The organism is Streptomyces sp. a15, assembly GCF_059026085.1.
Genome location: NZ_JBWLKM010000031.1, coordinates 1 through 57,671 on the forward strand (window position 1 = coordinate 1; position 57,671 = coordinate 57,671).

Sequence of the window (57,671 nt, forward strand, 5' to 3'; positions counted from 1 at the left end):
CCCGCAGCGGTTGGCGCGTCAACACCGGCACGTTGGTGAGAAACCGATTCCGCGCCGTTCCGAGGACGGACACCCCCCGACACGGCCCCGACCCCCACCCAACGCAAGGCGCTACGCGCACCCCCACCCCACCCGCACAGGCCGCCGCAGGCATCCCCCGCCCCACCCTCAGCGAGCCCCCGCCCCCGCCCCCGCGAAGTGCTCCCCCACCAGCGACCGCACCACGCCCACATCCCCCGCCATCAACGCGTCCAACAACGCCATGTGTTCGGCCGCGTCCGCCACCAGCTCAGCCGCCCGCCCCCGCGAGCTAGGTCCGCCGACCAGGGGCCACTGGGCGCGGCGGTGGAGGTCCTCGGCGATCTGGACCAGCTGCTCGTTGCCGGACAGTCCGAGCATCGCGCGGTGGAAGGCGCGGTCGGACTCCGCGTAGGTCGCCCGGCAGCCGGAGGCCGCGGCGCGGACGGTCGCCTCGGCGAGCGGTCGCAGCTCGGCCCAGCGTTCGACCGGCACGGTGCGGGCGAGGCGCAGCATCACCGGCACCTCGATGAGGGACCGGACCTCGGCCAGCTCCCCCAGCTCACGCCTGCCGCGCTCGACCACCCGGAACCCCCGGTTGGGAACGACCTCGACGGCGCCCTCCAGCGCGAGCTGCTGCATCGCCTCCCGAACGGGCGTCGCGGAGACGCCGAAGCGGTCACCGAGCGCCGGCGCGGAGTAGACCTCGCCGGGCCTGAGCTCGCCCGCGACCAGCGAGGTGCGCAGGGCGTCGAGGATCTGCCCGCGCACGGAGGACCGCTGGACGGCGGGGCGCGGCCGCGGGATGGGCGTCTCGCTGTGGGTGTGTTCACCGCGGACGGCGCCGGGGGCGGTGCCCCGCTCCCGGTCCACGTCCGCGGCCCTGGGCTGCGGCGGCACCCTGACCGCACTCACCGGAGGCTTCCCGGCCCCGGCCCCAGCCCCAGCCCCCGCCCCGGCCCCCGCCCCCATTTCGGCGGAGCCCTGCGCACCCTGCATCACGGGGTCCTCCTCCGGACGTGTCGGTACTTCGGGTCATTACGGCGGGTTGTTACTCGTCCGTCAAGCAGATTAGGGCATAACCCGACAGTTCAAATGCCGGAGGTCCGGGTAAGGTAAGCCTTACCTACAAGCGATCGCGAATCGGTGGTCCCATATGCCCGCCCCGTCACCCGCCCCCCGCTCGGCCGTCGCAGACGCCTACGCACGCGTCACCGACGTCCTCCCGGGGCTGACGGTCACGGAACTGACCCCCGACGACCAGGCCCCGAAGGGAGGCGGCTGGGTCAACGCCACCGAGCTCGCAGAGGGCGGCCCCGGCCTCGAAGGATTCCTGGCCTGGGACGACGCACAGGTACGGCGGGACCACGGCCGCCCCGGCCGCCCGGACGTGATCGCCAGCTTCGGCCTGCACCGGTACGCCTGGCCCGCCTGCCTCCTGATCACCGCGCCGTGGTTCCTGGCCCGCCGGGTCCCGCGCTTCCCCGTGAGGCATGTCTCGTACGACCGCACCCAGGGCCCCATGTCCTTCGCCGTACGCCCCGGCCCCTTCGCCTGCCTGCCGGACGACCCAGCCGCGACGCTGCCCGGCGCCCGTGTCGTCCCCGACGAGGAGGCGCTGCGGGCCGAGGTGCGGGCGGCCGTCGCCGAGCACATGGAACCGGTGCTGGCCGGGTTCGGACCGCGCATGCGCCGCCGCGGCCGCGCCCTGTGGGGCATGGTGACGGACGAGATCGTCGAGGGCCTCTGGTACGTCGCCGAACTGCTCGGCGAGAGCGAGCAGCGTCGGGCCGAGCGCGAGCTGGAGCTCCTGCTGCCGGGATCGACCAAGCCGTACGTCGGCTCGGCGGCCTTCCGCCTGCTGACCGGACCGAACGGCGAGCCGCTGCCCACCCGGGACCGGGCGAGCTGCTGCATGTTCTACACACTGGAGCCCGAGGACACCTGCGTCACCTGCCCGCGCACCTGCGACACGGAGCGGATTGCCAAGCTGACGGCGGCCGCGGCCAGTTGAGGCACCCTCAGCTCAGGACGGAATCACCCGTCCCGTAGGATCACTCGCGACTGAGACGCCCGCCCGGTTACAGGCAATTCACAACTTCCTCACACCTCGCAGGAACTTTCCGTGGAACCACCCGTACGGGTAGTCTTATTCGAACTCAACTCCCGCCCCTCACGCGGCAGTTCGAGCAGAACGCCGCCCTGGGCATCCCCTTGCACTTCCTTGGCGGCCTCTTGCCCCGAAAACGCCTGAGGGCCGTTGGGATTGGGCCACTATGGCGGGCGTTACGCCCTATCCCAATGCAAGGGACCCCAGATGAGACTGACCGACATATCGCTGAACTGGTTGCTTCCGGGCGCCGTACTGCTCCTGGGCATGCTGGCGGCGGTTGCGGTGCTCGCGCGTGGCAAGCGCACCTCGGGGAAGGACGCGAGCGCGGACGACTCGTGGGAGCGCAGCGAGGAGCGCCGCAGGCGCAAGGAGGCCATATACGGCACCGCCTCCTACGTGCTGCTGTTCTGCTGTGCGGCGGTGGCGGCCGCTCTCTCCTTCCACGGCCTGGTCGGCTTCGGCCAGCAGAACCTCAACCTGTCCGGCGGCTGGGAGTACCTGGTCCCGTTCGGCCTCGACGGTGCGGCGATGTTCTGCTCCGTGCTCGCGGTGCGCGAGGCCAGCCACGGTGACGCGGCGCTCGGCTCCCGGATACTCGTATGGACGTTCGCCGGCGCGGCGGCCTGGTTCAACTGGGTGCACGCGCCCAGGGGCATCGACCACGCGGGCGCCCCGCAGTTCTTCGCCGGCATGTCGATGTCGGCGGCCGTGCTGTTCGACCGCGCGCTGAAGCAGACCCGCCGGGCCGCCCTGCGCGAGCAGGGCCTGGTGCCGCGTCCGCTGCCGCAGATCCGCGCCGTCCGCTGGATGCGGGCCCCGCGCGAGACGTACAAGGCGTGGTCGCTGATGCTCCTGGAGGGCGTGCGCAGCCTGGACGAGGCGGTCGACGAGGTCCGCGAGGACAAGCGCGAGAAGGAAGCGGCCCGCATGCGGCGCCGCGACAAGGAGCGGGTCGAGCGCGCGCAGCTCAAGGCGATCAGCCGGGGCCACCGCGGATTCGTCGGCCGTGGCCGGCAGTTGGAGGCGCAGGCGACCCTGGAGCGCGGGCCGTCGGACCGGGCTTCCGCGGAGCCTGCCATATCGCCGGAGCAACTGCCCGTACGCCAGCGGCCCTCCCTCGAGCCCGTCCGCAGCGGTTCTGACCCCATCACCGTCGACCTCACCGCGGAGGACGACACAATGGCCCTGCCGCGTCTGGACTCCCTGGAGCGCAAGCTCAAGGACCTTGAGCAGCAGTTCGGCTAGAAGCAACGCGCAAACGGGGCGGGGTGCGGCTCACACGAGCCGCACCCCGCCCCGTTTCGATTGACCCCGAAGCTCAGGTTCGGTCGATCCCGAAGCTCAGGTTCGCACCGTGGTTCACGCGACGCCCGCGTCCAGCTCGAACCACACCGCCTTCCCCACCCCGTGCACCCGCACGCCCCACGCGTCCGCGAGGGACTGCACGAGGACCAGGCCCCGGCCGTGCGTACCGTCGTCGGCGTTCGGTACGCGCAGTCTCGGTCTGCGGGACACGAAGTCCCGCACCTCCACCCTCAGGCCACGCGGTCCGACGGTGGCCGTCAACAGCGCGTCGTGGTCGGTGTGGATGATCGCGTTGGTGACGAGTTCGCTGGTCAGCAGTTCCGCAACCTCTGCCCGTCCGGGCCTGCCCCAGTGCCGTAACAGCTCGCGCAGTGCTTTGCGCGACTCGGGCACCGCCCCCAGGTCCGCCCGCCGCAGCCTGCGTTTGAGCTGCGGCGCCCGCGCCTCTTCCATGGCGCTGTCGGCCTTGTCCTCCACTGTGTCCGCCGAGAAGGCCCCTGTCGCGATGGGACCGCCTCCTCGTGCCTGCCTCTTCATGACCCCCGCCCGCGTGCCGATGTCGGTTCCCCTCCTGCTCGAACACGTTCACGAGGATCCATGCCCCGTGGGGCACCTGACAGTCATGTCGAATCGTCAACGACCAGGTGTTCGGCCATATTCGGGGCCCTGCGCCACCACGGGTGCGGTGCTCCCGGCCGCGTGGATGACTCCTGGACCGAGCCCTCCGAGCCGCCGAGGAGCCGTCGTGCACGACGACCGAACACTGGTGGAAGCCCGCCTGGAACGCGCCCTGCGCCAGTTCGTGCGGCCCGCCCGGTACGCGGCGCGCGTGCCGCTGGTCCTGTCCGTGTGGCACGTGCCGGGCGAACCGGTGCCGGTGGACCAGGCCGTGCAGGCCGCCCACGAGCCGTTCACGACCGGCATGGTGTGGGGAAAGCCCTGGTCGACGAGCTGGTTCCGGTTGGAGGGCCGGGTGCCCAAGGAGTGGGCGGGCCGGCGCGTCGAGGCCGTGATCGACCCCGGGTTCACGGGCGAGGGACCCGGCTTCCAGGCGGAAGGGCTGCCGTACGACACGGCGGGCGTGCCCCCCTGAAAGGGATTCACCCGCGCAACCGCCACCTCCCGGTCGCGTCCCCGGCGAGCGGAGGCGAAGGGTGCGTCTGCTCCTGGAGGCGGCCGCCAATCCGGCCGTCCTGCACGGCTTCGAGCCTACGCGGCTGGGCGACGTCCTGACCGCCGGCGATGGGCCCATCTACCGATTCCGCCCTGCCGACCTCGCCGTACTCGACGAACAAGTGTGGCAGTTGGTCCTCGACGCCGAGGTGCTGTCGGAGCTGATGCACGAGCTGCCCATGGACCGGCCCCGCCGGCACGAGGTCCTGCGCGCGCTGGAGGACATGCTGGACGCCCTCGACCTGCACGACGTCTCCGGTACGGCGGGTGCCGCCCGGGCCGCCCTGACGGACGTGCTGTCCCGCCCCGCGTCGGCGAGCGCCCACCGTATCTCGGCGGCCGGGCACCCCCACATCGACTCGGCGCGGCTGTGGCCGCTGCGCGAGACGGTCCGCAAGGCCGCGCGCACCTTCGCCAACGTCACCGCGCTCGCCGCCGACTACCCCGAGCTGGTGTTCGCCTGCTCGCAGGCCCAGCAGTACGCCTGGGTGAAGGAGCCCCAGCCGCACATCTGGGGATCGTGCACGGCAAGCGGTTCTTCGCCGAGGAACTCGGCGTGGACACGGAGGAGATCTGGCTGCCGGACTCCTTCGGTTACACGGCAGCGTTCCCCCAGCTCGCGAAACTGGCCGGAATCCGCTGGTTCCTCACCCCGCACCCCGGCGGCCTGGGCACGACCGTACGGCTGACGCTGCTGCGCGCCCCGCACAGCCCCGATCCCGAGACCGACCTCGGCACCCACCGGTTCACGTACGCGCTGCTGCCGGGCGCGGGCGCCGGGGACGCGGTCGCGGTCGCGGTCGCGGAGAGGCTGGCCCTGAACCTGCCCCTGCGTGCGGGCGCGGGCCGAGCTGACGCCCGGTTTCGCCGTGTCCCGGGCCGAGGTGACCGACCTTCTGGAACGGCCGCTGCACGAATCCCCCCTGGTTTTCGAGCTGCGGCCGTTCCAGATCCTCACGCTGCGGCCACGGCCGGCGTGAGGCGCTGTGCTGTCCCGGCGACGCCGGGGGCCGCCCGCCCGACCCCCGTGCGGGAGGGCGGCCCCGGTCTGCGGCGGTCGTGCGGTCAGTAGAGCTTGTTCACCGCCGTGGTGGTCGTCTTCTTGAATGCCTTCACCGGCGCGTCACCGAAGCCGCCCAACTGCGCCCACTCCACGACGGTGACGGCCCGGCCGTCCCGCCCGACGGAGAGGAGCCGGATGTCCGAGGCACCCCACGACGTGACGGTGTGCAAGCCGTGCACGCCGGCGCCCTCCTCGACGGGCAGGGTGCCGTAGGCCTTGTACGCGGCCTCCGTCTCCGGGGCGGCCTTCTCGACGCGCGTCGCGCAGGAGCGGATCTCCTTGTTCAGACGCGTGGCGAGCGCCTTGGCCTTCGCGGCGGAGCCGACGACCACCGTGAGCTGCCGGGCGTTGGTGTCGAGGTCCGTGTGGAAGGCGCGGTACCGGGAGTCGTAGGCGAGGAGCGCCTCCTCCAGACAGAGCCGCAGCTCGTCCGGGACGCCGTCGGTGACCTTGCCGGCGGTCCAGGAGGACGTGGGGTGCGGGGGGAGTTCCGCGGCCGCGAGGAATCCGGGCGCGGCGGCTGTCTTCACCGCAACCGCCTTGGTCGTGGCGGTCTTCGTCGCCGCGGCCGGTGCCGGTTGGGCATCGGCCTGTACGGCGAGTGCTGCGCCGAGCGTGACGCCCGTGATAGCCAGTACGGTGAGCGCGCCTGCTCGGATGCGCTTGGGCATGGGTGTCCCCCGTGAACGAGTGCGTGGATGTGGAATGCGCCGCCAGGACGCCGGATGGTCGGTCCGGCGGTCGTCGGTGCGACACCAAGAGCATCAGCGGTCACAGCAGACGGGCGCAACAGGGGACGGCCGATTCGCCATGGTGGAACCGTCCCAGCCCTTCTGACGTGCAGGTATATGGAGTGCCTGGGATACGGATCCGGGACGGACGGGGGAACGGTGTCGGTACCACGGGACGAGGTCGGCGAGTTCGCGGCGCTGCTGACGCGGCTGAAGGAACGGACGGACCGGAGTTACGGTTCGCTCGCCCGCCGCCTGAACATGAACACCTCTACGCTGCACCGCTACTGCGCCGGCGAGGCGGTCCCCCAGGACTTCGCCCCCGTGGAACGGTTCGCGGCCCTGTGCGGGGCGACGGCGGAGGAGCGGCTGGAGCTGCACCGGCTGTGGCTGCCGGCGGTGGCGGCACGGCAACGGCCGCGGGCGGCGGAGGCGGCGGCAGCGGAGGCGGCGGCAGCGGAGACCGAGCCGGCGGAGGCCGCCGCGGACACCGAGGTCGGCTCCGCGGACGGCGAGCCCGGGTCTACTGACAACGGGCCCGAGCCTCCGGCGAGTGAAGCTCCCGCTCCCACCCTCCGCCACCCCTGGTACCGCCGTCGACGCACCTTGGTGTCCGCGGCCGTCGCGGCGGTGCTGGTCGTCACGCTGGGCAGCATCTCGGCACTGCCGTCCGGTTCGCCGGAGGCGGACGACTCCGCGCAGTCCTCGCGCGGCCCGTCCGGTACGACCGCGCCGGGTACCCCGGGCCGCCCCCACTCCACGGCCACCTCACCGAGCCCCTCCGCCACCACCTCCGGCTCCCCCTCGGCCAAGGGCACCGAAGGCACCGAGTCGCAGCCCTCCAAAGACCCCACGCAGAGCCGCAGCCCCTCGGGAAGCCACAAGCAGGACGGCTCAGGCGCTCCCTCCGTCCCCCTCACCTGGACCGCCGACTCCCAGGTCTGGGCGCTGGGCTGCGGCCACGACTACGTCATCGCGAAGCCGCCCGCCGAGGTTCCCCCGCCGCCCGCCCCGCAGGACGCCGGCACCTGGGCCGGCACCCAGAACGCGGTGCACGGGCGTGACACGAACGTACGGATCTCGGTGCAGGGCCGGACCTCCACGGCCGTGGTCCTGGAGGCCCTGCGGGTACGGGTCGTCGGCCGCACCGACCCCGCCCCCGGCGCCGCCTACTCCATGGACCAGGGCTGCGGCGGAGCCGTCACCCCCCGCTACTTCGACGTCGACCTGGACATCGACCGCCCCATCGCCCGCCCCGTCGCGGGCAACGACACGGGCACCCCGATCCCCGCCATGCGCCTGCCGTACCGCGTGTCCGCCGAGGACCCCGAGGTCCTGCTGGTCACCGCGAAGACCGAGGGCTGTGACTGCCGCTGGTACCTGGAGCTGGACTGGTCCTCCCAGGGCCGTACCGGCACGGTCCGCATCGACGACGACGGCCGCCCGTTCCGGACCAGCAGCATCAAGGGGCTGCCGCGCTACTGGTACGACGTCTCGCGCCAGTGGGTGGAGAGGACCGACTGAGGCAGAGGGTCAGGCCTCCCACACGGCGGCCGCCGTACGGTCGTCCGCGTACCCCTTGACCCTGACCTGGGCGTCGGCGAGGAACTCGGCGAGGCCGGGCGGGGTGGGGCCGGACCATCGGCCGGTGAGATATCCGCACAGCTCGGGTTCGCCGCGCAGCGGCTCGGCGAGGCCGCCGGTGCACATCAGGAGCGTGTCACCCGGACGGGCAATGGAGGCGCGGAAGCGGAAGGGTTCGCGGGGCGGCTCGGGGGCGGGTTCGTACGGGCTCGGGGGTGTCGGGATGCCGAGGTCCATGGTGAGGCGGTCGCCCTCGGGGGTCTCGGCGGGCAGTGAGCCGAAGCCGACGACCGGCTCGCCGGGGACGTCGAAGACCCGCGGTTCGATGTCCTGCCACTCGCCGTCGCGCAGCCGGAACAGTCCGCCCGCGCCGACGCCGAAGAAGACGCGCGTACGGCACTCGGGGTCGGCGGGCAGGAGCAGACAGCGCAGGGCGGCGGCGTACTCCTCCGGTTCGATGCCCTGCTCGGCGGCGCTGGCGCGGAGTTTCCCGAGGCTGCGGTCGGTGAGGCGGTGCAGACCCGACTTCAGGTCGCCGCGCCGACCCGCCCTTATGTCCTCGGCGAGCCGGGCGTGACTGCGCCCCACCGCCCGACCGATCCAGTGACACGCCTCGGCTGCCGCACGGTGCGCACCCGGCGTGGCGCGCGCACCGGTCGCCATCGCGACGAGGACGAGCGCGTGCTCCCCGGTCCCGAAACGGGCGGTGAGCAGCGCATCCCGCCGCGGCTCACCCCGGAACCGCGCGGAGTCCCCCCGCACGGAGGCCGCCCGCAACGTGGAGGCCCCGTACCGGGCCCCGTCCAGCACGGTGTCCGCCACCAGATCGTCGAGGTCGTCGGGATCCGCCGGCGGCAACGCGGTGGGCTCGGCCTCGTAGGTGGGCGGCCCGGAGCCCACATAGCCGACGGGGTCGAGCGGGAGCGCGGGAAGGTCGACCCGGGTGGGAGTACGAGAGCTGGGCGGATCGGCCTGCGAATCTGCGTCGGAGCCGGTGCTCCGGGCGTCCACCGCGGCGGCGGACGAGGCGAGGGGGGCACCCTGAGGCGGAGCGGATGTGCCGGTTGGGGGCGGCCCCCAGGGGACCTCCTGCGGCGCGAGGCCCGCCGAGCTCGGGGCGTCGGCCGCGTCAGCGGGGCCCGCGGTCGGCCCGGGCCGACCGTCAGATCCAACGGCATCCGGCTCCCATGCAGGCCGCCGCGGCACGCGGTCTGCCGAGCCCGGGGCGTCCTCCGCCTCCGCAGGACCCGCGACCGACGCAGGCCGACCATCAGGACCGACCGGGCCGCCCTCCCCCTCGGCGGGCTGGGCGGCTGCCCCGTCTCCGGCGGATGCGTCAGGCCATCCGCCCTGCTCGGGCCCGACGTCGACGCCGGGCGCGCCGGAGGGGGCGGCGGGGCGTGGCGGCTCCCAAGGGGCGGCGGCACGCTGCGGAACTGGGCCGGCGGTGCCCCGTAGTCCTCCCTGCTCCGGCTCGTCGTCGACGCCCCGCACAGCGGCCTCGGTGTGCCCCCGTGCGGGGGGAGGTGTGGGCGGAGGGGGACCGAAGGGCGGAGGCGGCGGAGGGGGTGCGGACGAGGGCCGGGGTGGTGGGTCCGGGGGCGTCCGTGAGCTAGGGAAGGTCGTCGTGGGGGTCTCCGTGGAGGCGCGGCCAGGGGATCCTGACCCTGGCGCCGCGCGTCCCCACGGTGGCGGCTGCTCGGCGAATCCTGGCGGCTTCGGTCCGGGCGGGAAGGTCGCGGGCCCTGTGGGCAGATCGGGCGGCGGCTCCCACGGAGCGCGCTGCCCCGCGAACTCCGAGTGCCGCGGCACGTCCACCGGCCCGGCGCCACCGGATCGCGGCGCGGGAACCTCGCCGTCCGAGGCGTCACCGACACCGGACGCCGGCGCAGAATCCCCACCTTCCGAGGAGTCACCGACACCCGACCGCAGCGCAGAAACCGCACCCTCCGGAGCGTCACCGACACCCGACCGCAGCGCGGGAAGCCCATCCTCAGGGACATCACCGGCACCCGACTGCGGCGCCGGAACCGCGTCCTCCGCGACGCCCGCCGTACCGGGACGTGGCGCCGGGATCCCGCCCTCGGTGCCGCCCCGAGCGGCGGCGCGTCCCTCCACCGTCCCCGCCGCCGAGGCGAAGCGGTCGTCCAGTGAGTCGGGCGTGGCCGTGGGGCCCGTGTCCTCGGTGGTGTCGTCGTACAGCTGCCCCCACCAGTCGTCCTCGTGACCGCTGGGCTTTCCCCCCTGCTGGCTCATGCCCCTAATTGTCCACCGCGGGAGCGGTATGAAAACGGGGCATCCGGAAAATCCGGCGCCGTACCACCCCTCGAACGGCGTGTCGAGCGAGTCGTCGAACGGTCATACGCAACACGTCGCCGGGCTGACCGCCGCGAGCGTCGCCGAACAGCTCGACCTCGGCCTCAGAACCGTCCGGCACCGGGCGCGGGAACAGGCCTGGTCAGCGGCCCGTGAGCGGCCCTGGTCGGCCTCGCTGACCTGCGTCTTCGCCCGTCCTCCGGCACTCTGGACAGATGGGCGTGGTGGACCTCCTGCTGGTCGGCCTGGTCATTCTGCTGGGTGTGGGCGGAGTGCTGGTGCCCGGTGTGCCGGGATCCTGGCTGGTGTGGGCCGCGGTCATGTGGTGGGCGCTGAAGGATCCGCAGCCGCTCTCCTGGGCCGTCCTGGTGTGCGCCACCGTCGCCCTGTTCCTCTCCCAGGTGGTGCGCTGGGCACTGCCGCCCCGACGGCTGCGGGCGAGCGGCGCGACCGCGCGCATGGGTGTGTACGCCGGCGTGGGGGCGTTCGCCGGCTTCTTCTTGATCCCCGTCCTCGGCGCGATCCTCGGCTTCATAGGCGGCATCTACCTGTACGAACGGCTCCGGCTCGGCCGCCACGGCGAGGCGATGGCGGCCCTGCGGACGGCGATGCGCTCGGGCGGCTCCAGCGTGCTGACGGAGTTGTTCACCTGCCTGCTGATCATGGGGGCGTGGCTGGGGGCGGTGCTGTGGGGCTGAGTCCGGCGTCCGCCGTGAACACCTCACGGCGGCGCCGCGGCCGTCGTAGGTCCCTGGAACCAGGACGAGGATCCGATGCGCCGGGCGGGCCCGGAGTGCTTGGCTGACTGCCATGACCGAATTCAGCGAGGCCGAGCGCGCGTACCTCACGTCCCAGCGCCTGGGACGACTGGCCACCGTCGACCCGCACGGCCAGCCCCAGGCCAACCCGGTCGGCTTCCATCCGCGACCCGACGGGACCATCCTGGTCGGCGGCTACGCGATGGGCCGCACCAAGAAGTGGCGCAACCTGCTGAAGAACCCGAAGGTCGCCCTGGTCGTCGACGACATCCTCAGCTTGAAGCCGTGGAAGGTGCGCGGCATCGACATCCGCGGCGAGGCCGAACTTCTCACCGGCCCGCACGACTTGGGCCCGCACTTCAGCGAGGAGGTCATCCGCATCCATCCGCGGCGGATCCACAGCTGGGGACTGGAGGACGACGCCTAGCCCCAGCCCTGTCCCACCGAGGGACGCCCTTCGAGAGCGAGCAGCCTCGTCTTGCGCTCCAGCCCGCCCGCGTACCCCGTGAGTGACCCGTCCGCCCCGATCACCCGGTGGCAGGGCCGCAGGATCAGCAGCGGGTTGGCGCCGATCGCGCCGCCGACGGCCCGTACGGCGGCCCTGGAGGCGCCGATGCGGGCGGCGATCTCGCCGTACGTCGTGGTCGCGCCGTAGGGGACGGTGTCGAGGGCGGCCCAGACCTGCTCGCGGAAGGTGGTGCCCTCGCCGCGCAACTCCAGGCTGAACTCCTTGAGTTCACCGGCGAAGTAGGCGGTGAGCTGCTCCCCGGCCTCGCGGAAGAGATCCGGGTCGTGGCGCCACCCCTCCTGGACGGTACGGCCGTTCTTCTGGCCGGGGACGGAGAGCGAGGTCAGCACGCCGCTCGGGTCGGCGGTGAGGAGGAGTTGCCCGACCGGGCTGTCCAGCGTGGCGTAATGCGTGTCGGCGGTCATCGTGTCGGCGGTCATCAGTACTCCAACTCCCCTGCTGCACGCAGGTGTTGCAAGGCGTATGAGCGCCAGGGGCGCCAGGTGTCGGGGATGTCCGAGCCGGGTGGGGCGACGTCCGGGTCGCCCAGGGCCCGGGTGCGGACGGCGGCGACGGTACGGGCGTCCAGGCCGGGCAGGGCGAGCAGGGCCGCCTCGGCGTCGTCACGGTCGGCGCCCGGGTCCAGGCGCACGGCGCCATCGGCCAGAGCGGTGGTGAGGGCGCCCAGGGTGCCGTCGGGTTCGGCACCGGCGAGGACGGCCGGTTCGGGGAACAGGTGGGTGAGGCTGCCGCAGGGGGCGTCCAGCGTCTTGCCGTACCGCTGGACCAGCCGCTCCGCCTCGGCCCGCCCCACCAGGACCCGCACCGCGAGCTCCTCCGGGTCGGCGGCGCCCGGCGACCGCAGCCCCGGCCGGGCGGCGACCAGCGGGGCGAGCCGTACGTCGGAGCCGAGCCGTTCGTCGACGGCGTACGGGTCGGCGTCGAGGTCGAGGAGCCGTCGCAGCCGCTGTACGGCGGTGGTCAGGTCGCGGGGGCCGGTGAGATGGAGGCGGGCGTCCAGCCAGCCGCCCGGATGGGCACCCGACGCGGACCTCGCGGCGCCCGGCCGCTCGTCGACGGCGACGATCCCGGTGCCGTGCGGCAGGCGCAGGGTACGGCGGTACGTGCGCCGCCCGCGCGGCCCGCCGACCTCCTCCACACCCGCCACCGCCTCGGCCGCCAGCAGGTCGAAGACGGCCGTGGACTGGTACGGCCCCCGGTGCGCGAGCCGCAGCGGGATCCCGGCGTCCGGGGTGGCCGTACGGCGGGCTGCCCGGCCGCCGTACGGAGCGGCGGCCCGCAGCTCGCTGGGCGTCGAGGCGTACACCTCCCGCATGGTCTCGTTGAACTGCCGCACGCTGGCGAAGCCGGACGCGAACGCGATCTGGGTGATCGGCAGGTCGGTGGTCTGGAGCAGGACGCGTGCGGTGTGCGCCCGCTGGGCCCGGGCGAGGGCGACGGGCCCGGCGCCGAGCTCGGCGGTGAGCTGCCGCTGGACCTGCCGGGCGCTGTACCCGAGCCGGGCGGCGAGCCCGGCGACACCCTCCCGGTCGACGACACCGTCGCCGATCAGCCGCATCGCCCGGCCCACCACGTCCGCCCGTACGTTCCACTCGGCGGAGCCGGGCACGGCGTCCGGCCGGCACCGCCGGCAGGCCCGGAACCCGGAGCCCTGCGCGGCGGCGGCCGTCGCGAAGAAGCGGACGTTGTGCCGCTTCGGCGTCACGGCCGGGCAGCTGGGCCGGCAGTAGATGCCGGTCGTCTCGACGGCGAAGAAGAACTCGCCGTCGAACCGCCCGTCCCGGCTGCGGACCGCCTCGTACCTGGTGTCCTCGTCCATCACGTCATCCAGTGTGGGCCAGGACCAGGACCGCGGCTGGCGGAAATCGGACGCCGAGCTGCCCCTTAGCGCCCCTTAGGGCGCCCGGCGCCCGTCTCCTTACGCCCAGCGCCCCCTCTTCGCCTCCATCGCCGCCTTCCCCTGCGCTCCCTTCCGCTTCCAGTCCCGTTTGATCTCCGCGCGCAGTCGCGCGTCGGTCTTGGCGACGATCCGCTGGTTCTCCCGGATGAGCTTGCGGTAGCTGTCCAGCCGCCGCTCGGGCAGCACGCCGTCCTCGATGGCCGCCAGCACCGCGCACCCCGGTTCGCTCTCGTGTGCGCAGTCGTGGAACCGGCAGCGCGCCGCCAGCTCCTCGATCTCGGAGAAGACCTGTCCGACCCCGCTCTCGGCGTCCCACAGGCCGACGCCCCGGAGCCCCGGCGTGTCGATGAGGGCACCGCCGCCGGGCAGGGCGAGCAGGTTGCGGGTGGTCGTGGTGTGACGTCCCTTGCCGTCCGCGTCCCGGGTGGCCTGTACGTCCATGACGTCCTCGCCGAGCAGCGCGTTCGCGAGCGTGGACTTGCCTGCACCGGACTGGCCGAGCAGCACGGACGTACCGCCACTCACGACGGCGACCAGAACGTCCAGCCCGGCCCCGTCCACGGCGCTGACCGGCAGCACCGGCACACCCGGCGCGGTCGTCTCGACGTCCTCGACGAGATGCCCGAGCGTCGCCGCGTCCGGCACGAGGTCCGCCTTGGTCAGCACGACCACGGGCTGCGCCCCGGACTCCCACGCCAGCGCGAGGAACCGTTCGATGCGCCCGAGATCGAGTTCGACGGCCAGCGACACGGCGACGATCGCATGGTCGACGTTGGCCGCGAGGATCTGCCCTTCGGACCGCTGGGAGGAGGTGGAGCGCACGAAGGCCGTACGGCGTGGCAGATACGCGCGTACGTAGCGCGGGTTGCCCGCGGGTTCGACGGCGACCCAGTCGCCCGTGCACACGACCCGCATCGGGTCGTTCGGGGTGACGAACGCGGTGTCCGCGCGGACGATCCCGTCGGCGGTGACCACGTCGCACTGCCCGCGGTCGACCCGGATCACCCGCCCGGGCAGCAGCCCTTCGGGCTCGTGGGGGGCGAACTCGTCCGCCCATGTGTCGTCCCAGCCGTAGGGAGCGAGCGCGGAGAAGGCAGAAGAAGTCGATGAAGCGGATGAAGCTGCGCTGGAAGTCAAGGGAAACCCTTCACAAGGGCGGCCCCGGCACGCGCGTCACGGACGCGCGGAGTTGAGGAGTCGTGTCAGCCGGCGGCCACGGAGGTGGACTTGATGAACTTCTGGATGAGGGCAGCGCCCATCTCGAAGACAGCCATCGGTCACACCTCCCGTTCCTGAACGACTGACGGCGGCGGCCGACGGCCACCGCGCGAAGCTCCGCCAGAATAGGGACACGCGAGCACGCGCGCCAACCCTTTTTCTGGCCCCCGCCACACTCCGGCCCGCACACGGCGGTGGCCCCGACCGAGGAGCAGTCGGGGCCACCGCCGTGTACGGACGGACCGTGCCTAGCCGATGATCCGGCCCAGTTCGATCCGGTCGATGTTCGGGGCCCAGGCGCTCGCGTTCCCGAAGGTCACGCTGCTGGAGCCCTTCTTGAGGTCGACGGGGACGCCCAGCGTCCAGTAGTCGTCGATGCTCCAGGTGTTCTTGAACGTGACCTTCCGGGGTGCCGCGTTCCCCACGGTGATGTCGGCCGTGCGGGACATGATGTCCGTGTTGTAGGCGTGGCCGTTGTCGCGCCGGTCGTTGTGCGCGTAGTGGACGACCAGCAGGTAGCGGCCGGACCTGGGCGCGTCCACCGTGAACTCGGCCTTGCTGGCTGCGCTGTTGCCCAGCATGCCTATGAAGGAACCGGCGGAGGCGTGGGCGGAGTCGACGAGCTTCGCCCCGCCCGCGAGGGTGGCCGAGGCGCCCTCGTAGGAGAGCGTGCCGGAGGTCGAGCCCTCGCCCGAGACGTCGAGGGAGCGTACGGAGGCGTGGGCGGCCGTCATCGCGACCCGGTTGTTGCCCGCGACCAGGTACAGCCGCAGCGGCCGGCCCGGCGCCGCCGACACCGTCTCGCCGTGCAGGGTGAGCCGTACCGGCGCCGAGGTGCGCGGCACCACGGTGAAGTAGCCGTCGCGCGGGGCGTACACGTCGAAGACGGCCTGGTCGCCCTTGCGCAGGACGAGGGCGCCGGTGCCCACGCCGGCCGACGAGGAGTAGTCGTACGACGGGTTGCCGCTGATGTCGGCGAGGGTGGCCTCGTACGACGCGGAGGGCTTGGCGGTACGGGCGGTCAGGTCGACGCGGTCCAGGGTGACTTCTGCGTCGCCCTTGGCCAGCGTCAGCGTGTGGGTGCCGGCCGGCAGGTCGAGGCTGACGTCCTTCTTGGCGCGGTAGGTCCAGTTCTCGGTGGACGGGTAGGTGACGGTGACCGGGGCGCCGCCGTCGACCGACAGCTTCTGTGTGGAGGGGGCGCCGGACTGGTTGCCGTACAGGATCGCCAGGTCGTAGGTCCCGTCCTCGGGCACCGTCACGGTGAAGTCGACCTTGCTGGAGGCCTGGTTGAGCGAGCCGACGTCCTTCGTCCCGGAGGCCGCGTAGCCGTTGGCGTTGCTGACCGTGCCCTGGGTGTACACCTGGCCGCCGGTGATGGCGGCGTTCTCGGCCTCGTACGACGCCGACCAGGGGACGGAGGCCGCGGTCGGGGTGCCGGAGCCGCCGGGGGTGAGGACGATCCGGTACGCGGACATCTTGTGCAGGCCGCGCAGCGGGACGGTCACCGTGCCGTCGGCCGCCACCTTCACCTTCGTACGGGCGAGGACGCGCGGCGTGGCGTGCTGTCCTTCGTAGCCGGACCAGGCCGCCTCGGCGACGGTCGCGGTGACCGTGCGGCCGAAGAGGGACCGGGGGACGTTCTGGACGACGACGTCGGAGTCGCCTGCGGAGCCGCCGAGCAGGACCTGGGCCTGGCGGCGCGAGCGGTCGAGGGAGGCGAGTCCCTGGAGGGTGTCGATGGTGTTGGCCTGCGGCGGGGTCACCTTGACGGTGTCACCGGTCATCCCGGCGTACCAACGGAACAGCCACCAGCCGCCGTTGGGGATGTTGGACCGGACGACGTTGCCGTCCATGTTCCCGGCGGCGTCCCAGTAGGCCTGGTTGGCGTACACCTTGTTCCGCTCGAACATCGAGACCCACTGCACGAGCTGTCCGGGTACGGACAGGTCACGCCGGTTGGCGTACTCGTCGATGTTGATCTTGAGTGGTGCGATGCCCAACTCGCGTTCGATCGAGCGGTAGTTGTCGTAGTTGCCCTGGAAGTCGCGCAGTGAACCGGAGCTCAGTTCGTGCCAGGTCATCACCTGGGGCAGGACGTTCTCCCGCTTGGCGAAGGTGAGGAAGTCGGTCAGCAGGCGGGTGTGGTAGCCGGCCTCGTTGGGGCCGGCGATCCGCGCGTCGGGGTCGATCGCGCGGATCCGCTGGTAGACCGTCTTCCAGTCCTTGAAGAACCGGTCGCGGTTGGCCTCGTACTGCGCCTGGTTGGAAGTACCGAGGTTGTACCAGATCCGGTCGGGCTCGTTGAACGGGATGTAGACGAAGCGGTCGCTGTTCGGGTCGGCCGAGACCTCCTTGACGATCTTGTCGACCTTGGGGAGGTAGTCGTCGATGCCGAGGTCCTCGTAGGGCCACTTGGCGTAGATGTCCTGCATCATCACGTTGATCTCGCCGCCGCCGTTACGGAAGAACGACTTGGAGACGGTGAGCGCGTCGCCGTTGGGGTGCTGGGCGCCGCCCTCCGGCTTCTGCGAGATGCTGGTGATCTTCAGGGGCTCCAGGGCGGCGTCACTGGGCACGCCGTCGTCGCTGAGCCCGTACAGCGCGCCGTTGGCACCGAGCATCACCGGACCTTCGGAGGCGCCCAGGTCGACGGTGAGCCGCTGCGGGTCGGCGGCTGCTGCCGCGGACCCCGCTGCGGGCAGGGTGCCTGCCATGGCGGCGACTCCGAGTGCGGTCGTGACGAACACTGTTCCGAGACGGGATCTTGTGCGGGTGGGGGTGATCACGCGGTTGGACCTCCGGTCACTTGACGGCTCCACTGGTGATTCCGGACACGATCTTTCGCTGGCCGACGAGGAAGACGGCGACCATGGGCAGGCTCATCACCACGACGTACGCGAAGACGAGATGCCAGTTGTTGAGGTAGAGCTGGGCGCTGGCGACCTTGTAGAGGTTGAGCGGCAGGGTCGCCCTTTCTCCGCCGCCGAGGACGAAGAAGGCGTAGAAGATGTCGCTCCAGGCGTAGAGCATCACCATGATCGTCGCGGTGGCGATCACGGGCCTGAGCAGCGGCAGGATGATCCGCAGGAAGATCCGCGCCGGCCGCGCCCCGTCGATCCGCGCGGCCTCCTCCAGCTCGAAGGGGATGGCGCGGATGAAGCCGGTCATGAAGAAGATCGACGTGGACAGGTACATCCCGGTGTAGACGGCGATCATCCCGGGCCGGGTGTTGGAGAGCCCGAGCTGCCGCAGTTCCATCACGATGGTGATGACGGCGGGCGGCAGCAGCAGTCCGCTGATGCACAGCGCGTACGCGGCCGAGACGAGCTTGGACTTGCGGCGGGCGAAGACCCAGGCGGCGCCCGCGCCGAGGATCAGGACGAGGATCACCGAAGGCAGCACGACGAGCAGCGAGTTGACGAAGCCGCGCAGCATCTCGCCCTGGCCGATGGCGTCCGCGTAGTTGCTGCCGGCCTGCCAGTGCCCCGGCGGGTCGAGGTTCGGTTTGATGGCCTCCGCCTGCGGCTTGGCGGAGGTGACGGCGACCAGCCACAGGGGTACGCCAACGGCCAGGGCAGCGATGGCCACGATCAGAGTGGGGCGACCGATGCGCCACAGACGTGGGCCGACAGTTGGTAGGCTTATCGACGTGTTGCGCGAGAACCAAGCCAGCACATCAACCTCCCTTCTTTCGGGGACCGGGCTGGTTCCAACCCGGCTGGTGCTGATCGTGTGAGTCTCCGTCGCTCGTTGAGCGACCGAGCAGCGTGAGCCAGGAATCCTCCTCGTCCGCGAGGAGGAGGGTTCAAAGCAGTTGCTCCCTTCGACGCAAGCCGAAGACAAGCGGAATCGCCAAGGCCACCACGATGAGGAAGAGCACCAAACTCATCGTGGAGGCTTGGGCGTACAGCCCTTGTCCGAATACGCGGAACATGTAGATGTTGAAGACCTCCGTGGAGGCGGCGGGACCGCCGCCGGTGGTGGCCTGCACGATGTCGAAGGTGTTCATCGAGCCGATCAGCGCCGTGGTGACGTTGAAGGTGACGGCCGGTGCGAGCATCGGCCAGCGCACCGACCAGAAGGTCCGCCAGGGCCCGGCGCCGTCGCACTTCGCGGCCTCCAGCATCTCGCCGGGGATGCCCTTGAGGCCGGCCAGGTAGATCAGCATGGCCAGGCCCATCCACTTCCAGCCGTGGATGAGGGTGACCAGGACCAGCGTCCAGGTCGTCGAGCCCAGCCACGGAATGTCCGTGCCCAGGACGGAGTTGACGGCGCCGTCCTGGTCGAGGAGGGCCTGGAAGACGTATCCGGTGGCGAGCGCGGAGATGAGCACGGGCAGGAAGAACACGGTGCGGAAGAACCGGTTGAAGCGGGTGTCGGCCTCCAGCAGCAGGGCGAGTACGAGCCCGAAGCCGTTCTGGAACAGCGCGGCCAGCAGGGCGTACAGCAGGGTCGTACGGATCGCGCGCAGCAGGGAGCCGTCGTCGGCGATGGTCTTGAAGTTGTCGAGGCCGGTGAAGGCGATGTCCGCGTGGTACGAGGACCAGTTGGTGAACGGGTAGTAGAAGTTGAGCAGGTTGGGCACCAGGAAGAAGCCCGCGAAGACGACGATCGCGGGGAGCGCGAACCACCAGGGGTGGTGCACGGCGGCGCGCGGGAGCCGTCCCACCCGCCGGGGTTCGCCTGTCGTGGATGCCTGCTTGCGCGTACGTATGGCTGTGTCCGCCATCGAAAGCCCCGTGTCGTCTAGAAGCCGGTCGCGCCCTGGGCCTTGGCCACCTGCGCGAACTGGTCCTGGATCGCCTGGGCGACCTGCTGCGGGCTCTTCTTGCCGTAGAGCATGTCGGCGAGGTAGAGGTGCGTGTCGGGGGCGACGATCGCCTTGGCCTGGAAGACGCCGATGGCCTTGGGCAGGGCCGCGACCTGGTCCTTGGACGCCTGCGGGAGTCCGTCGGGGGTGGGCACGGACGGCTGCACGGACGGGATCTTCATCGCCTTGATGTAGTCGGCGTAGTTCGGGCCGAGCCAGAAGGCGAGGAACTGCCGGGCGGCGTTCTGCCGTTTCTCGTCGCCGGTCTTGAAGGCGACCACGCCGTTGGTCTGGTCGGGCGAGTACAGGCCGGTGGCCGAGGAGTTGGCGACCGGGAACCAGCCGATCTTCTGGTCGATCTCGGCGGTGGAGTACTTGGCCTGCAACTGGCTCTGGAAGGAGGTGACGTTGAGGACCATGCCGGCCTCGCCCTTCCAGAGGGAGTCGGCCTGCCCGGTGAAGGTGCCGGTCTTGTAGTTCTTCTGCGCGAGCCCGGCGTCGAGCAGCTTCTCCTTGTACTTCTTGATCGCGCCGACGACGACCGGGTCGGTCCACTTCTTCTTGTTCTGGTTCAGGTCGGCCCACCACTGCTTGTCGAGGTCGGTGAGCTGGACCTGCATCTGCCACTGCAGGGGCCACTGGTCGCCGCCGGCCTCGTAGAAGCCGGCCGCGTCGGTCTTGTCGGTGACGGTGCGGCCGAGGGCCAGCAGGTCGTCGTACGACTTGGGGAAGTCCTTCTCGGCCAGTCCCGCCTGCCGGAAGACGTCCTTGTTGTAGTAGACGCCGAGCATGGCGGGGCTGGTGACGATCGCCGCGTACCGCTTGCCGTCGATGACTCCGAGGGACCGCTCGGTGGTGCCGAGCTTGGAGACCCACTCCTCCCCGTCGAGGGTGAGCAGGTTCTGCTGGGGCTGGATGAAGGGCAGCGTGGAGATGGACGGCTGCCAGAACATCAGGTCCGGCCGGTCGCCGGAGGCGAGCTTGGTCGGCACGTTCTGCTCGTAGAGGTCCGGGATCGCCTGGGTCTCGACCTCGGCGCCGGTGGCCTTCTCGAAGGCGTCGACGACCTGCTTCGGTGCGTTGACCGTGTTCTGCGCGGTCCACATGGTCAGCTTCACGCCGTCCAGCCGGGCGGTCGGGTCGACGGCCGACTGCTTCGCGTCCGTACCGGAGTCGCCGGAATCACCGGCGGAGGGGTCACTGCACGCGGTGGCGGCCAGGCCGACGGTGCATATCAGGGCCAGGGCGGGGAGAGCTCTTGTCTTCATCACGTACCTCAAGTGCCTTTCACGAACGGGGGGTTCAGGACGGCGGTACCGAGATCTCAGTCGCGGGCGGACGGGGGACCCGAGCTCTCCCGCACCACCAGCTCGGGTACGGACACGGGGTGCGGGGCGATCTGCGCGGACTCCTCCAGGACTCCGTGCAGCAGGGCGAACGCGGACCGGCCGAGGCCGGTGAAGTCCATGCGTACGGTCGTCAGTGACGGGGTCAGGAACGCGGAGTGCGGGGCGTCGTCGAAACCGGCCACGCTGACTTCGCCGGGGACGGACCGGCCGGACTCGTACAGGGCGCGCAGCACCCCGAGGGCGAGGTCGTCGTTGCCGCACAGGATCGCGGTGACGTCCGGGTCCTTCGCCAGCTTCAGGCCCGCGCCGTGGCCGCCGGCCGGGCCCCAGTTGCCCTGCACCGGGCGGGGTTCGGGTGCTCCGGCCTCCTTCAGCGCCTGACGCCAGCCGGAGGTGCGGGCGCTGGTGCGGCGGGTGCTGGAGGGGATGGCGACGTAGTGCACGGTGTGGTGGCCGAGGGAGAGCAGGTGGCGGGTCGCCTCGTAGGCGGCCTCGCGGTCGTCGGTCCACACCCAGGGGCGGTCGCCCGAGGGCGGGCTCGTGGGGGTCTCGACGACGCCGACGACCGGCAGTTCGGCGGGGACGGCGGCCAGGGCCCGTACCCCGGCCGGATCGTAGGCGATCACGATCAGTCCGCCGCCCGCGTCCGCCGCCCGCTGTACTTCGGCGGCGACGGCGGGCTCGTCCGCCGATTCGAGGACGCCGATCCCCACCGCGTAGGACGCGGCGCGGGCGGCCTCCTCGATGCCCTGGAGGATGGAGGCGTAGCCGTAGTGGGTGGTGTTGGCGGTGAGCACGGTCACGGCCCTGCTGCGGCCGCTGGCCAGGGCGAGCGCGGTGGCGTTGCGCCGGAAACCCAGCTCGTCGATGGCCGCGAGCACCCGTTCCCGGGTGGCCGGTTTGACGCTGGGATGGCCGTTGATCACCCGGGACACCGTCTGGTACGAGACCCCGGCGGCCGTCGCCACGTCCCGGATGCTCGGCGGGCGGCTTGTGTGACCGGTCACATTCATGCCAGGATTGTGACCGGTCACAATGCGGTCGTCAAGAGACCGTAACGATGGATTCACGCGACTGACGCAGACCGCCGCCGCCGAGGAACGACAGGGGCGGGGTCAGGAGGGGGACACGCCTTGGCCGGTACGGCGGATGCGACGAGGAAGATCGCCAACTACCCGGAGGACACGCTCCGTTGGGGCCACTCGGCACTCCGGACCGAGTTCGCCACCGCCTCCGACGGGACCCTGCGGCTGGTCCGGCTGGCCGCTCCCGGCGACGCCGCGCCCGCCTGTGACCCGGAGGCCGCCCTCCCCCTCGTCGAGTTGACCGCCCTCGGCCACGGCAGCGGCTGGTCCGGCCCGCGCTTCACCGGCACGGCCTTCGGTACGCGCCTGCGGCACCGCGACCACCGCAGCGGCACCCGCGCCGACTGGGAGTGGCTGACCGTCGAACTCCACGACCCGGCGACCGGGTTGACGGCGTTCGTCGAACTGACGTCCCCGACCGGACTGCCCGTGCTCCGCTCCCGCGTCCGGCTGCGCAACGAGGGCACCGAGCCCCTGGTCGTCCAGTCCGTCAGCAGCCTGCTGCTCGGCGGCCTGCCCTCACCGGACGCGCTCGACGTGCACCGGGCGCGCAACGACTGGCTCGCCGAGTGCCGCTGGTACGCCGAACCGCTGCGCGACACCGTCGCCGACATCAACGTCGACGCCCACCAGCACGACAGCCGGGCCGCCCTCGTCCTCGCCGGGCGCGGCAGCTGGCCCACCGACGGCCACCTGGCGATGGGCGCACTGACGGAGCGGGACGGCGGCCGGACCTGGCTGTGGCAGACCGAGTCCCCGGCCGGCTGGCGCTGGGACCTGGGCGAACACGCCCGCGGCACGTATCTGGCGCTGAACGGCCCCACCGACGCCGAACACCAGTGGCGGGTCCGGCTCGCGCCGGGCGCGGAGTTCACCACCGTGCCGGTGGCGCTGGCCCTCGGTACCGGGTTCGACGCGGCGATGGGCGCACTGACCTCGTACCGCCGTGCCGTCCGCCGCCCACACCCGGACCACACCACCCTCCCGGTCGTCTTCAACGACTACATGAACACGCTGATGGGCGACCCGACCACCGAGAAGCTGCTGCCGCTGATCGACGCGGCCGCCGAGGCCGGCGCGGAGTACTTCTGCATCGACTCCGGCTGGTACGACGACGACACCCGCGGCTGGTGGGACAGCGTGGGCGAATGGCTGGCCTCGCCCCGCCGCTTCCCCGACGGCGGAATCGGCAAGGTCCTGGACCGGATCCGGGAACGTGGAATGGTGCCCGGCCTGTGGCTGGAGCCGGAGGTCGTCGGCGTGCGCAGCCCCGTCGCGAGCGCGCTCCCGCCGGAGGCCTTCTTCCAGCGGGACGGCGTACGCCTGACCGAACAGGGCCGCCACCAGCTCGACCTGCGGCACCCGGCCGCCCGCGCGCATCTCGACAAGACGGTGGACCGGATCGTCGGCGACTGGGGGGTGGGCTACCTCAAGCTGGACTACAACATCGTGGTCGATCCGGGAACCTGCGCCCCCGGAGACACGGGCGTCACCGGGGGCAAGGGGAACACCGGGGACCTCGCACCGGGAGCCGGACTGCTCGGCCACGCCCAGGCCTACCTGGACTGGCTGTCCGACGTGCTGGACCGCCACCCCGGGCTGGTCGTCGAGAACTGTGCCTCGGGCGGAATGCGCATGGACGGCGCCACGCTCGCCGTCGCCCAGCTCCAGTCCACCAGCGACCAGCAGGATCCGCTGCGCTACCCGGCGATCGCCGCGGCGGCGCCGACGGCCGTCCCGCCCGAGCAGGGCGCCGTCTGGGCCTACCCACAACCCGAATTCGACGACGACCTCATCACCTTCACCCTGGGCGGCGCGCTGCTCGGGCGGATCCATCTGTCCGGCCACCTGGACCGCATGTCGGCGCACCAGCTCGGGCTCGTGCGGGACGCGGTGGGGACGTACAAGACGATCCGCGAGGACCTCGCCCGAGCAGTGCCGTTCTGGCCGCTCGGTCTGCCGGGGTGGACGGACGAGTGGCTGGCTCTGGGCCTGCGGGCGCCGGACGGCTGCACGTACGTCTCGGTGTGGCGGCGGGGCGGTGAGAGCGAACTCCACCTGCCCGTACGGCACTTGGCCGACCGGGCGGTCCGGGCGGACATCCTGCACCCGTCCACCGCGGGCTCCGGCTCGGCGGTCTGGGACGGCGACGGACTGCGGATGTCGCTGCCGCGCACACCAGGGGTCCTGCTCGTCCGGCTCGCCTCGGGCGATTAGGGGAGCGCGAGCGGGCGAGTGACCAGCGACGGCCTCCGGCGACATTCTCTGCCATGGGGCCACTGAGGGCGTGGCCGGGCGACCGCCCACTCGGCAGCTTCCGCGCAGTCCGACACGCCTCGCGTCCCGGTCGGGGCGGGCCACCTGACGGGCCAAGGCCGGCTTCACCGCGTCCCGGCCCGGGCGGGGCCATCCGGTAGGCCAAGGCCGCTTTCACCACGTCCCTGGGGCGGCGGGCGGCTGGCAGTCGGCAACTGGTGGTTGGGAGCCGGCGACCGGTGGTTGGCCGGCGGCGGGTCGGCCGGCGGCCGGCGGGTCGACAACTGGTGGTTGGGGACCGGCGACCGGCGGTTGGCCGGCGGGTCGGCGAGCAGTTGGCGGGCGGCACGACCGGCGGGGGCACGACCGGCTGCAGTCGGCAACTGATGGTTGGGAGCCGGCGACCGGCGGTTGGCCGACGGCAGGTCGGCCGGCGGCCGGCGGCCGACGGGTCGACAACTGGTGGTTGGGGACGGGCGACCGGCGGTTGGCCGGCGGGCGCCCGGCGGGTCGGCGAGCAACTGGCGGGCGGCACGACCGGCGGCAGTCGGCAACTGGTGGTTGGGAGCCGGCGACCGGTGGTTGGCCGACGGCAGGTCGGCCGGCGGCCGGCGGCCGACGGGTCGACAACTGGTGGTTGGGGACGGGCGGCCGGCGGTTGGCCGGCGGGCGCCCGGCGGGTCGGCGAGCAACTGGCGGGCGGCACGACCGGCGGGGGCACGGCTGGCGGCTGGCGCACGGTCGGGGGGCGCACGACCGGCAGGCGCACGAACCGGCGGACGGCACGACCAGCATGCACACGACCAGCAGGTACACGACCGGCGGACGGCACGACCAGCACGCACACGACCAACAGGCGCACGACCGGCGGGCAGGCGGCATGGCTCAGCCAGGCGGTTTGTTGTTCCGTGCTCGTGTACTGCACGCGGTACGGCCAGAGCGGCTGTGCCGCCCGGCGCTCACGAGGTCGCCCGCAGGTTACGGGCGTGGACGTCACCGGGATCGCCACCGATGCCCACCGCGTCCCGTTGGACGCCTCCGGAGCGGTCGCCCTCACGCCTTCTTGCAGCTGACCCCGTTCAGCGTGAAGTCGTACGCCGGCGAGTTCTTCCCCCGCCAGGACGCGAGGAAGCCGAAGGCCAGGCTGCCGTCCGCGGCGACCGTCTTGTTGTAGTCGGCGGCGGTGGCGGTGACGCGGGAGCCGTTCTGGGAGAAGCTCGCGTCCCACATCTGGCCGACCTGCTGGCCGTCCCGGAAGGCCCAGGCGACGCGCCAGGAGTCGAGGGCGCGTTCGGTGGTGACGGTGACGGTGGCCTGGAAACCGTCGGGCCACTCCCCGACCACGTCGTACTTGACCCGGCAGGCCGCGGGTTCGCTCGTGTCGGGATCCGGTTCGGGGCCGCCGGGGGCGGTGGAGGAGGTCGTGCCCTGGGGGGTGGCGCCCGGGTTCTGCCCGGCGGATGCCTGGGAGGTGCCCGGCGAGGCGGTGGCCGTCGGCTCCGGGGAGGCGGACTGCTCGTCGGCGGACGGGACGGACGAGCGCGGGTCGGCCACCGGCTGGCGGTCGGCCGAGTCGCCGGGCGACGCGGCGCCGTTGTCGGTGCCGGCGCCCGGCATCATCGAGACGGCCAGCGCCAGCACGGAGACCAGGACGGCCGCGACGAGGAGGCCGTTGCGCACGACGCGTGCCTTGTGGGCGCCCGGGTTCGGCGGCCCGTCCTCGCTGTCCGCCGGTGCCGGGCGCCCGGCACCGAGGCGGACCTCGGCGGCCCGGCGGCGGCGTTCCAGATAGGCGAGGCCGCCCCAGCCGATCACTCCGCCGGCAAGGGCCGAGGGCAGTCCGCCCCCGTGCAGCCGGAGACAGGCGGCTGCCTCCGCGCAGCCCACGCAGCGGGCGAGGTGCCGGGAAAGGTCGTTCGGGGTGTCGGCGGCGGGCGAGCGGGTGACCGCGTCGAGCAGCCGGGCGTAGCTGCGACACTGCGCGTCCATCGGCGTGTCGAGGTGGTTGCGATGGCTGCGGTCCCGGAACAGGCCGCGTACCTGGGTGAGTTCCTCGCCCACGAGGGCCGGGTCGAGGCCGAGCCGGCGGGCCACCACGGTCAGCGGCAGCGCCTCCACCTCGGCCAGCCAGAGCAGCGCCGCGTCCGGTTCCTGGAGGTCGCGCAGGCCGCGCAGGGCGAGCGGGCGCTGCAGCGGGGGGCCGTTGTAGCGGGCGGCCTCCTCGGAGTTGAGCCACAGGCGCAGTTGGGGATCGAGCTGGTGGCCCTGGCCCTGGTTCTCCCAGGCGGCGGCCGTGTTGCGTACGGCGGTCAGCAGCAGCGGGATCCGGGGCAGGCGGGCAGGGCGGCGGCCGGCACTGCGGGCGGGAGCGGACTCCGCGTCGCGGGCTTCGCGCATGCCGAGGGAGAATGCCTCCGTGGCCAGTTGGGTGGCCGCGGTGGAGCCGGACGTGCACAGGTCCGCGTAGGAGAGCACGGCATCCCAGCATTCTGAGAACAGCGCGGCCTCGGCGGCGTCCTGGGGAGTCGGCAGGTCGGGCATGGGTCTCCTGCGTGGACGAGCGAGGTCAACTCACCATAATGGCAAAGGAGTTGGGGGGAACCTCGCGAGCAGGGGAGAAGTTTTTCACGCCTCCCACACAACTGACAAGCGCCCTGTTCAGATGTCATGACAGGACGGCCGCGCCCCCACAACTGCAACTCCTGCCCTGTTGTACGGACGTGACCGCCGGATCACTCACCTATACCGTCTATACCGTCATCGCTATACCGTCGTCGATTCCTCAGCGGGTTCCGCCGCCGGAAGACTGTCCATGAACGAGCTGACGGAGAACACCGCGCGGCCGGGGCCGGGCGGGCCGTAGCCGGGGGGCGAGGACAGGCCGAAGTCGTCCATGGTGGCGCGGTAGGCCTCGAGCAGCCGGATGTGGTACTCCAGCGGCGCGCCCTGCGGGTTGGCCTTGCCGAGCGGGGTCGTCGGCTCGGGGCACCAGGTGGTGAAGCGGGGCGTGATGCCGTGCGACATGAAGAAGCGCAGGCCCTCGGTGGTGGAGGCGATCGCCTCGTCGACCGTGGTGAAGCCGAAGGGCTCGGCCATCTCCACGCCCGCCACAAAGTTGGGGATCACATTGCGCGAGCCGAAGATCTCCGCCGAGTCGAGGATGCGCTTGTGCCACTCGTCGCGGCCGACATAGCGCTCCTTGCCCGGGCAGTACAGCTCGAACAGACGGCGGTCCCACACCTCGTAGTTGGGGTGGTAGATCTGCACGCCGTAGTCCTTGAACCGCTGCACGTCGTCGCGCGGCAGCGCCTGGGCGACGACCTTGCCGATCCAGCGTCCGGGGAAGCGCTCCTCGATGGCCTTGGCGTAGTGCCCGTAGAAGTCGGCCTCGTCGCGCCCGGCGACCTTCGACGTGATCGCGCCGCCGGTGAGCGTGTAGGCGGTGGACGCCTTCGCCGTGTCGTACCGGTCGATGATCTCGAGGGCTTCGAGGACCTCCTCGACGTCCTTCACCCCGGTGTACGGCCGGCCCGCCGCCTTGTGCTGGCGCCAGTTGTGGTTGATGTCGCAGTACTGGCACTCCTCCTTGGCGCCGAAGTACTGGCAGACCCGGAAGACGGTGAGGTAGATCAGATAGCCCCACTGGATGGTCGGGGCGACCTCCATCACCGACTTCCCGCTCGCGAGGGTGTGCCGGTAGTACTCCGGCATCGGCGGCACCCCGACGTCGGAGATCCGCTTCCCGTCGAGATAGAGCCCGAGTACGCCGTCCTCGTCGGCGGCCACGCGATAGGGCGACGCCGGGTTCACGCGCACCGAGACCACGGTCCGCCGCAGGTCGTACGGCCCGCCCGTGAGGATGATCTCCTCCGGCGGGCGCCGCAGCGCGGCCTCGCCGAGCTCGGGCAGGGTGCCGTGGTCGAAGGAGAAGATGAAGTACGACTTCGGCTTGACCTCGCCCCCCTCGTTGTCACTGAGGGCAGAGGGATCGAAGGCCACACCACCCCGGAGCAGATCCTCTTTGAAGACGGCTTCCCGCGGTACGTGCGGGAACCGCTCCATCAGATCCTCGACCAGTGCGGTACGGCTGCCCATCCCGTGTCTCCTTCCGGATCGGACGTACGACTCCTCACGGTATGCCCTCGCCTCCGCGTGAGCCGTGCCGGGTCCCTCGCGTCGGGCGATACACCCGCAAATGAGAAGGTCAGCGAAACGCACTCTTTGAGAGGGACGACAGGAATGACGGAGACGGTCACCAACTGGGCGGGCAACATCACCTATCTCGCGAAGGAGTTGCACCGCCCCCACTCGCTCACCGCGCTCGGCGACCTCGTCGCCGGCAGTGCGAAGGTGCGGGTACTGGGCAGCGGGCACTCCTTCAACGAGATCGCCGAGCCGGGCCCCGGCGGGGTCCTGCTGTCGCTGGCCGCGCTGCCGGACGAGGTCGACGTCGACACGGCGGCCCGCACGGTACGGGTCGGCGGCGGTGTCCGCTATGCCGAGCTGGCCCGCCACGTGCACGCCCACGGGCTGGCCCTGCCCAACATGGCGTCTCTTCCGCACATCTCGGTGGCCGGCTCGGTCGCGACCGGCACGCACGGGTCGGGCGTCGGCAACGGCCCGCTCGCCTCGGCCGTGCGCGAGGTGGAGATCGTCACGGCGGACGGGTCGACGGTGGTCGTCGGGCGGGGGGACGAGCGGTTCGGCGGTGCGGTGACCTCGCTGGGCGCCCTCGGTGTCGTCACGGCGCTCACCCTCGACCTGGAGCCCTCCTTCGACGTGGAGCAGCATGTCTTCACCGAACTGCCCCTCGCCGGGCTGGACTTCGAGAGGTTCGAGACGATCGCGGCGGCGGCGTACAGCGTGAGCCTCTTCACCGACTGGCGGGCGCCCGGCTTCCGGCAGGTGTGGCTCAAGCGGCGCACCGACCAGCCGCTGCCCGACTTCCCGTGGGCCGCGCCGGCCGTCGAGAAGATGCACCCGGTACCGGGGATGCCCGCGGTCAACTGCACCGAGCAGTTCGGGGTGGCGGGGCCGTGGCACGAGCGGCTGCCGCACTTCCGGGCCGAGTTCACGCCGAGCAGCGGTAGCGAGTTGCAGTCGGAGTACCTGCTGCCGCGCGGGCACGCCGTCGACGCGTTGTATGCGATCGACAGTATCCGGGATACGGTCGCCAGCGTATTGCAGACCTGCGAAGTGCGTACGGTCGCCGCCGACGAGCAGTGGCTCAGCCCGGCGTACGGCCGGGACACCGTGGCGCTGCACTTCACCTGGGTCGAGGACACGGATGCGGTGCTGCCGGTGGTGCGACGGCTGGAGGAGGCACTGGCCGTCTTCGACGCGCGGCCGCACTGGGGGAAGGTGTTCACCGTGCCGGCGGCGGTGCTGCGCGGGTTCTACCCGCGGTTGGACGACTTCCGGGCGCTGGCCCGGGAGCTGGACCCGACGGGTAAATTCGCCAATGCCTTCGTCCGGGACGTGCTCGACGACTGACCGACGACTGACTTTATAAAACCCCTTTCCTAACCCCTTGTCGAAAGTCCCCCGCAGCCCATAGCCTTGCGCCGCGCCGGTGCCGATGCCGTCCCGGCCTGGCCTGGAAGGGATGGGGGCAACTCCGGTGAAGCGCACATCACGCGACATCCGCACCGTGAACCGCTACGAGGTGCTGCGCCAGATCATCGCCGAGTCGCCCACCTCCCGGCAGGAGCTGGCGGCCGCCACCGGTCTGAGTCTCGCCACGGTGGCCACGCTGGTCGGTGAACTGCTCGACCTCCGGATGATCACGGAGGTCGGGTTCGAGGACTCGGCGGGTGGCCGCCCCCGGGGCCTCGTGGCCGTCAACGCGTCGGGGGGCGCGTTGATCGGCGTCGACATCGCGGAGACGTACGTCCATGTCGAGCTGTTCGACCTCGCGCTGAACGTCCTGGCCCGGGCCGAGGAGGACGTCCGCCCCGGCGAGAGCCGACCCGAGCAGGTGGTCGGCCATGTCGCCGCCGCCCTCGGCTCGGTGGTCGCGCAGGCCGGGATCGAGGGCGCCCGGGTGCTCGGCGTCGGGGTGAGCGTGCCGGGGCAGGTGGACCGCGCGACCGGCATCTCGGAGTACGCGCCGAACTGGGACTGGCACGACGTGCCGCTGCTCGACCTGCTCACCGAGCACATCGCCTACCCTCTCTATCTGGACAACCCGTTGCGCGCCGGCGCGGTGGCCGAGCTGTGGTTCGGGGCCGCGCGCGGGCGCGGGAACGCCGTGGTGGTCAACCTCGGGACCGGGGTGGGCGCCGGGCTGATCCTGGGCGGAGGACTGCACCGCGGGGTGAGCAACAGCGCCGGCGAGTGGGGCCACACCACGATCGTCCTGGACGGCCGGCTGTGCCGCTGCGGCAACCACGGCTGTGTGGAGTCGTACGTCGGGGCGCCCGGGATCATGCTGAACCTGCGCGAGCTCAGTCCCGGCAGCCCGCTGCTGCATCCGGACGACCAGACCGCCACGATCGACGCGCTGTCCCGCGGGCTGCTCAGCCGCGACCCGGTGGCGCTCGAGGTGGTCCGCGGCACCGCCCGTTACCTCGGGGCCGGCATCGCCGCCCTGGTCAACCTGTTCAACCCCGAAGTGGTCGTGCTCAGCAGCTGGGTCGCGGCCACCCTCGGCGAACCGCTGGTCGCGGAGGTGCGCGAGGCCGTCGCCCGGCACGCGCTGCCGCGGCCGATGGCCGCCACCGAGATCGTTCTCTCCCCGATCCCCAGCGACCCGGCATGTCTGGGCGCGGCGACGTTCGCGCTCGAGGGGGCGCTGCAGTCCGTCGGGCAGAGGAACGGAAAGAAACGCACCACCCTCGCAAGGAGCCGTACCGCACCACCTTCTTGACGGAAGGGATGCACTTGAATCCTCCCCCAGCTGAGAGCAGGGGGATTCCTGGCTCAGGCCGCCTCCTGGAGCGACGCTCCAGGAGGCCTTACGCCCTCGACACCAGCCGGGTGGAGACCAGCCCGGACCAGCATCACGCGGGCGGAGTTCTTGTCCCGGGGGGACACGGCTCCGCACGCGGTGCAGGTGTAGGTACGTTCCGAAAGAGGAAGTGCGTGCTTGGTTCTTGCTCCACACGACGCGCAGTCCATGGTGGTGTGCGCGGGGTGCACGAGGCGGACGTCTCGTGCGTGCTTGCGGCCCGTCTCCAGCAGGGCCCGCTTGGTGGCGCCGATGGCCGCGTCGGCGGCCTTGCGGGCCATGGTGGTCTTGGCGAGGAACTTCGGGCGGAAGTCCTCCACCGCGATGGCGTCGTGGTCGGTCACGACCTTCTTCGCCCACTTGCGGCCGGTGTCCTGCCGTTGCCGGGCCGCCTTCTTGTGCGCCTTCGCCCGCAGCTTCTTCGCCTCGCGATAGCCCTTCGACGCCGCCTGTCCCTTGGCGGGTTTGCGGCGGGCCATCATCCGGTCGTACCGCGACAGCTTTGTCTGGGCCTTGCGGCCGTACCCAGCATGCGGGAGGTCATAGGCGTCGCTGGTGGTGGTCGCGGTCTCCTTCACGCCCCAGTCCACACCGATCACCGCTCCCGTGGCGGGGAGCGGCTGGACTTCGGCGGGCACGACGAACGAGGCGTACCAGTGGCCGAGGCTGTCTCGGTACACGCGCACGCTGGACGGCTCGGCGGACAGTGGGCGCGACCACACCACGGTCACGACGATGCCGCCCGCGAGGTGCAGGCGGCCGTCCTTGAGCCGGAAGCCGCGCTTCGTGTAGTTCAGCGTCGGGTCGGCCTCGCGCTTCTTCTTGTACCGGGGCATCCCGGCGCACTGCCGCAGGGGCAGCCGATCCTTGATGTCCTTCTGCGCCTTAGCACGCGACTTGCCGAAGTCCCGGATGGTTTGCTGCTGCGGAACCGAGGAGCCCTCACGCAGCCATGTCATGTTGGTGCGGGCCTCGGTCAACATCTTGTCCAGCTGCGCCGGGCCGCAGGTCCGCTTGTCCTCGCCCCCGGGCCGGTTCCGGTTCCGGGCATGCACGGCTTTCGACTTGGCCACGCACTCGTTCCACACCCACCGGCACCGGTCCCACTCCGCGAACAGCGCTGTGCGGGCCGTCGACGACACACGAAGTCGGTAGGTGTACCGAGCGCGCCCACCCTCCCCGGCCTCCTCCATCACCGGCACAACACCACCCCCCCTCACGCCCGTCGCTCACCCGGCTTCCACGACGAAACCGTACGTGCGACATACGCACACTCGTGCCCCATCACGACACTGTCACCACAATCGGCGAATACAGGAACGTCTGTTCGCCTTCCCGGCTCTGTCGGGCGGTGGTGTGGGCACCTCGCATCCCCATCAGACCGGGCACAGCGACACTCCGCGTCGCTGTCACGGAATGCAATTCCTCCCAGGCGTGAACGCCGGGGCATCTTCGCAGACCAGATGGCCGGGCGCCGGACGGCGCCGAAGTGTCGACGTACGACCGGCACGGCAAAGCGAGGCGTCCGGCAAGTGCCTGGACGTCGGTGGTCAGGTGACCGCCAGTAGTTCCCCACCTGGCGGGCCGCTGGTGCGGCGGCCCGCCACCCGTGACGTCCGGAATCCCGAACACCACACAACGCTTCGAACAGACTTCGTCCAACCCCTTGCCGAAGCCTTAGCCGAAGGTTTAGCGTCCCGCACCGCAACGTGATTTGAGCCAACTGACGCTGAGCCGCAGAGCCACAGGCACAGAGCCGCAGCCGTACTCGAGACAAGGACGTCAACATGTCGGCAATGAGCAACACCAACTGGGACCGCCGCAACGTACTGCGAGCCGCGATGGGCCTGGCCGCCGCCGGCGGTCTGGCCGCGTGCGGCGGCAACACCGGCCGCAGCGGCGGGGGGTCGGGCGACGCACTCGTCCAGTACTTCCACGCGTACGGCGAGGCGGGCACCGAGCAGGCCATCAAGAAGTACGCCAAGGCCTACAAGGACGCCAACGTGACCACGCAGTGGATCACCGGTTCCAACTTCGAGCAGAAGCTGTTCGCCGCGCTGCTCACCAAGAACGCGCCCGACGTCTTCGAGTTCCACCCGCAGATCCAGCTCATCAAGAGCGGCCAGGTGGCGGACCTGACGGACCTGATCGACCCGGTGAAGGACGACTTCAACCAGGCCGACATCAAGTCGCACACGGTCGACGGCAAGATATACGGCATCCGGATGATCGACGACCCGCAGTTCTTCTTCTACCGGCCGTCGATGTTCGAGAAGGCGAAGGTCGAGGTACCGACCACGCTGGAAGAGCTGCTCGAAGTAGCCGACAAGCTCACCACCAGCAAGGTCAAGGGCGCCTACCTCGGCAGCGACCTCACCCCGGTCCAGCACAACCTGATCTGGTCGGCCGGCGCCGACACCCTCACCGCGGACAACAAGCCCGCCTTCAACACCGACGCCGTCGCGGAGGGCCTCACGCAGTTGCGTTCCCTGTTCACCAGCGGCAACCTGCTGCTCGGCGCCCCCACCGAGTGGTGGGACCCGTCGGCCTTCACCCAGGGCCTCACCGCGATCCAGTGGTGCGGCATGTGGGCCATGCCGGCCATGCAGCAGGCGCTCGGCGACGACATCGGCATCTTCCCCTTCCCGAAGGTCGGGTCCGCCGGCAAGGAGTCGGTCTACAACGGCGGCTGGTCGATGTTCGTCAACGCCAAGGGCAAGAACGTCGAGGCGGCCAAGGAATACGTGAAGTGGCTGTGGATCGACCAGAAGGAGTACCAGGAGGACTGGGCCACCTCCTACGGCTTCCACATCCCGCCGCGCACCTCCCTCGCGCAGAGCGCCACCAAGCTCAAGTCCGGCCTGCCGGCCGAGGGCGTGAAGCTCTTCAACGAGTTCGGCCACTTCGACAACATCGGCTGGACGCAGGCCATGATCGCCTCGTTCAACGACGTGATGGCCAACTCGGTCCGCAAGAACGGGGACCCGAAGAAGCAGCTCGACACCTGCCAGAAGAAGGTCGACACCGAGCTCCAGAAGCTCTTCGGATAGGCCGCGGGACGGACAAGCACATGTCGACCACCACCACCCGCGGGGTCGCCCAGCCCGCCCCGGCCAAGGTCTCCAAGGACCGGCCGCGGCGGGGTCTGAGGGGATCCAGCACCTTCAACTTCTGGCTCTTCACCGGCCCGTTCCTGCTCGGCCTGGTGATCTTCGTCTTCGTGCCCATCGGCTGGAGCATCTACCTCAGCTTCTTCGAGGCACGCTTCACGGTCACGCCGAGCGAGTTCGTCGGCTTCGAGAACTACAAACTGATCCTGACCGACGCCGACTTCCGCGGCTCGCTGGTCACGTTCACCGTGTTCGCGGCGTTCATCGTGCCGGCCACCTGGGCCCTCTCGCTGGGCCTGGCGCTGCTGGTGAACCGGCTCACGTTCATGCGGGCGTTCTTCCGGTCGGTGTTCTTCATCCCCACCGCGGTCAGCTATGTCGCGGCCTCGCTGATCTGGAAGATGTCCCTCTTCAACGGCGTGCGGTTCGGCCTGGCCAACACCGTCCTCGGCTGGTTCGGGATCGAGAACATCGCGTGGCTGGCCAACCCCGACCCGCCCTGGTACTGGCTGGTCATCGTGACCGTCCGCCTGTGGCTCCAGTCGGGCTTCTACATGATCCTGTTCATCGCGGCGCTGCAGAACATCCCGCGGGAGCTGTACGAGGCCGCCGCCATCGACGGCGCCAAGCGGGGCTGGCAGACCTTCTGGTACATCACGCTGCCCCAGCTGCGGGCCACGTCCACCGCGGTGATCCTGCTCCTGCTGGTCGCCGCCTACCAGGCCTTCGACGAGTTCTTCAACCTGCTCTCCAAGGCCACCTGGGGCCAGCCACCGCTGGTCGAGCTGTACAAGATGGCCCTCGGCGAGAACCAGAACTACGGCGCGGGCAGCGCGGGCGCGGTCGTCCTGACCATGCTCATCTGCGTCGTGACCCTGCTCCAGGGCAAGATCATGGGCTTCGGAAGGGGTGAGGAGTCCAAGTGACCACCACAGCACCCGAGGTCGGCAACACGAAGCCGGCCATGACCAAGCCGGCCAAGGTCAGGCGCGGCGGCGTCATGGGCAGCACCGGCCTCTACATCGCGACCGCCATCGCAGCCCTCCTCTTCCTGATCCCCTTCTATCTGATCGTCCGCAACTCGCTGATGACGGACCCGGAGATCACGGGCGAGAACTGGAAGTGGTTCCCCACCAGCATCCAGTGGGGCAACCTCACCGAGCCGTTCGAAGACACCACCGTGGACTTCGCGCGGTCCATGTGGAACTCCGTGGTCGTCGCCGTCCTGCACACCGTGGGCATCCTCCTGGTGTGCTCGCTGGCCGGCTACGGACTCGCCCGTATCCCCTACAAGCACGCCAACAAGGTGTTCTACGCGGTCCTGGCCACCCTGATGGTCCCGACCGCCGTGACCTTCGTGCCCAGCTTCGTCCTGGTCTCGTCCCTCGGCTGGGTGGACACGTACCGAGGTCTCATCGTTCCGGGCCTCTTCAGTGGTTTCACCTGCTTCCTGTTCCGGCAGTACTTCCTGGGGTTCCCCAAGGAGCTGGAGGAGGCGGCACGCGTGGACGGACTCGGCTACTGGGGCGCCTACTGGCGCGTCGTCGTACCGAACTCGCTGAACTTCTTCGCGGCGATCGCCACGATCACCTTCATCAACGGCTGGAACGCCTTCCTGTGGCCCCTGGTCATCGGTCAGGATCCGAGTGCGTGGACCGTACAGGTCGCGCTCTCGTCCTACATGACGAACCAGACCGTCAACTACCACCTGATCTTCGCGGCCACGGCCATTTCCATCCTGCCCCTGCTGTTCGTGTTCCTCTTCCTCCAGCGCTGGCTGGTGCAGGGGATCGCCCAGACCGGCATCAAGGGCTGACACCCTTCTCGATATCTGGAGACCGATGTCTTTCCGCACCACGACGGCCATCGATTACGTCGAGGACGTCTCACCGGGCCGCGGGGCCCTCCCGCCCCGCGCCTGGTACTCGTCCTCGGACGCCGCGTCCCTGTCGCTGAACGGCAGGTGGCGCCTGCGGGTGTCGGCGACCGCCGACGCCGAGGACGACTCGTTCGCCGAGGAGGGGTACGACGCCGGGGACTGGGCCGAGGTCACTGTCCCGGGGCACTGGGTCCTGCAGGGCGACGGCTCGTTCGGGTCGCCGATCTACACGAACCATCTCTACCCCTTCCCGGTCGACCCGCCGCACGTCCCGACCGAGAACCCGACCGGCGACCACCTGCGGGTCTTCGACCTGCCGGACGACTGGCCCGCGGACGGCAGTGCGGTGCTGCGCTTCGACGGCGTCGAGTCCTGCGCCCGCGTCTGGCTGAACGGCACGGACATCGGCGAGTTCAAGGGCTCCCGGCTGCCGCACGAGTTCGCGGTCGGCCACCTGCTGAAGCCGGCCGGCAACGTGCTCGCGGTCCGTGTCCACCAGTGGTCGGCGGGCTCGTACCTGGAGGACCAGGACCAGTGGTGGCTGCCGGGCATCTTCCGTGACGTCACCCTGCTGCACCGCCCCGCCGGCAGCGCCCTCGACTTCTTCGTGCACGCCTCCTACGACCACACCAGTGGCGAGGGCACCCTGCGCGTCGACTCCGACGTCGACGGCCGGGTGACCGTGCCCGCCCTGGACATCGATGTCGCGACCGGCGAGCCGGTGACGGTGCCGGTCCGGCCGTGGTCGGCGGAGACGCCGTATCTGTACGACGGGGTCCTCGCGACCGAGGGCGAGCGGGTGCCGCTGCGCATCGGCTTCCGTACGGTCGTCCTGGAGGACGGCCTCATCAAGGTCAACGGCACGCCCGTTTTCTTCAAGGGCGTCAACCGGCACGAATGGCACCCGGAGCAGGGCCGCGCGCTCGACCTGGAGACCATGCGCGAGGACGTGCTGCTGATGAAGCGGCACAACCTCAACGCGGTCCGCACCTCGCACTACCCGCCGCACCCGGCCTTCCTGGACCTGTGCGACGAGTACGGCCTGTGGGTCATCGACGAGTGCGACCTGGAGACCCACGGCTTCACCGAGCAGGGCTGGCGGGACAACCCCGTCGACGACGACCGCTGGACCCCGGCCCTCCTGGACCGCGCGGCCCGCATGGTCGAGCGGGACAAGAACCACCCGTCGATCGTCTTCTGGTCCCTGGGCAACGAGGCCGGCACCGGCCGCGGTCTGACCGCCATGGCCGAGTGGATCCACGGCCGGGACTCCTCCCGCCTCGTGCACTACGAGGGCGACTGGGACTGCCGGGACACGGACGTGTACTCGCGGATGTACGCCTTCCACGCCGAGGTCGAGCAGATCGGCCAGGGCCTGGACGGGGGCACGCACAAGCGGCGCGAACTCCCCTTCATCCAGTGCGAGTACGGACACGCCATGGGCAACGGCCCCGGCGGGATCGCCGACTACCAGCGGCTGTTCGAGAAGTACGAGCGGCTGCAGGGCGGCTTCATCTGGGAGTGGATCGACCACGGCATCAAGCACCCGGAGCTGGGCTACGCCTACGGCGGCGACTTCGGCGAGGAGTTGCACGACGGCAACTTCGTCTGCGACGGGCTGGTCTTCCCGGACCGGCAGCCCTCCCCGGGGCTCGTCGAGTACAAGAAGGTCATCGAGCCGGTCCACATCGAGGGCGACGGCTCCGACGGCACCGTGCGCGTGACCAACCGGCACGACTTCGCGGACCTGTCCGCGCTGGCCTTCGAGTGGTCGTACCAGGTGGACGGCGAGACGGTCGAGGCGGGCGCCCTGAACGTCCCGTCGCTCGCCGCCGGCGAGTCCGCCGACGTGAAGCTGCCGGAGCCGCCGGCGGACACGCGGGGCGGCGAGTCGCAGTGGACGGTGCGGGCGTTGCTCGCGTCCGACACCGCCTGGGCGCCGAAGGGCCACGTCGTGGCCTGGGGGCAATTCCCGGCCGCGTCCCGTACGTTGCCGTCCGTCGCGCCCACCGACCGCCCGGTGCCCGGCGAGAAGCTGATCACCCTCGGCCCGGCGTCCTTCGACGCCCGTACCGGTGCGCTCAAGACCATCGGCGGGGTGTCGGTCGTCAGCCCGCGCCTGGACGTGTGGCGGGCGACCACCGACAACGACGACGGCGCCGAGTGGCAGTCGGACACCCGGTACGGGGTGCTGTGGCGCACGCTGGGCCTGCACCGGATGCAGCACCGCCTGGACTCCGTGGAGCTGGGCGAGGACGCGCTGACGGTACGGACCCGGGTGGCGCCCGCCGCCCGCGAGGTGGGTCTGGACACGGTGTACCGCTGGACCTCGGACGGCGGCCGACTGCGGCTGACGGTGTCCGTGACTCCCGAGGGAGAGTGGACGCTGCCGCTGCCCCGGCTGGGCATCCGGCTCGGACTGTCCGAGGCGGACCAGGTGAAGTGGTTCGGTGGCGGCCCCGGCGAGGCGTATCCGGACACCAAGACGGCGTCGATGGTCGGCCGTTGGCAGTCGACTGTAGACGATCTGCAGACGCCGTACGTCCGCCCGCAGGAGAACGGCGCCCGCGCCGACGTCCGCTGGGCGGAACTCGGCGGCCTGAGGATCGAGGGCGATCCGGAGTTCTGGTTCACTGCCCGCCGCTGGACGACCGAGCAGCTGGACGCGGCCGCCCACCTCACCGACCTCACGGCCGGCACTGCATCCGACAGCGGCTCCGCCGCGGGGGTGTGGGTCAACCTCGACCATGGCCTGCACGGGATCGGTTCGCAGTCGTGCGGTCCGGGCCCGCTGCCGCAGTATTTCCTGCGGGCCGAGCCGACGGAGTTCTCGTTCGTGTTCTCGGTGACCGGTTAGTCCGACTCCGTTAGTCCAACTCCGTGATCGATTAATCCATTGACCGATTGATCGACATTCTGCGACGGTCGTGTGGTGCCCGCGGCCGGTCGGCCTCTCCAGCCGACCGGCCGTACTCACGTCCAGAGCAAGGGAGTTGGCAGTGTGAGCGGAAACATCGAGGTCCGCGGTCTGTCCCGCACCTTCCACACCACCGTCCGCCGCCCGGGCCTCACGGGCGCGCTCCGCTCCCTGGTCAATCCGGAGCGGGTCGCCAAGCACGCCGTCGCCGACGTCACCTTCGACGTCGCCCCGGGTGAACTCCTCGCCCTGCTCGGCCCGAACGGCGCGGGCAAGTCCACCACCATCAAGATCCTCACCGGCATCCTCACGCCCACCTCCGGCGAGGCCCGGGTCGCGGGCCTGGTGCCGTACCAGGAGCGCGAGCGCAACGCCCGCAACATCGGTGCCGTGTTCGGGCAGCGTACCCAGTTGTGGTGGGACCTGCCGGTGCGCGAGTCGTTCGCGATCCTCAGGGACATCTACGAGGTGCCGAAGGCCGAACACGCCGCCCGCCTCAAGGAGTTCGACGAGCTGCTCGACCTGTCGTCCTTCTGGGACACGCGGGTGCGTCATCTCTCCCTCGGTCAGCGCGTCCGCAGCGACCTCGCCGCCGCCCTGCTGCACGACCCGCGGGTCGTCTTCCTCGACGAGCCGACCATCGGCATGGACGTGGTGGTCAAGGAGCAGGTGCGGGAGTTCCTGCGGCACCAGGTCGAACAGCGCGGCCGCACGGTCCTGCTGACCACGCACGACATGACGGAGGTCGAGCGGCTCGCCGAACGGGTCGTCCTCATCAACCACGGCCGGCTCGTCCTGGACGGCAGCCTCGACGAGATCCGGCGCAAGTTCGGCTCGACCTGGCAGGTGCGGGCGACCCTCGCCGACGCCCACGCCGAGGCCGTACCGCTGCCCGGCATCGCGGTGCTGCGGCAGGACGGGCCGCAGGTGGTGTTCGGGCCCGACGGCCCTGACGCCCCCACGGTGCACCAGGCGTTGAAGGCGGTCATCGAGCGGTACGAAGTGACCGGCATCGCCATCGACGAGGCGGATCTCGAGGACGTCATGCGCGCCGCCTACGTGCACGCCGGGGTGGCCTGATGGCCGTCCTGCACGCCTGGCGCACCGCCCGCGTCACCCCGCTCGGCGAGTTGCACGCCCCGCCCCGCATGACCGCCGTACTGCTGCGCCTGACCGTGCAGGTCGTGCTGGTGGCGTCCCTGTGGCACGGCCTGTACGCGCACACCGGCACCACCGCCGGACTCAACCGCGACCAGGCGGTGACGTACGCCGTGCTGGCCGTACTCGCCTCCCGGCTAAGGGAGTTGGACCAGTACGCGGGCCGGGACACCGTGCTGCAGCACATGCACTTCGGCACGATCGTCTACTGGTACCTGCGCCCGCTGCCGCCCCAGCGCTACCACGCCCTGCGCGCCCTCGGCGAGCAGCTGTACGGCTTCGCGTGGGCGCTCGGCGGATACGCGGTCTGCCTCGCGGCCGGGGTGGTGGAACCGCCCGGGTCGGCGGCGGTGGCGGGAGTGTTCGCGCTCAGTCTGCTGCTCGGCCAGTTGGTCCTGTACCACGTGATGCTCGTCCTGGACCAGCTGTGTTTCTGGACGGTCCGCAACAACGCGGCGATGCTGATCCTGATCTTCGCGCAGAACCTGCTGTCCGGGGTGTACGCGCCGCTGTGGTTCTTCCCCGACTGGTTCGTGACGATGAGCGGCTTCCTGCCCTTCCAGGCGACGTTGAGCGTGCCGCTGTCCCTGTACATCGGCCGTATCCCGCTCTCGGACGCCGCCGGCCAGTTGGCGATCCAGGCCGGCTGGGTCGTGCTGCTCGCCCTGTTCACCCGTTTCCTGTGGCGGCGGGCCGCCCTTCGTGTCATGTCCCAAGGAGGTTGATGCCGGTGAACGGCGTCCGGATCGCGTGGCGCGTCACGCTTCTCAACTTCCGTGCGCAGCTGGAGTACCGCACCGAGTTCCTGCTGATGATCGCGATCGGTGCGATCTGGCAGGTGTCGGTGATCGTCTTCGCGACGGTCCTGCTCACCCGGTTCACCGGGATGGGCGGCTGGGACAGCTCGGAGGTCCTGCTGATCCCGGCGACGCGGATGCTGGCGCACGGGCTGTTCGTGCTGGTGCTGGGGCGTATGCACTTCATCGGCCGGCAGATCCAGGAGGGCAGGATCGACATCTATCTGACGCGCCCGATGCCGGTGCACCGCCAGGTCCAGCTCTCCTTCTTCCCCACCAACGCGATCGGCGACCTGACCGTCGCCGCGGGCCTCATGGCGGGCGCGCTCAGCCGCAGCGACCTGGACTGGACCGCAGGCCGGGTCTCGTACCTGATCGCCGCGATCCTCGGCGGCATGCTCCTGGAGGCCGCCCTGTTCACGGCGGTGGCCTCCGCCTCCCTCCGCTACCCGGCCGCCGACTACTGGGGCCGCTGGCTGGAGGAACTGCTCGGCACCTTCGGCAGCTACCCGCTGAACGTGCTGCCCAAGGCGGTGGGCGGCTTCCTGACGTACGGCCTTCCGCTCGCGTTCGTCGCGTACTTCCCGGCCGCCGTCCTCACCGGGCACGGCCACGACACCGGCGTCCCCTACTGGCTGGCGGCTGCCTCACCGCTCCTCGGCGTGCTGGCGTACCTGGGATCGCGGCTGCTGTGGCGGTGGAGCCTGCGGCACTACACGGGCGTCAACGGATGACCGGCGCCGCTGCCTCCGGCTTACGTCCGCGCCTCGCGGTGAGCCTGGTGTTCGTCGTCCTCGGGGCCACGCAGGGCGGCTGGATGGCCCGTATCCCCGCGATCCGCGACCAGGTCGGCGTGGACACGGCGCGGTGGGGCCTGCTGAGCAGTTCGTCGGCGGCCGGGGACCTGGTGGCGATCGTGCTGATCACGGTCCTCATCGGGCGGGTCAGCACCCGGCTGCTGAGTCTGGCGGCAGCTGCCGTCGTGCTGCTCAACGCGCCGGTGCTGGCGGGGGCTTCGGCCGTGCCCGCGCTGGTGGTGGGGCTGACCGTGTGGGGCGTGTCGGCGACCTTCCTGGCGACGCCCGTCAACGCGCTCGCGGTCGCCGTGGAACGCCACCAGGGCAGGCCCCTGATGTCGGGCTTCCACGCCTCCTACAGCAGCGGCGTGCTGGCCGGCGGCGCCCTCGGCACACTCGCGGCGGCCACCGGCATCTCCCCCGGCGTCCAGATGGCTATCAGCAGCGCGGTGCTCGGTGCACTGCTGCTGGCCTGGGCGAGGTGGCTGCCCGAGGAGAGGAGCCCGGCGGAGGGCAAGGAGCGACGTCGGCCGTTGCGCCAGCGGTTCACTCCCCAGCTGGTGCTGCTCGCCGCCATCGCGTTCCTCGCCTCCTTCGGTGACGGTCACGGTGTACGTGGCCCGGTCCCCGATGCTGACGGTGCCGGTGCCGGTCTTGGTGACGGACAGGTCGACGCCGGTGGGCGGCGGGGGCGGGGGCGGCGGGGTGCTGCCGCCGCCCAGATAGCGCGCCAGGGCGCGGTCCTCGCCGCTGCTGCCGTACGCGAGGATCCTGCCGTCGGGCTGCAGGGCGAGGCTGCGCACCCCGTCGGTGTCGCCGAAGTCGGTGGTCGTCCTGCCGCCGGTGCCGAAGCCGGTGTCCAGGGAGCCGTCGGGGTTGTAGCGGGCCAGCGCGAAGTCGCTGCCGGCGGAGCCGCCGGCGATGATCCGGTCGTCCGGCTGGACCACGAGCTCCTGCACCGCGCTTGTGGCGGTGAAGGCGGTGGTCATGACGCCGCCGGTGCCGAAGGCGCTGTCGAGAGTGCCGTTGGTGAGGTAACGCACCAGGGTGAAGTCGTTGCCGGTGCTCCCGGACGCGATGATCTTGCCGTCGGACTGCACCGCCACGGTGTGGCCCCAGTTGTAGCCGCCCAGGTCCGTGGTGACCCGGCCGTCGCCGCTGAACGTGGTGTCGAGGCTGCCGTCGGGGTTGTAGCGGGCGACGGCGAAGTCGAAGGAGGTGCTGCCCGAGTAGCCGGCGACGACGATCCGGCCGTCCGGCCTCAGGGCCATGTCGTACCCGAAGGCGCCGCCCTCGAACGGGGTGGTGACCCGGCCGTCGCCGCCGCCGAAGGTGGTGTCGAGGCTGCCGTCGTCGTTGTAGCGGGCCACGGCGAACTCTCCGCCGCTCTGGCCCGCGGCGACGATCCGTCCCTGGCCGTCCACCAGGACCGCCTGGGCGTCCGCGGCACCGTCGGCGCCGAAGTCGGTGCGCACCCAGCCGTCGCCACCGCCGAACGTGGTGTCCAGGCTGCCGGCGGCGGTGTAGCGGGCCACCGTGAACCAGCAGCAGCCGCCCTCCGCCCTCTCGGTGCGACCGACCACGACAATCCTGTTGCCCTGGATCGCCACCGCGTGTGCCTGGTCGTCGCCGCCCTCGAAGTCGGTGAGCACCTCGCCTCCGGTGCCGAACGAGGTGTCGACGGTGCCGTCGGCGTTGTGGCGCTTCAGGGCGAAGTCGGTGGGGGAGGTGGTGCCCCATTCTGTTCCGGCGGTGACGATCCGGCCGTCGGACTGGAGGGCGACCTCCTCGTCCTCCCCGAAGTACTGGAAGTAGTTCTGGTCGATGGAGACCTTGCCGCCGGTGCCGAAGGAGGGGTCCAGGTCACCGGGTGCGGCAAACGCGCCGTGCGGCACGGCGACGACGAGCGCCAGCGCCGCGAGCAGTGCGGAGGCGGCGCGCAGGGACCCCCGTAGGGATGGGAGGGTGGGCATGCGCCCAGCTTCCGGATGCCCTACGTCCCCTTCACGCGGCTGGCCGGCCGGTGAGCCCACTGAGCCGCAGACTTCCACTCGCCGGGGTGACGTGCCGTTGATAGGACCGGCGGGGGCGGGCGGGCGCCACCCCGGTCACGCGGCCCGGTACGCCCGCAGGAACGCCGCGACACCCGCCGTGATCAGCTGCTCGGTCCTCTCCTTGGGCAGCGGGCGGACGCCGTAGTGGGAGAGCTGCACGATCTGGTGAGAGGTCAGGGCGGAGAAGTGCACGCCCGTCAGGGCGGCGTCGCCGTGCACGTCGATCAGACCGGCCGCGGCGAGTCCCGCCATCGCGTCGGCGAGCCCGCGGCCGACCGGGCCCGGCCCGGCGTCCTGCCAGGCCTGGAGAACCTCGGGCGGCACGTGGTCGGCCTCGGCGTGGATGTGCCGGACGAGGGCGAAGTGGTCCGGGAACTCGGCCATGACACCGACGAAGGCCCGGGCGAGGGCGACGAGATCGCGCTCCAGGTCCTCGGGACGGGGCGGGCTCGCGGGATCCAACAGGGCGTGGAGACGGCCGAGTTGGGCGTCCTTGACCTCGCTCGACGTCCAGCTGACGACCGTACGGAAGAGGTCGGCCTTGCCGCCCGGGAAGTGGTTGTAGAGCGTGCGCGTGGACACGCCGGCCGCGGCCGCCAGCGCGTCGACCGAGGCGCGGGTGTAGCCCTCGCGGCCGAAGACCGTGCAGGCGGCACCCGCCATCGCGATCCGCTTCTGCAGTCTGCGGGGCGGGACCTCGCGCCGGGACCGGTCCATCCAGGCGTCGTTGCTGGTGCCCACGCTCGTCTCCTCGCCTCTTGAGTCTCTTCTTGAGTCTCTTCTTGAGTCTCTTCATCTACTTACAACGAGCGTTGTAATTTTTACAACGCTCGTTGTAGTTTACCGGAGGGGGACCGCACCGGGCGGTCGCCCCCGCTCACGAGGGGATACCACCATGCCTGTCGCCGAAGCCGTGCCCGCCCCCGTCGCCCGCGAGGACACTCCGCTGCGCGTCGCCGTGATCGTCGGCAGCGTGCGCGAGGGCCGCGCGGGAGGTGCCGTCAGCGACTGGTTCGTCGGCGCCGCGAAGGGAGCCGACGACCTGGAACTGGACGTCATCGACCTCGTCGACGTCCAACTGCCGCTCGCCATGCCGGGCTGGGGCCGGACGCCGAGCCCCGAGGCCGCCGCCGCGCTGGCCGAGGTCACACCACGGCTGGCCGCAGCGGACGCCTTCGTCGTCGTCACGCCCGAGTACAACCACAGCTTCCCGGCGGCCCTGAAGAACTTCATCGACTGGCACCGCGGCGAGTGGCACGCCAAGCCCGTCGGCTTCGTCTCCTACGGCGGTCTCTCCGGCGGTCTGCGCGCGGTCGAGCAACTCCGGCTGGTCTTCGCCGAGTTGCACGCCATGACGGTGCGGGACTCCGTCAGCCTGCACGGCCCGTGGTCCGGCCTCACGGAGGACGGGACCCCGCGCGACCCGGCCGTGTGCGAGAGCGCCGCGAAGGGCATGCTCGGCCAACTGTCCTGGTGGGGGCGGGCGTTGCGGCCGGCCCGTGCGACCCGCCCGTACGAGGGCTGACGGGGGTACGGGGGAATGACCGCCACGCCGGCCGTCGAAGCGCCGTCCGAGGACTCCCGGGCCGCCGCGAAGACCCTCCACCGGACCATCGCCGTCGTCGTCATCGGCTCGGTGATGTCCGTGCTCGACATGACGATCGTCAACGTGGCGCTGGGCAGCCTCTCCGAGGCGTTCCACGCCCCGCTGGAGACGATCCAGTGGACCGCCACCGCGTACACGCTCGCCCTCGCGGCCGTCATCCCGACCGCGGCCTGGGCGATGGGCCGCATCGGCGCCAAGCGCACCTATCTGACCGCCCTGGTGCTCTTCACGCTCGGCTCGCTGCTTGCGGCGTTCGCCTGGGACGCGCCGAGCCTGATCGCGTTCCGTGCGGTGCAGGGCCTGGGCGGCGGGCTGCTGATGCCCGTCGGCATGGCGATGGTGATGCGCATCGCCGACCGGGACCGGCTCGGGCGGTCCATGGCCCTGCTCGGCCTGCCGATCCTGGTCGGCCCGGTGACCGGGCCGGTGCTCGGCGGCTGGCTGCTCGACGCCGCGTCCTGGCACTGGATCTTCCTCGTCAACCTGCCCGTGGGAGCGGTGGCGTTGGTGCTCGCGGCGAGGCTGCTGCGCCCCGACGAGCCCCGCGCCGAGCCGCCCGCGCTGGACGTCCCGGGCCTGCTGATGCTCTCGCCGGGCCTCGCCCTGCTGCTGTTCGGGCTGGCGCGGGGCGGTGAGCGGGGCGACTTCACCTCGTACGGCACACTCCTGCCGACCCTCGCGGGTGTCGCGCTCGTCGCCGCCTTCGTACGGCGTGCGCTGACCGCCCGGGACCCGCTGCTGGACCTCCGGCTGCTGGGCGACCGCACGTTCGCCGTCGGCATCGGCACGCTCGCGCTGTTCACGTGCGGCTACTTCGGGTCGATGCTGCTCTACCCCGTGTACTGGCAGCAGGTGCGGGACACGAGCGCGACGGTGACCGGTCTGCTGGGCGCGCCGGTCGGGCTCACCGTCGGCATCACCATGCAGATCGCCGCGCGCCGCATCGACAAGGTGTCGCCGCGACGGCTGATCGCGGCCGGGACGGTGGTCGGGGCGCTCGGCATGGCGCTGACCGCGCTCCAGATCGGCGAGGCCGACGTGCCCGCCTGGCGGCTCGTCGGCGCGGGGATGGTGATGGGCGTCGGCTCCGGCATGGTCCTGATGCCGACGATGACGACGGCGAGCCGTGACCTGCCGAAGGACCGCATGAACGCGGCGAGCACCGCGCTGAGCATCAACGCACAGGTGTGGGCGTCGGTCGGAACGGCCCTGATCTCCGTGGTGCTGGGCTCGACGGGCGCCGACCCCGCCGGCTTCCGGGTCGCGTACGCGGTGGCGGCGGGCCTGCTCGCCCTGGCGCTGCTGCCGGCGGCACTCCTACCCGGGCGAAGGAGCTGACGGAGCCGGCGGTTTCGCGGCTCCGGACCGCCGTATCGGCGTGAACAGCGCGACCACCGCGATCAGTACGCAGCACGCGCCGGCGACCAGGCCGACCGGTGCGGTGCCCCGTCGTTCGGCCGCCCAGGTCAGGACGGCCGCGCCGATCGGGGCCGCGGAGTACTGGAGGGTCCAGAACGCGGCGGTCACACGGCCCAGCAGCGGTTCAGGGGTCACTTCCTGACGCAGTGACATGGAGCAGGTGCCCGCGATGCCGCCGCAGGCGAGGAACGCCGCGCTCAGTGCCGCGACGACGGACACGTCCCGCGCCCAGCCCAGCCCGGCGAACGCGAGCCCGCACACCGCGACCGCTCCGGTCCAGGTCGGCCCGAAGCCGAGCCCGCGGCGGATCCGGGCCACCAGCAGGGCGCCGGTGATGGTGCCGAGGGCGCCGACGGCCATCACGGTGCCGACCGTGCCGTCGTCGTGGCCGAGGTCGTGCTTGACGTGGTAGATGACCAGGTCGGTCATGCCGAGGGTGAGGAAGCTGAACACGAACAGCAGGGCGGTCAGGGAGCGCAGCACGGGGTGGCCGTACAGGAAGGACACCCCGATCCGCAGGTCCTGCCACAGGCTGGCCTTCTCGGCCTTCTCGGCCGGGCCGCCGTCGTCACCGGCACGCGGGGCGAACCGTACGAACAGCATGCAGACGGCCGACACCCCGAAGCTGGCCGCGTCCACCCCCACCGCGGCGGCCGGGCCGGTCCACGCGGCGACCAGTCCCGCGCACAGCGGGCCGAGCACGCCCGCCGCGGCGGCGGTGGCGTTGAGCCGGCCGTTCGCCTCGGTGAGCTGCTCGGTGCCGACCAGGCCGCGGACGACGGTGACATAACCGACGGCGAACAGCATGCCGACGGCCTCGCACAGCGGCAGCACGCCGTACAGCAGCCAGATCTGCGGCCCGAACAGCCACACCAGCGGAATCACGCCGTACAGCACCATGCGCACCAGGTCGCAGGCGATGAGCAGCCGACGACGGTCGACCCGGTCCACCACGGCCCCGGCGAACACCGCCGCCACCACCGAGGCGGCCCCGCCGACCGCCGTGAGCAGGCCCATCCGGGCAAGGGAGCCGGTGGCCTGGAGGACCAGCAGGGGCAGGGCGATCAGGGCGAAGGAGTCGCCGAGGACGGAGAGGGTCTGCGCGGCCCAGAAGATGCCGAAGTTCCGTTGCCGCCAGAGGGGACGACCGTGGGAGGGCGGCGGGTCGGTACGTCGTGGGCGTGGAGTCGAGCTGCCCGGTTCCTCCTCGTCGCGCTGCGCCTCGTACGCCAAGCGGCCCCTCCCCCTCGTCCTGGACCCGGCAACCTTACGGCTGCCCCGCGGCGGTCCGCAGACGAATAAACCGCACGCGCAGCCTTCGCCTCCCAGGAGCAGCCGCTCAGCGGAAGGCTGCGGCGTTCTCCACGGCCCACTGCTCAAACGTTCGGGCCGGGGCGCCCGTGACCTGCGTGACCGTGTCGTGCACCTTCAGCAGTTCGTCGTTGACGTCGCCGCCCATCAGGTCGAGTACCGCGGCGGCGGTCTCGTCGCCCATGAATGAGGCCATCTGCTGGTGGGCCTCCTCGCGGGTGAGCTCGATGAGGGAGATCTCGCGCCCCAGGGCCGCGGCGATGGCGGCGACCTGGCGGCGGACCGTGACGCTGTCCGGTCCCGTGAGGGCGTACGTCCGCCCCTGGTGCCCCGGCTCGGTCAGGGCCGCGCGGGCCACCGCCGCGATGTCCGCGGGGTGGACGGCGGGGAGCCCGATGTCCGCGTACGGCGCCCGGACCACGCCGTGTTCACGGATCGACGGCACCCACCAGAGGGTGTTGGAGGCGAACTGCGTCGGGCGGAGGATCGTCCAGGTCATGCCGCTGTCCTGGAGCGACCGCTCGACGGCCAGGTTCCGGCGTGCGGCGGGCAGATGCGGATGGGTCCCGCCCGTGATCGACGACACGAACACCACGTGCTCCACACCTGCCTCGCGGGCGGCGGCGATGACGTCGGTCTCCGTACCCATGCCCGACAGTAGGAGGAGCGACCGTACGCCCGTCAGCGCGGACTTCAGTGAGTCCGCGCGCGCGAGATCTCCCTCGACGGCCTCGATCCCCGTGGGGAACGAGGCCCGTCCCGCGTCCCGGGTCAGGCCCCGCACGGGGCCGACGCCCTGCGCGTGCAGTTGCCGCAGCAGAGCGCTGCCGATGTTTCCGGTCGCGCCGGTCACCAGGATCATCGTCGTCTCTTCCTGTTCTGAGCCGTGATCGAGTGACTGGCACGCTACGACCTCAACTCGACTTCAGGTCAAGGTCGTTCAGGGATACGGTGCCTCTCGGTCGTGGTGTTGGCGAGCACTGTCCGGCGCCTCCCTCCCCGCGTCAGTGGTCCGCGCAGCACGGTGTCGGGGCCGGGACCTCGAAGGGGACCAGCGTGCCGCCCACGGCGGGCATGGCGGTGAGGACCAGTTCGCCCTGTTGCCACTGGGGGCGCACGTGATCCCACGTCACCATGCGGGCGTCAGGGGCAGGTTGGCCAGGGACACCCAGCACGGTCACGCGGTCGATCGCGGACACCGTGAGCAGGTCCGCGATCGTCAGCGTGCCGGTGAGGGAGGAGACCCCCGGGTAGATCACCGCGCGGCCCACGGCGTCCGGGACGCCGGGCGACACGTCGTACTCCCCGGCCGCGAGCCGCTCCCGGGCGGAGCGCAGGAGCGGCTCGGACGGGAAGGTGAACGACAGGGCGACCCGCGGCCGGTCCCCGCGCACCAGGTGCGTGCAGCCGAACACGCCCTCGGCGAGGGCTAGTTCGGCCGCCAGTGTGTGGACCAGGTGGTCGGCGGCGCGGAGGTCCCTGACCCCCGCGTCCACGGTGAAGGCGTACGACGTCACGACGGCAGGACCCACACGGGGTTGGAGTAGAACCACAGGTCGGCCCACGGGTCGGCGTCTGAGACGACGTCGATGGCGGGGCCCGCCGGGTCGACGGCCGCGCCCATCGCGCCGACGGCGGACCGGTTGCCGTCGCTGCCGCGCAGGCGGACGTACAGCGGCCGGTCCACGCGGCCGAGTTGGTAGGTGAGGCGGACCGTGCCGCTGGCCTTGTCCACCTCGTACGACCGCACGACCTTGGCCGTCGGCGCGGTGAAGGTGTCCTTGTCGGAGACCGGGCCGGTGACGTCGCCCTGGATGACGTCCACGCGGGCCAACTTCGGTACGAAGCCCGCCCAGTTGGGGCCGCCGGCGAGGGCGATGTCCACCGTGAGCGTGACCGCGGCACCCTTCTTCACATGCAGCGCGCCGCCGAGCGTGGCCCACCGGCCACCGCCCGACACCCGGGCGTCGAGACCGCCGAGCAGCTGGCCGTGGTCGACCCAGACGCGGCCGGCGCGGATGCCGTCCATGACGGCGGCGTAGGAGAAGCCGTCGGCGCCGACGTGGGTGCGGCTGTACTGGCCGGGCCAGTAGTCGCCCTGGGTGATGTCGATCCTGCCGCCGTAGACCGGGTCCTCGTACCTGCCGTTGGCGTTGAAGTCGCCGCCCGGGCCGCGCACGGCGGTGTCGGCGTACACCTGGTGGGAGTCGGAGTTGGCGGTGATCCACCAGGGCTTGCCCTCGGCGAGGAGGCTGTCCCACAGGCCGCCGACGGTGGCGGTCATCCAGTCGAAGCCGCCCCAGGTGCGGTAGCTCTCCAAGGGGTAGCCGGCGAAGGAGTTGGCGCTGGGGTTGTTGTCGTAGATGCCGCGGGCGCGGGCCATGCCGAGCGGGGCAGGGAGGCCGGCGGCCTGGTGGCCGGGGGCGCCCTCGAAGCCGACGGCGATCTGCCGGCTCGGGTCGGTCGCGTCGCGCCAGGCGCGGATCTCGTGCGGGGAGTCGACACCGCGCCGCGCCGGGTGGTTGGCGAGCATCAGCGCGTCCTTGATCTTGCGGCGCTGGACCTGCTCACCGAGGAAGGCGAGGCCCGCGACGGCGAGGGCCTCGTTGGCGGGCGTGGAGTCGGAGGCGCCCTTCACGCTGCCGTCGTAGTCGGTCTCGAACTGCTTGAGGACGGAGACCTCGTTCTTGCCGGGGTGCACGAAGACCGTGCCGTGCTCGGCGCCCGGGATGTTCCACTCCAGGCCCTGGAAGACGAGGGTGTCCTCGTACGCGGACCGGGCCTGCTTGATGTCCGGGTTGACCTTCTCCACACCGATCTTGGCGTGCGTGGTGCTGCCGTGGTCGGTGATGACCAGCCAGTCCATGCCGTGCTTGGCGCCCTGGCGGACCTGGTCGACGACGCGGTACTTGCCGTCACTGCTGTACTGGGTGTGGATGTGGTGGTCGCCGGCCAGCCAGAGGAAGCCGTTCGTACGGCGGCTGCTGCTGGTGGCGGTGACGGCGGCGGCAGGCGTTGCCTGGCCGAGGACGCTGCCGGCGGTCAGGCCCCCGCCGAGGAGGCCGGCGCGGCGGAGCAGGGAGCGGCGCGACTGCTGCTCGGGGGTCAGGGCCTCGTCGGGCACGGCGGTGTCGAAGGCGGCGGGCAGGGCCGACGCCGCCTCGTGGTCATGGCTGTGCCCGTGTCCGTGCTCATGGTCATGTCCGTGGTGGTGATGCCCGTGCCCCATGCGGTGCCTCCTGGATCTGCTGCCTTCGCGGCACCACTGCGCCGCGTGTGGAGGATCGAGGCGAAACATGAACCGTCCATGACCAGGAGGTGAGCGGCGGCCGACCCGGGCACGGCAGGTCACCTCGTCTCTCACTGTTTCCCCAACTGTCCTTGCCGGTCACACTGGTTGACGGTGAACCTGAGCAGCGTTCATCTTCAGTCCCCCTCAAGTCCCCCGCCCTCCGACCGGAGAGACACCCCCACCATGAGACGACTCATCGGCACCCTCGCGGCCGCCGCCCTGACCGTGACCGGCCTCGCCACCACCGGCGCGACACCCGCGGCAGCGGCCGCCTCGGGCACGTTCAACGTCCTGACCTACAACGTCGCGGGCCTCCCCGAGGGCCTCAGTTCGGGCAACCCGGAGACGAACACCCCGCTGATCTCCCCGCGCCTGGCGGCGTACGACCTCGTGAACGTCCAGGAGGACTTCAACTACCACGCGGCCCTGTACGCGGGCGACAACCACCCGTACCGCACCGCGACCAGCGGCGGTGTGCCCTTCGGTGACGGCCTCAACACGCTCTCGGACCACCCCTTCGAGGACTTCGAGCGGGTGAAGTGGAACGCCTGCACCGGCACCAACTGCCTGACACCCAAGGGTTTTTCACTGGCCCGGGTGCGGCTCGCCGAGGGCGTCTTCGTGGACCTGTACAACGTCCACACGAACGCCGACGCGACGGATGACGCACTGGCGGCGCGCCGCGCCAACGTGGAGCAACTGTCGGACTTCATCCAGGCGAACTCGTCCGGCAACGCGGTGCTCGTGATGGGTGACACCAACACGCGGTACACGCGCACGGGCGACAACATCCGCACGCTGGTCGAGGAGAACGGCCTGACGGACCCGTGGGTCAAGCTCGTGAAGGGCGGTACGGCTCCGGCCCAGGGCGCCGACGCGCTGGTGTGCCCGACGACGGCCCCGACCAATGACTGCGAGGTGGTGGACAAGGTCCTCTACCGCGGCAGCAAGCTGCTGTCCCTGAACGCCACCCGCTACAACAACGAGTGGGCGTCCTTCCTGGACTCCGCCGGCGGAAACCTCTCCGACCACTTCCCGCACACGGTCGACTTCTCCTACACCCTCAACTCCTCCCTGAAGGCGAGCGACTTCTTCGGCGGCCCGCACGGCACGGCCTTCAGCGACGCGGACGGCCTGCCCGCGACCCCGTCCCCGCGCACGCTGACGCTGCGCGGCGGCTCCCGCCTGGACGCGGTGTCCCTCACCCACGACGGCGGTACGACCCTCTCCCATGGCGGCACGGGCGGCACGGCCACGTCCCTGACGCTCGCGTCGGGCGAGCACCTCACCTCCGTGAAGCTGACGCAGGGTCAGAAGGACGGCCGCACACGGCTCTTCTCGGCGGCGTTCACCACGGACAAGGGCCGCACCCTCTCCTCCGGTACGGCCACCACGAACACGAAGACCTTCACGGCCCCGTCGGGCTGGCAGATCGTCGGCTTCACGGGGCGGGCAGGCACCGAGGTCGACAAGTTGGGGGTGCTGTACGCGCCGATCGGCTGAGGCAGGCGACGACAGCCTGACTTCTCGCAAGCGCCCAGCAACGGCTTACTGAGCGCGTGCGCGGAGCGAGACGGAGTAGGGGAGTCGGACCTCCGCCCAGACCGCCGTGCGGGTGGAAGCCGGCTGGACGTCCACTCCCCAGTCCTCGGCCAGCGCGGCGACCAGCACGAGTCCGCGCCCGCCGTTCTCCGATGGTTCCTTCAGTACGGGGAGCCGGTCGGCGCGCGCATCGGAGACCTCCACCCGCAGAACGTCTCCGCGCATCACCAGCCGTACGCGGAAGTCCCGCCCCCGCACCCGCCCGTGCCGCACGGCGTTCGCGGCCAGCTCGGCGACGACGAGCGTCACGGTCTCGTTGGCATCACCGCCGTGGGCGTAGCCCCACACGTCCATCCGGTTGGCGACGAGTCTGCGGGCCAGTCGAGCGCCACGCGGGGTGGAACTGAAGAGCTGGGTGAACGTACGTAGGTGACGGGTGGTTGGTCCCGGGTCTCTGTGTGCATGCCCCAACCGTCCCGGCAAGCACGGCAGTCGACCAGGCACGAAACTCGTACGCCGCGGGTTGTACGAGTTACGGAGTGGACAGTAGCTGTAACAGTCCGTGACCATAGGTGACTTGGCGGGGTTCGCACCACGGAACTCGGGGGTCACCCTTCATGACCGACAGCACCATCAGCATCGCGGACGCTTCGAACGAGCCCGAACCGTCCGACAGCCTGAAGGCGTTCGGGGCGGCGCACAAGGCCTTCCGCAAACGGGCGGGCTACACGCAGGAGGAGTACGCACCACTGGTCCGCTACCAGCCGTCGACGATCGCCTCGATCGAACAGGGCCGCCGGTTTCCCCGACGCGCCTTCGTCGAGCGGGCGGAGGAGATCCTGGACGCGTTCGGCGTCCTGAAGGAGGTGTACAGGGCCGCCACGCGGGAGCAGGGGCTGGCGTCGTGGTTCCGGCAGTGGGCGGAGCTGGAGGAGGTGGCGATCAGTCTGTACACGTACGAGAACCGGTTTGTGCCGGGGCTTTTGCAGACGGAGGGATATGCACGCACGCTGTTTCGCGAGCGGGTGCCGGTGCTCACGGATTCCGAGGTGGAAGCCAAGGTCACCGCCCGTCTGGAGCGTCAGTCACTGCTCGGCGAGCGACCCAACACGGCGTTCAGTTTCATCATCGAGGAACACGTCCTGCGGCGGCCGACAGGCGGGGCGGATGTCATGGGTGAGCAGATTGGACACATCCTGGAGGCCACAGAGTCGCGGAACGTAGAGTTCCAGGTGATGCCGATGTCACGCGGCTACCACCCCGGCCTGAACGGCCCCATGCGACTGCTGGAAACGCCGGAGAACGAGTGGTTCGCCTACCTGGAGGGGCAAGAGAGCAGCCAGCTCATCGTCACCCCGAAAACGATCAGTGTGCTCCACATGCGCTATGCGAAACTGCGCTCACAGGCTCTCACCCCGGAAGACTCCCGGAGCCTGCTGGAGCGGATGCGAGGAGCGTAATGAGCACCACGGAACTGGCCTGGTTCAAGAGCAGCTACAGCGGCGACGACTCCGGCGACTGCGTCGAAGTGGCCCTGGCCTGGCGCAAGTCGACGTACAGCGGCGACAGCTCTGGCGACTGCGTGGAGGTCGCCACCTGCCCCACCACCATCCACATCCGCGACTCCAAGAACACCACCGGCCCTCAACTCACCCTCTCCCCCACCATCTGGACGGAGTTCGTGGAGTTCGCCGCACGTGGGTGACGAAGCCTGAATGAGCCTTCGCCACCTTCGAACGTGCTGGTCGGAGAAGCTGGTGTGACGCTCCATGGGCGTGCTCGTGCAGGTTGCGGGCGGGAGTCTGCGGTCTTGATCGTCCAACGGAGCGGGCCGGCGGCGCGAGGCGCGGAACTGGACGAGCTGGAAGACCACTCGCGGCGGACGAGGCGGTGAACGCGGCCGACACGGTGCTGTTTACGGTGTCGAGCCAACTCGGGGTTGCTTGGTGTGTGACGCAGTTGACCGCGGTGAAGCCGCTCATGACTGAGGCCGACGTGAAGGCACCAGCCGCATGATGACGCGCTAGGGTTGTGCAGCTCATGGGACATCTGTCCACAGATGTCGCTGGGTTACTGAGTCACCGTGTTGAGACGTCAGCGGAGTTGTCCAAACCAGGCCACGTGGCTGCACGCTGAACCGCCTGGGGGGAACTCACCATGCCCGAAGCTCCGACTGACGCTGCCAACGCCGGCGCCGACGCCGACCGGGAGATTGTCGAGCAGGAGCGGGCCGAAATTCGGGAGTTCATCAAGGGGCTGAGCGCGGACGACATCAAGTCGGGCGGCTGGTTCACCAAGCTCAGCGCTGAGGCCCTGAGCTCCTACACCGACAAGGTCGACTGGCAGTACTTCCAGGAACGGAACGAGGGCGTACCCGCGGACGCCATCGTCGACCAGCGGATCAAGATGGCGGCTCGGTACGCCGCACTCGAAGGCGGGCTCTCTGCCGGGGCCTACACGGCGGCCGTCGCCGCCACCATCGGAAACCTTGGTGGTGCCTCGGCGGCGACTGTCCCGGCCGCCGTCGCGACCATGATGGTCGATGTCGCGTTCATCACCCGGCTCCAGCTCCGCCTGGCCTACGACATCTCAGTCCTCTATCGGGTCCCGCTCCACCTGTCCGACCCCGATGACATGTGGAAGCTCATTCGAGTGGCCTTCACGATCAAAAGCGGGGAAGTGGTCCGTCAAGGCGTGGTCAAGGCGGTACCGGCCATAGTACGGCCGGTGATCAAGCGCTACTACTCCAAAGCGGTACTGACCGCCGCGAAGGGGCTCCCCTTCGTCGGGAAGTTCCTCCTGCAGCGCAACGTCATCAAAATCGGTATCCCCGTGGTCGGCGTTCCCCTTGCGGTGGTGCTGAACCGCTATACGACGCTGCTCGCCGGGCGGCACGCGCAAGCCGTCTTCCGGAACGAGGCGCGGGTGATCGAACTCGCCGAAGGCCTGAGCAAGCGGAGCCAGCACCCGCAGTTGATGTTGTGGGTCGCGTGGCTCGTCATCATGGCGGACCACAAGATCGCCGACGATGAGTCGCTGCTGATGCGGCACCTGGTGAGGCTGGTCCGGGATCAGCATCAGGTGGTCGATGAACAGCTCGCTCACCTTGTTGATATAGACCCTGCCGAGGTGTGGGAGCGCATAGACGCCGAGCCGGGGGATCTGAGCGACATCCTCGACGTGGCTGACCGGGTGGCCACGGTGGACGGTGCCGTCAACGCGAGCGAGAAAGTCGTCATATCCGAGCTTCGAGATCGCTGCCGCCGAGTCTGACGCCGTCATGCGCCACCTCCCACAACGGCGAAGATCTGACGCGTGAGTTGTGTCCTGCTGGCAGTCTCGCGGCTTGATTCGGAGGTTCCGCGCATGTGCACACCGAGCAGATAGGCCGTCAGGCGGCCGTTTACGGCTTCCCAGCACCCAAGGCGGCTAACCTGGATATCCTAGGAAACCGACCCCGAGGTGCCCATGCCCCGAGCCGGCCTCACCCCCGACCGCATCACCGCGGCCGCCGCCGACCTCGCCGACGAGTCCGGGTTCGACAACGTGACCCTCTCCGCCCTGGCCCGGCACTTCGGGGTCAAGGACGCGAGCCTGTACTCGCACGTCAAGAACCTCCAGGACCTGCGCACCCGCGTGGCGTTCCTCGCCGGTGGGGAACTGATCGACCGGATCGCCGCCGCCGTGATGGGACGGTCTGGCAAGGATGCGCTGGCCGCGTTCGCCGGGGCCTATCGGGAGTACGCGCTCCAGCACCCCGGCCGGTACGCCGCCACGCAGATCCATATCGACCCGGCCCTCGTCGCCGACTCCCCCGCCCTGGTCCGCACCGCCAAGGTCACGTACGGCATGCTCCGCGCCTACGGCCTCGACGAACCCGATCTCACCGACGCCGTACGGCTGTTGCGGGCCACCTTCCACGGCTACTGCGCCCTGGAGTCCGTCGGCGCCTTCAGTCACTCGCGCGCCGTACAGACCTCGTGGGACAAGGCGATCGAAGCCCTGCACGTCACGCTCGAACACTGGCCGCGCGAGGAGAAGAGCCGGGGCTGAGGAACTGCTCCACTGCGATGCCTGTAGATCGCCGCCCGTGAAGCCCGCGCCCTGTCCCTGAGATTCGCACCGGGCCCGTATGGATCCTCTGCGGACCGCCGACACCTCCGGTGTGCTGCTCGTCGACGCCCGCGAATACCTCAAGGCCGCACCGGGGGTGTACGAGAGGGTCCGCGCCGGCCAGCCCGGGGCGCTGCGCCGCGACGAGCCATGGTGGCAGGAAGCCACCGGGCACCGCACAGCGCCCCCGGACCGCCGGTCCGAGCCCTTCTTCGCCCTGCACTTCGATCCGGACTCGGGCGAGGCGGACGGCCTGCTCTGTTTCCACGCCGAGGAGACGTGGGGCGCCATGCTGCCCCAGTCGCCGTTGTGGATACGCGATCTGATCGCCGTGTCCCCGCGGGCGGAGGCGGCACTGCTGCGCTACGCCGTGACGGTCGACTGGGTGACCACGGTCCACCTGCCCTATCGCTCCCCCGACACACTGCTCCCGCCGTGGCTGGGCGACCCACGGGCGGCGCGGTGAGCGCACTGAGCGACTACATGTGGCTGCGCGTCCTCGACACACCCCGCACG

At 70.9% G+C, this 57,671-nt stretch carries 47 protein-coding genes and 1 pseudogene (1 of these 48 running past the window's edge); 26 read left to right on the forward strand and 22 right to left on the reverse strand.

The genetic code is table 11. The annotated features are described in order from the left end of the window. Positions 1 to 168: 168 nt before the first annotated feature. A complete protein-coding gene (locus AC5P09_RS27725; RefSeq protein WP_493876480.1) occupies positions 169 to 1,020 on the reverse strand; it encodes a GntR family transcriptional regulator in 852 nt (283 codons plus the stop codon). 154 nt (positions 1,021 to 1,174) lie between these two features. Here AC5P09_RS27725 and AC5P09_RS27730 point away from each other — a divergent pair, with 154 nt between their 5' ends. Both AC5P09_RS27730 and AC5P09_RS27735 read left to right on the forward strand, forming a co-directional pair. After that, positions 1,175 to 2,032 carry a (2Fe-2S)-binding protein gene (locus AC5P09_RS27730; protein ID WP_493876481.1) on the forward strand — a complete coding sequence of 286 codons (858 nt, stop codon included), beginning with the start codon at positions 1,175 to 1,177 and terminating at the stop codon, positions 2,030 to 2,032. Between the two features lie 303 nt (positions 2,033 to 2,335). After that, on the forward strand, positions 2,336 to 3,376 hold the full coding sequence (locus AC5P09_RS27735) for a DUF2637 domain-containing protein (RefSeq protein ID WP_493876482.1): 1,041 nt from the start codon (positions 2,336 to 2,338) through the stop codon (positions 3,374 to 3,376). 114 nt (positions 3,377 to 3,490) lie between these two features. Here AC5P09_RS27735 and AC5P09_RS27740 read toward each other — a convergent pair whose 3' ends face one another. Beyond that, positions 3,491 to 3,973 (reverse strand): ATP-binding protein, encoded by a 483-nt coding sequence (locus AC5P09_RS27740; RefSeq protein WP_266449708.1) that lies wholly within the window; start codon positions 3,971 to 3,973, stop codon positions 3,491 to 3,493. Between the two features lie 208 nt (positions 3,974 to 4,181). Here AC5P09_RS27740 and AC5P09_RS27745 point away from each other — a divergent pair. Further along, a pseudogene (locus AC5P09_RS27745) lies at positions 4,182 to 5,261 on the forward strand (glycoside hydrolase family 38 N-terminal domain-containing protein); the annotation flags it as partial. A 181-nt stretch (positions 5,262 to 5,442) separates the two neighbouring features. Continuing rightward, entirely contained in the window at positions 5,443 to 5,589 is a 147-nt protein-coding gene (locus tag AC5P09_RS27750) for a glycosyl hydrolase-related protein (RefSeq protein ID WP_493876553.1), read from the forward strand. Positions 5,590 to 5,674: 85 nt separating this feature from the next. On the opposite strand, the gene AC5P09_RS27755 is transcribed toward AC5P09_RS27750, so the two are convergent. After that, positions 5,675 to 6,343 carry a hypothetical protein gene (locus tag AC5P09_RS27755; protein WP_493876483.1) on the reverse strand — a complete coding sequence of 223 codons (669 nt, stop codon included), beginning with the start codon at positions 6,341 to 6,343 and terminating at the stop codon, positions 5,675 to 5,677. A 177-nt stretch (positions 6,344 to 6,520) separates the two neighbouring features. Here AC5P09_RS27755 and AC5P09_RS27760 point away from each other — a divergent pair, with 177 nt between their 5' ends. After that, positions 6,521 to 7,927 (forward strand): helix-turn-helix domain-containing protein, encoded by a 1,407-nt coding sequence (locus AC5P09_RS27760; RefSeq protein WP_493876484.1) that lies wholly within the window; start codon positions 6,521 to 6,523, stop codon positions 7,925 to 7,927. A 9-nt stretch (positions 7,928 to 7,936) separates the two neighbouring features. Here AC5P09_RS27760 and AC5P09_RS27765 read toward each other — a convergent pair whose 3' ends face one another. Beyond that, positions 7,937 to 8,998, reverse strand: coding sequence for a protein phosphatase 2C domain-containing protein (locus AC5P09_RS27765; RefSeq protein ID WP_493876485.1), 1,062 nt, complete (start codon positions 8,996 to 8,998; stop codon positions 7,937 to 7,939). Positions 8,999 to 10,518: 1,520 nt separating this feature from the next. Between AC5P09_RS27765 and AC5P09_RS27770 the strand changes: the two genes are divergently transcribed. Continuing rightward, positions 10,519 to 11,001, forward strand: coding sequence for a DUF456 domain-containing protein (locus AC5P09_RS27770; RefSeq protein WP_493876486.1), 483 nt, complete (start codon positions 10,519 to 10,521; stop codon positions 10,999 to 11,001). Between the two features lie 112 nt (positions 11,002 to 11,113). Further along, positions 11,114 to 11,488 carry a PPOX class F420-dependent oxidoreductase gene (locus AC5P09_RS27775; RefSeq protein WP_493876487.1) on the forward strand — a complete coding sequence of 125 codons (375 nt, stop codon included), beginning with the start codon at positions 11,114 to 11,116 and terminating at the stop codon, positions 11,486 to 11,488. Here AC5P09_RS27775 and AC5P09_RS27780 read toward each other — a convergent pair. The 8 genes from AC5P09_RS27780 to AC5P09_RS27815 form a co-directional block, all read right to left on the reverse strand. Continuing rightward, positions 11,485 to 12,009: a methylated-DNA--[protein]-cysteine S-methyltransferase gene (locus AC5P09_RS27780; RefSeq protein ID WP_493876488.1), complete on the reverse strand. Its 525-nt coding sequence runs from the start codon at positions 12,007 to 12,009 to the stop codon at positions 11,485 to 11,487. The two genes, AC5P09_RS27775 and AC5P09_RS27780, sit on opposite strands and share 4 nt — an antisense overlap. Continuing rightward, entirely contained in the window at positions 12,009 to 13,409 is a 1,401-nt protein-coding gene (locus AC5P09_RS27785) for a DNA-3-methyladenine glycosylase 2 family protein (protein WP_493876554.1), read from the reverse strand. Before AC5P09_RS27785 ends, AC5P09_RS27780 begins: the two co-directional genes overlap by 1 nt. 99 nt (positions 13,410 to 13,508) lie before the next feature. Next, positions 13,509 to 14,627 carry a ribosome small subunit-dependent GTPase A gene (rsgA, locus tag AC5P09_RS27790; protein ID WP_493876489.1) on the reverse strand — a complete coding sequence of 373 codons (1,119 nt, stop codon included), beginning with the start codon at positions 14,625 to 14,627 and terminating at the stop codon, positions 13,509 to 13,511. 329 nt (positions 14,628 to 14,956) lie between these two features. Continuing rightward, positions 14,957 to 17,425 (reverse strand): CBM35 domain-containing protein, encoded by a 2,469-nt coding sequence (locus AC5P09_RS27795; RefSeq protein WP_493876490.1) that lies wholly within the window; start codon positions 17,423 to 17,425, stop codon positions 14,957 to 14,959. An 88-nt stretch (positions 17,426 to 17,513) separates the two neighbouring features. Continuing rightward, a complete protein-coding gene (locus AC5P09_RS27800) occupies positions 17,514 to 18,299 on the reverse strand; it encodes a carbohydrate ABC transporter permease (protein WP_493876491.1) in 786 nt (261 codons plus the stop codon). A gap of 217 nt (positions 18,300 to 18,516) precedes the next feature. Further along, entirely contained in the window at positions 18,517 to 19,440 is a 924-nt protein-coding gene (locus AC5P09_RS27805) for a carbohydrate ABC transporter permease (protein ID WP_493876492.1), read from the reverse strand. A 17-nt stretch (positions 19,441 to 19,457) separates the two neighbouring features. Further along, complete coding sequence (locus tag AC5P09_RS27810; protein ID WP_493876493.1) at positions 19,458 to 20,789, reverse strand: ABC transporter substrate-binding protein; 1,332 nt, start codon at positions 20,787 to 20,789, stop codon at positions 19,458 to 19,460. Positions 20,790 to 20,845: 56 nt separating this feature from the next. After that, a complete protein-coding gene (locus tag AC5P09_RS27815; RefSeq protein WP_493876494.1) occupies positions 20,846 to 21,883 on the reverse strand; it encodes a LacI family DNA-binding transcriptional regulator in 1,038 nt (345 codons plus the stop codon). Positions 21,884 to 22,003: 120 nt separating this feature from the next. Between AC5P09_RS27815 and AC5P09_RS27820 the strand changes: the two genes are divergently transcribed. Then, complete coding sequence (locus AC5P09_RS27820; protein WP_493876495.1) at positions 22,004 to 24,172, forward strand: alpha-galactosidase; 2,169 nt, start codon at positions 22,004 to 22,006, stop codon at positions 24,170 to 24,172. Between the two features lie 1,092 nt (positions 24,173 to 25,264). Here the strand turns inward: AC5P09_RS27820 and AC5P09_RS27825 are convergent. Further along, complete coding sequence (locus AC5P09_RS27825; protein WP_493876496.1) at positions 25,265 to 26,752, reverse strand: cellulose binding domain-containing protein; 1,488 nt, start codon at positions 26,750 to 26,752, stop codon at positions 25,265 to 25,267. A 222-nt stretch (positions 26,753 to 26,974) separates the two neighbouring features. Beyond that, a complete protein-coding gene (locus AC5P09_RS27830; RefSeq protein ID WP_493876497.1) occupies positions 26,975 to 28,306 on the reverse strand; it encodes a radical SAM protein in 1,332 nt (443 codons plus the stop codon). A gap of 144 nt (positions 28,307 to 28,450) precedes the next feature. Here AC5P09_RS27830 and AC5P09_RS27835 point away from each other — a divergent pair, with 144 nt between their 5' ends. Both AC5P09_RS27835 and AC5P09_RS27840 read left to right on the forward strand, forming a co-directional pair. After that, positions 28,451 to 29,704, forward strand: a complete 1,254-nt coding sequence (locus tag AC5P09_RS27835; protein ID WP_493876498.1) for a D-arabinono-1,4-lactone oxidase — start codon at positions 28,451 to 28,453, stop codon at positions 29,702 to 29,704. A gap of 127 nt (positions 29,705 to 29,831) precedes the next feature. Beyond that, entirely contained in the window at positions 29,832 to 31,079 is a 1,248-nt protein-coding gene (locus tag AC5P09_RS27840) for an ROK family transcriptional regulator (protein WP_493876499.1), read from the forward strand. A 53-nt stretch (positions 31,080 to 31,132) separates the two neighbouring features. Here AC5P09_RS27840 and AC5P09_RS27845 read toward each other — a convergent pair whose 3' ends face one another. Next, complete coding sequence (locus tag AC5P09_RS27845; protein WP_493876555.1) at positions 31,133 to 32,353, reverse strand: RNA-guided endonuclease InsQ/TnpB family protein; 1,221 nt, start codon at positions 32,351 to 32,353, stop codon at positions 31,133 to 31,135. A 594-nt stretch (positions 32,354 to 32,947) separates the two neighbouring features. On the opposite strand from AC5P09_RS27845, the gene AC5P09_RS27850 reads away from it, so the two are divergent. From AC5P09_RS27850 to AC5P09_RS27880, 7 genes are all read left to right on the forward strand, one after another. Further along, positions 32,948 to 34,210 carry an ABC transporter substrate-binding protein gene (locus AC5P09_RS27850; RefSeq protein WP_493876500.1) on the forward strand — a complete coding sequence of 421 codons (1,263 nt, stop codon included), beginning with the start codon at positions 32,948 to 32,950 and terminating at the stop codon, positions 34,208 to 34,210. Between the two features lie 20 nt (positions 34,211 to 34,230). Further along, a complete protein-coding gene (locus AC5P09_RS27855; RefSeq protein ID WP_493876501.1) occupies positions 34,231 to 35,196 on the forward strand; it encodes a carbohydrate ABC transporter permease in 966 nt (321 codons plus the stop codon). After that, positions 35,193 to 36,086 (forward strand): carbohydrate ABC transporter permease, encoded by an 894-nt coding sequence (locus tag AC5P09_RS27860; protein ID WP_493876502.1) that lies wholly within the window; start codon positions 35,193 to 35,195, stop codon positions 36,084 to 36,086. The genes AC5P09_RS27855 and AC5P09_RS27860 overlap by 4 nt, the downstream gene beginning before the upstream one ends. Positions 36,087 to 36,111: 25 nt before the next feature. Further along, positions 36,112 to 39,006, forward strand: a complete 2,895-nt coding sequence (locus AC5P09_RS27865) for a glycoside hydrolase family 2 TIM barrel-domain containing protein (protein WP_493876503.1) — start codon at positions 36,112 to 36,114, stop codon at positions 39,004 to 39,006. A gap of 144 nt (positions 39,007 to 39,150) precedes the next feature. Continuing rightward, positions 39,151 to 40,146: an ABC transporter ATP-binding protein gene (locus AC5P09_RS27870; protein ID WP_493876504.1), complete on the forward strand. Its 996-nt coding sequence runs from the start codon at positions 39,151 to 39,153 to the stop codon at positions 40,144 to 40,146. Further along, positions 40,146 to 40,949: an ABC-2 family transporter protein gene (locus AC5P09_RS27875; RefSeq protein ID WP_493876505.1), complete on the forward strand. Its 804-nt coding sequence runs from the start codon at positions 40,146 to 40,148 to the stop codon at positions 40,947 to 40,949. Before AC5P09_RS27870 ends, AC5P09_RS27875 begins: the two co-directional genes overlap by 1 nt. Continuing rightward, complete coding sequence (locus AC5P09_RS27880) at positions 40,949 to 41,755, forward strand: ABC transporter permease (protein WP_493876506.1); 807 nt, start codon at positions 40,949 to 40,951, stop codon at positions 41,753 to 41,755. The genes AC5P09_RS27875 and AC5P09_RS27880 overlap by 1 nt, the downstream gene beginning before the upstream one ends. Positions 41,756 to 41,775: 20 nt before the next feature. Here the strand turns inward: AC5P09_RS27880 and AC5P09_RS27885 are convergent, their stop codons facing one another. Next, on the reverse strand, positions 41,776 to 43,791 hold the full coding sequence (locus tag AC5P09_RS27885) for a hypothetical protein (RefSeq protein ID WP_493876507.1): 2,016 nt from the start codon (positions 43,789 to 43,791) through the stop codon (positions 41,776 to 41,778). Positions 43,792 to 43,926: 135 nt separating this feature from the next. Beyond that, the gene (locus AC5P09_RS27890) at positions 43,927 to 44,613 is read right to left on the reverse strand and encodes a TetR/AcrR family transcriptional regulator (protein ID WP_493876508.1); all 687 of its coding nucleotides are present in this window, start codon (positions 44,611 to 44,613) and stop codon (positions 43,927 to 43,929) included. A 154-nt stretch (positions 44,614 to 44,767) separates the two neighbouring features. Between AC5P09_RS27890 and AC5P09_RS27895 the strand changes: the two genes are divergently transcribed. Further along, complete coding sequence (locus AC5P09_RS27895; RefSeq protein WP_493876509.1) at positions 44,768 to 45,397, forward strand: NADPH-dependent FMN reductase; 630 nt, start codon at positions 44,768 to 44,770, stop codon at positions 45,395 to 45,397. Between the two features lie 15 nt (positions 45,398 to 45,412). Beyond that, entirely contained in the window at positions 45,413 to 46,816 is a 1,404-nt protein-coding gene (locus AC5P09_RS27900; RefSeq protein WP_493876510.1) for a DHA2 family efflux MFS transporter permease subunit, read from the forward strand. Here the strand turns inward: AC5P09_RS27900 and AC5P09_RS27905 are convergent. The 4 genes from AC5P09_RS27905 to AC5P09_RS27920 form a co-directional block, all read right to left on the reverse strand. Next, positions 46,796 to 48,130 (reverse strand): MFS transporter, encoded by a 1,335-nt coding sequence (locus AC5P09_RS27905; RefSeq protein WP_493876511.1) that lies wholly within the window; start codon positions 48,128 to 48,130, stop codon positions 46,796 to 46,798. The genes AC5P09_RS27900 and AC5P09_RS27905 overlap by 21 nt on opposite strands. A 106-nt stretch (positions 48,131 to 48,236) precedes the next feature. Further along, positions 48,237 to 49,070 (reverse strand): NAD(P)H-binding protein, encoded by an 834-nt coding sequence (locus AC5P09_RS27910; protein WP_493876512.1) that lies wholly within the window; start codon positions 49,068 to 49,070, stop codon positions 48,237 to 48,239. 142 nt (positions 49,071 to 49,212) lie between these two features. Next, entirely contained in the window at positions 49,213 to 49,725 is a 513-nt protein-coding gene (locus AC5P09_RS27915) for a hypothetical protein (RefSeq protein WP_493876513.1), read from the reverse strand. After that, positions 49,722 to 51,437 (reverse strand): PHP domain-containing protein, encoded by a 1,716-nt coding sequence (locus tag AC5P09_RS27920; RefSeq protein WP_493876514.1) that lies wholly within the window; start codon positions 51,435 to 51,437, stop codon positions 49,722 to 49,724. The genes AC5P09_RS27915 and AC5P09_RS27920 overlap by 4 nt, the downstream gene beginning before the upstream one ends. Before the next feature lie 246 nt (positions 51,438 to 51,683). On the opposite strand from AC5P09_RS27920, the gene AC5P09_RS27925 reads away from it, so the two are divergent. Then, positions 51,684 to 53,003 carry a jacalin-like lectin gene (locus AC5P09_RS27925; RefSeq protein ID WP_493876515.1) on the forward strand — a complete coding sequence of 440 codons (1,320 nt, stop codon included), beginning with the start codon at positions 51,684 to 51,686 and terminating at the stop codon, positions 53,001 to 53,003. 45 nt (positions 53,004 to 53,048) lie between these two features. Here AC5P09_RS27925 and AC5P09_RS27930 read toward each other — a convergent pair whose 3' ends face one another. After that, positions 53,049 to 53,525, reverse strand: a complete 477-nt coding sequence (locus tag AC5P09_RS27930) for an ATP-binding protein (protein ID WP_493876516.1) — start codon at positions 53,523 to 53,525, stop codon at positions 53,049 to 53,051. A gap of 134 nt (positions 53,526 to 53,659) precedes the next feature. Here AC5P09_RS27930 and AC5P09_RS27935 point away from each other — a divergent pair, with 134 nt between their 5' ends. From AC5P09_RS27935 to AC5P09_RS27960, 6 genes are all read left to right on the forward strand, one after another. Next, the gene (locus AC5P09_RS27935) at positions 53,660 to 54,502 is read left to right on the forward strand and encodes a helix-turn-helix domain-containing protein (protein ID WP_493876517.1); all 843 of its coding nucleotides are present in this window, start codon (positions 53,660 to 53,662) and stop codon (positions 54,500 to 54,502) included. Next, a complete protein-coding gene (locus tag AC5P09_RS27940) occupies positions 54,502 to 54,747 on the forward strand; it encodes a DUF397 domain-containing protein (RefSeq protein ID WP_493876518.1) in 246 nt (81 codons plus the stop codon). Before AC5P09_RS27935 ends, AC5P09_RS27940 begins: the two co-directional genes overlap by 1 nt. A gap of 452 nt (positions 54,748 to 55,199) precedes the next feature. After that, positions 55,200 to 56,315, forward strand: a complete 1,116-nt coding sequence (locus AC5P09_RS27945) for a hypothetical protein (protein ID WP_493876519.1) — start codon at positions 55,200 to 55,202, stop codon at positions 56,313 to 56,315. A gap of 195 nt (positions 56,316 to 56,510) precedes the next feature. Then, entirely contained in the window at positions 56,511 to 57,095 is a 585-nt protein-coding gene (locus tag AC5P09_RS27950; RefSeq protein ID WP_493876520.1) for a TetR/AcrR family transcriptional regulator, read from the forward strand. Between the two features lie 79 nt (positions 57,096 to 57,174). Next, entirely contained in the window at positions 57,175 to 57,621 is a 447-nt protein-coding gene (locus tag AC5P09_RS27955; RefSeq protein ID WP_493876521.1) for a putative GNAT family N-acetyltransferase, read from the forward strand. Then, positions 57,618 to 57,671, forward strand: partial view of a sterol carrier protein domain-containing protein gene (locus AC5P09_RS27960; protein ID WP_493876522.1) — the 5' end (the start) only. Its footprint extends 333 nt past the window's final position; only the first 54 of its 387 coding nucleotides appear in the window; its start codon is at positions 57,618 to 57,620; its stop codon lies beyond the right edge, outside the window. The genes AC5P09_RS27955 and AC5P09_RS27960 overlap by 4 nt, the downstream gene beginning before the upstream one ends.

Coding starts and splice junctions, on each gene's coding strand:
- AC5P09_RS27730 (WP_493876481.1), top strand. CDS start 1,175: ATGCCCGCCCCGTCACCCGCCCCCCGCTCGGCCGTCGCAGACGCCTAC.
- AC5P09_RS27735 (WP_493876482.1), top strand. CDS start 2,336: ATGAGACTGACCGACATATCGCTGAACTGGTTGCTTCCGGGCGCCGTA.
- AC5P09_RS27740 (WP_266449708.1), bottom strand. CDS start 3,973: ATGAAGAGGCAGGCACGAGGAGGCGGTCCCATCGCGACAGGGGCCTTC.
- AC5P09_RS27755 (WP_493876483.1), bottom strand. CDS start 6,343: ATGCCCAAGCGCATCCGAGCAGGCGCGCTCACCGTACTGGCTATCACG.
- AC5P09_RS27760 (WP_493876484.1), top strand. CDS start 6,521: ATGGAGTGCCTGGGATACGGATCCGGGACGGACGGGGGAACGGTGTCG.
- AC5P09_RS27770 (WP_493876486.1), top strand. CDS start 10,519: ATGGGCGTGGTGGACCTCCTGCTGGTCGGCCTGGTCATTCTGCTGGGT.
- AC5P09_RS27775 (WP_493876487.1), top strand. CDS start 11,114: ATGACCGAATTCAGCGAGGCCGAGCGCGCGTACCTCACGTCCCAGCGC.
- AC5P09_RS27780 (WP_493876488.1), bottom strand. CDS start 12,009: ATGACCGCCGACACGATGACCGCCGACACGCATTACGCCACGCTGGAC.
- AC5P09_RS27785 (WP_493876554.1), bottom strand. CDS start 13,409: ATGGACGAGGACACCAGGTACGAGGCGGTCCGCAGCCGGGACGGGCGG.
- AC5P09_RS27795 (WP_493876490.1), bottom strand. CDS start 17,425: ATGGCAGGCACCCTGCCCGCAGCGGGGTCCGCGGCAGCAGCCGCCGAC.
- AC5P09_RS27805 (WP_493876492.1), bottom strand. CDS start 19,440: ATGGCGGACACAGCCATACGTACGCGCAAGCAGGCATCCACGACAGGC.
- AC5P09_RS27810 (WP_493876493.1), bottom strand. CDS start 20,789: ATGAAGACAAGAGCTCTCCCCGCCCTGGCCCTGATATGCACCGTCGGC.
- AC5P09_RS27815 (WP_493876494.1), bottom strand. CDS start 21,883: ATGAATGTGACCGGTCACACAAGCCGCCCGCCGAGCATCCGGGACGTG.
- AC5P09_RS27825 (WP_493876496.1), bottom strand. CDS start 26,752: ATGCCCGACCTGCCGACTCCCCAGGACGCCGCCGAGGCCGCGCTGTTC.
- AC5P09_RS27830 (WP_493876497.1), bottom strand. CDS start 28,306: ATGGGCAGCCGTACCGCACTGGTCGAGGATCTGATGGAGCGGTTCCCG.
- AC5P09_RS27835 (WP_493876498.1), top strand. CDS start 28,451: ATGACGGAGACGGTCACCAACTGGGCGGGCAACATCACCTATCTCGCG.
- AC5P09_RS27845 (WP_493876555.1), bottom strand. CDS start 32,353: ATGGAGGAGGCCGGGGAGGGTGGGCGCGCTCGGTACACCTACCGACTT.
- AC5P09_RS27850 (WP_493876500.1), top strand. CDS start 32,948: ATGTCGGCAATGAGCAACACCAACTGGGACCGCCGCAACGTACTGCGA.
- AC5P09_RS27855 (WP_493876501.1), top strand. CDS start 34,231: ATGTCGACCACCACCACCCGCGGGGTCGCCCAGCCCGCCCCGGCCAAG.
- AC5P09_RS27865 (WP_493876503.1), top strand. CDS start 36,112: ATGTCTTTCCGCACCACGACGGCCATCGATTACGTCGAGGACGTCTCA.
- AC5P09_RS27875 (WP_493876505.1), top strand. CDS start 40,146: ATGGCCGTCCTGCACGCCTGGCGCACCGCCCGCGTCACCCCGCTCGGC.
- AC5P09_RS27880 (WP_493876506.1), top strand. CDS start 40,949: ATGCCGGTGAACGGCGTCCGGATCGCGTGGCGCGTCACGCTTCTCAAC.
- AC5P09_RS27885 (WP_493876507.1), bottom strand. CDS start 43,791: ATGCCCACCCTCCCATCCCTACGGGGGTCCCTGCGCGCCGCCTCCGCA.
- AC5P09_RS27895 (WP_493876509.1), top strand. CDS start 44,768: ATGCCTGTCGCCGAAGCCGTGCCCGCCCCCGTCGCCCGCGAGGACACT.
- AC5P09_RS27900 (WP_493876510.1), top strand. CDS start 45,413: ATGACCGCCACGCCGGCCGTCGAAGCGCCGTCCGAGGACTCCCGGGCC.
- AC5P09_RS27910 (WP_493876512.1), bottom strand. CDS start 49,070: ATGATCCTGGTGACCGGCGCGACCGGAAACATCGGCAGCGCTCTGCTG.
- AC5P09_RS27920 (WP_493876514.1), bottom strand. CDS start 51,437: ATGGGGCACGGGCATCACCACCACGGACATGACCATGAGCACGGACAC.
- AC5P09_RS27925 (WP_493876515.1), top strand. CDS start 51,684: ATGAGACGACTCATCGGCACCCTCGCGGCCGCCGCCCTGACCGTGACC.
- AC5P09_RS27935 (WP_493876517.1), top strand. CDS start 53,660: ATGACCGACAGCACCATCAGCATCGCGGACGCTTCGAACGAGCCCGAA.
- AC5P09_RS27940 (WP_493876518.1), top strand. CDS start 54,502: ATGAGCACCACGGAACTGGCCTGGTTCAAGAGCAGCTACAGCGGCGAC.
- AC5P09_RS27945 (WP_493876519.1), top strand. CDS start 55,200: ATGCCCGAAGCTCCGACTGACGCTGCCAACGCCGGCGCCGACGCCGAC.
- AC5P09_RS27950 (WP_493876520.1), top strand. CDS start 56,511: ATGCCCCGAGCCGGCCTCACCCCCGACCGCATCACCGCGGCCGCCGCC.
- AC5P09_RS27955 (WP_493876521.1), top strand. CDS start 57,175: ATGGATCCTCTGCGGACCGCCGACACCTCCGGTGTGCTGCTCGTCGAC.